At 66.0% G+C, this 56,370-nt stretch carries 49 protein-coding genes and 1 pseudogene (2 of these 50 cut by a window edge); 7 read left to right on the top strand and 43 right to left on the bottom strand.

Translation table 11 applies throughout. The features are described from left to right. On the top strand, positions 1–1,159 hold the 3' portion of the coding sequence (locus AC57B5_RS07190; protein ID WP_496399132.1) for an ATP-binding protein. 275 nt of this gene lie to the left of the window's left edge; 1,159 of the gene's 1,434 nt are visible here — the last part of the coding sequence; its start codon lies off the left edge, out of view; its stop codon occupies positions 1,157–1,159. Here AC57B5_RS07190 and AC57B5_RS07185 read toward each other — a convergent pair whose 3' ends face one another. From AC57B5_RS07185 to AC57B5_RS07160, 6 genes are all read right to left on the bottom strand, one after another. Next, positions 1,160–1,978, bottom strand: coding sequence for a SprT-like domain-containing protein (locus AC57B5_RS07185; RefSeq protein WP_496399131.1), 819 nt, complete (start codon positions 1,976–1,978; stop codon positions 1,160–1,162). It abuts the gene before it with no gap. 41 nt (positions 1,979–2,019) lie between these two features. Next, positions 2,020–2,604 carry a flavin reductase family protein gene (locus AC57B5_RS07180; RefSeq protein ID WP_496399130.1) on the bottom strand — a complete coding sequence of 195 codons (585 nt, stop codon included), beginning with the start codon at positions 2,602–2,604 and terminating at the stop codon, positions 2,020–2,022. A gap of 37 nt (positions 2,605–2,641) precedes the next feature. Next, positions 2,642–3,274 (bottom strand): Rossmann-fold NAD(P)-binding domain-containing protein, encoded by a 633-nt coding sequence (locus tag AC57B5_RS07175; RefSeq protein ID WP_496399129.1) that lies wholly within the window; start codon positions 3,272–3,274, stop codon positions 2,642–2,644. A gap of 78 nt (positions 3,275–3,352) precedes the next feature. Next, positions 3,353–4,453, bottom strand: a complete 1,101-nt coding sequence (locus tag AC57B5_RS07170; RefSeq protein ID WP_043823061.1) for an alkene reductase — start codon at positions 4,451–4,453, stop codon at positions 3,353–3,355. 115 nt (positions 4,454–4,568) lie between these two features. After that, a complete protein-coding gene (locus AC57B5_RS07165) occupies positions 4,569–5,150 on the bottom strand; it encodes a TetR/AcrR family transcriptional regulator (protein WP_012205713.1) in 582 nt (193 codons plus the stop codon). Positions 5,151–5,205: 55 nt separating this feature from the next. Further along, a complete protein-coding gene (locus tag AC57B5_RS07160; protein WP_099733561.1) occupies positions 5,206–6,156 on the bottom strand; it encodes a LysR family transcriptional regulator in 951 nt (316 codons plus the stop codon). A gap of 123 nt (positions 6,157–6,279) precedes the next feature. Between AC57B5_RS07160 and AC57B5_RS07155 the strand changes: the two genes are divergently transcribed. The 5 genes from AC57B5_RS07155 to AC57B5_RS07135 all read left to right on the top strand — a co-directional run bounded on the left by AC57B5_RS07155 (position 6,280) and on the right by AC57B5_RS07135 (position 11,776). After that, positions 6,280–7,296 carry a Bug family tripartite tricarboxylate transporter substrate binding protein gene (locus AC57B5_RS07155; RefSeq protein ID WP_454723326.1) on the top strand — a complete coding sequence of 339 codons (1,017 nt, stop codon included), beginning with the start codon at positions 6,280–6,282 and terminating at the stop codon, positions 7,294–7,296. Positions 7,297–7,300: 4 nt separating this feature from the next. After that, positions 7,301–9,217, top strand: coding sequence for an AMP-binding protein (locus AC57B5_RS07150; RefSeq protein WP_496399128.1), 1,917 nt, complete (start codon positions 7,301–7,303; stop codon positions 9,215–9,217). Positions 9,218–9,411: 194 nt separating this feature from the next. After that, a complete protein-coding gene (locus AC57B5_RS07145) occupies positions 9,412–10,140 on the top strand; it encodes a DUF4198 domain-containing protein (RefSeq protein WP_447915651.1) in 729 nt (242 codons plus the stop codon). Between the two features lie 194 nt (positions 10,141–10,334). Further along, positions 10,335–11,075: a molybdate ABC transporter substrate-binding protein gene (gene modA / locus AC57B5_RS07140; RefSeq protein WP_496399127.1), complete on the top strand. Its 741-nt coding sequence runs from the start codon at positions 10,335–10,337 to the stop codon at positions 11,073–11,075. A 35-nt stretch (positions 11,076–11,110) separates the two neighbouring features. Further along, the gene (locus AC57B5_RS07135) at positions 11,111–11,776 is read left to right on the top strand and encodes a molybdate ABC transporter permease subunit (RefSeq protein ID WP_496399126.1); all 666 of its coding nucleotides are present in this window, start codon (positions 11,111–11,113) and stop codon (positions 11,774–11,776) included. Between the two features lie 40 nt (positions 11,777–11,816). Here AC57B5_RS07135 and AC57B5_RS07130 read toward each other — a convergent pair whose 3' ends face one another. From AC57B5_RS07130 to AC57B5_RS07075, 12 genes and pseudogenes are all read right to left on the bottom strand, one after another. Beyond that, a complete protein-coding gene (locus AC57B5_RS07130; RefSeq protein ID WP_183021433.1) occupies positions 11,817–12,530 on the bottom strand; it encodes a PA4824 family protein in 714 nt (237 codons plus the stop codon). A gap of 115 nt (positions 12,531–12,645) precedes the next feature. Continuing rightward, entirely contained in the window at positions 12,646–13,515 is an 870-nt protein-coding gene (locus tag AC57B5_RS07125) for a hypothetical protein (protein WP_496399125.1), read from the bottom strand. A gap of 13 nt (positions 13,516–13,528) precedes the next feature. Further along, entirely contained in the window at positions 13,529–13,948 is a 420-nt protein-coding gene (locus AC57B5_RS07120; protein ID WP_232245182.1) for a hypothetical protein, read from the bottom strand. Between the two features lie 60 nt (positions 13,949–14,008). Beyond that, positions 14,009–14,587 carry a hypothetical protein gene (locus tag AC57B5_RS07115; protein ID WP_496399124.1) on the bottom strand — a complete coding sequence of 193 codons (579 nt, stop codon included), beginning with the start codon at positions 14,585–14,587 and terminating at the stop codon, positions 14,009–14,011. Positions 14,588–14,780: 193 nt separating this feature from the next. Next, positions 14,781–15,386, bottom strand: coding sequence for a hypothetical protein (locus AC57B5_RS07110; protein WP_496399123.1), 606 nt, complete (start codon positions 15,384–15,386; stop codon positions 14,781–14,783). A 77-nt stretch (positions 15,387–15,463) separates the two neighbouring features. Beyond that, positions 15,464–15,877, bottom strand: a complete 414-nt coding sequence (locus AC57B5_RS07105; RefSeq protein ID WP_479932492.1) for a hypothetical protein — start codon at positions 15,875–15,877, stop codon at positions 15,464–15,466. 292 nt (positions 15,878–16,169) lie between these two features. Next, positions 16,170–17,489 (bottom strand): annotated as a pseudogene (locus AC57B5_RS07100) (RHS repeat-associated core domain-containing protein); the annotation flags it as partial. Then, positions 17,464–17,829, bottom strand: a complete 366-nt coding sequence (locus AC57B5_RS07095; protein WP_496399122.1) for an RHS domain-containing protein — start codon at positions 17,827–17,829, stop codon at positions 17,464–17,466. The pseudogene AC57B5_RS07100 and the gene AC57B5_RS07095, both read right to left, overlap by 26 nt. A gap of 289 nt (positions 17,830–18,118) precedes the next feature. Beyond that, positions 18,119–18,547, bottom strand: a complete 429-nt coding sequence (locus AC57B5_RS07090) for an SMI1/KNR4 family protein (RefSeq protein WP_153053768.1) — start codon at positions 18,545–18,547, stop codon at positions 18,119–18,121. A gap of 2 nt (positions 18,548–18,549) precedes the next feature. Continuing rightward, on the bottom strand, positions 18,550–23,307 hold the full coding sequence (locus tag AC57B5_RS07085; protein ID WP_496399121.1) for a DUF6531 domain-containing protein: 4,758 nt from the start codon (positions 23,305–23,307) through the stop codon (positions 18,550–18,552). Positions 23,308–23,315: 8 nt separating this feature from the next. Further along, on the bottom strand, positions 23,316–24,446 hold the full coding sequence (locus AC57B5_RS07080; protein ID WP_496399120.1) for a 3-oxoacyl-ACP synthase: 1,131 nt from the start codon (positions 24,444–24,446) through the stop codon (positions 23,316–23,318). Then, complete coding sequence (locus AC57B5_RS07075; protein ID WP_496399119.1) at positions 24,443–25,726, bottom strand: hypothetical protein; 1,284 nt, start codon at positions 25,724–25,726, stop codon at positions 24,443–24,445. The genes AC57B5_RS07080 and AC57B5_RS07075 overlap by 4 nt, the downstream gene beginning before the upstream one ends. A gap of 74 nt (positions 25,727–25,800) precedes the next feature. Here AC57B5_RS07075 and AC57B5_RS07070 point away from each other — a divergent pair, with 74 nt between their 5' ends. Beyond that, entirely contained in the window at positions 25,801–26,787 is a 987-nt protein-coding gene (locus AC57B5_RS07070) for a DUF2169 family type VI secretion system accessory protein (protein WP_496399118.1), read from the top strand. 8 nt (positions 26,788–26,795) lie between these two features. Here AC57B5_RS07070 and AC57B5_RS07065 read toward each other — a convergent pair whose 3' ends face one another. From AC57B5_RS07065 to tssJ, 25 genes are all read right to left on the bottom strand, one after another. Next, complete coding sequence (locus AC57B5_RS07065; RefSeq protein ID WP_034393912.1) at positions 26,796–27,245, bottom strand: hypothetical protein; 450 nt, start codon at positions 27,243–27,245, stop codon at positions 26,796–26,798. A gap of 10 nt (positions 27,246–27,255) precedes the next feature. Further along, the gene (locus AC57B5_RS07060; protein ID WP_496399117.1) at positions 27,256–29,550 is read right to left on the bottom strand and encodes a type VI secretion system Vgr family protein; all 2,295 of its coding nucleotides are present in this window, start codon (positions 29,548–29,550) and stop codon (positions 27,256–27,258) included. Positions 29,551–29,671: 121 nt separating this feature from the next. Continuing rightward, the gene (locus AC57B5_RS07055) at positions 29,672–30,787 is read right to left on the bottom strand and encodes a hypothetical protein (protein ID WP_496399116.1); all 1,116 of its coding nucleotides are present in this window, start codon (positions 30,785–30,787) and stop codon (positions 29,672–29,674) included. A gap of 65 nt (positions 30,788–30,852) precedes the next feature. Next, on the bottom strand, positions 30,853–33,123 hold the full coding sequence (locus tag AC57B5_RS07050; protein WP_496399115.1) for a S41 family peptidase: 2,271 nt from the start codon (positions 33,121–33,123) through the stop codon (positions 30,853–30,855). Then, on the bottom strand, positions 33,120–35,861 hold the full coding sequence (gene tssH, locus AC57B5_RS07045; protein WP_496399114.1) for a type VI secretion system ATPase TssH: 2,742 nt from the start codon (positions 35,859–35,861) through the stop codon (positions 33,120–33,122). Before tssH ends, AC57B5_RS07050 begins: the two co-directional genes overlap by 4 nt. 50 nt (positions 35,862–35,911) lie before the next feature. Then, entirely contained in the window at positions 35,912–36,448 is a 537-nt protein-coding gene (locus tag AC57B5_RS07040; RefSeq protein ID WP_496399113.1) for a hypothetical protein, read from the bottom strand. A gap of 52 nt (positions 36,449–36,500) precedes the next feature. Then, positions 36,501–37,121: a hypothetical protein gene (locus AC57B5_RS07035; RefSeq protein WP_496399112.1), complete on the bottom strand. Its 621-nt coding sequence runs from the start codon at positions 37,119–37,121 to the stop codon at positions 36,501–36,503. Between the two features lie 5 nt (positions 37,122–37,126). After that, positions 37,127–37,960, bottom strand: coding sequence for a hypothetical protein (locus AC57B5_RS07030; protein WP_496399111.1), 834 nt, complete (start codon positions 37,958–37,960; stop codon positions 37,127–37,129). A gap of 24 nt (positions 37,961–37,984) precedes the next feature. Beyond that, on the bottom strand, positions 37,985–39,175 hold the full coding sequence (gene tssG, locus AC57B5_RS07025; protein ID WP_496399110.1) for a type VI secretion system baseplate subunit TssG: 1,191 nt from the start codon (positions 39,173–39,175) through the stop codon (positions 37,985–37,987). Continuing rightward, entirely contained in the window at positions 39,172–41,046 is a 1,875-nt protein-coding gene (gene tssF / locus AC57B5_RS07020; protein WP_496399109.1) for a type VI secretion system baseplate subunit TssF, read from the bottom strand. Before tssF ends, tssG begins: the two co-directional genes overlap by 4 nt. 23 nt (positions 41,047–41,069) lie before the next feature. Then, a complete protein-coding gene (gene tssE / locus AC57B5_RS07015; protein WP_012205683.1) occupies positions 41,070–41,624 on the bottom strand; it encodes a type VI secretion system baseplate subunit TssE in 555 nt (184 codons plus the stop codon). 9 nt (positions 41,625–41,633) lie between these two features. Further along, positions 41,634–42,164 (bottom strand): hypothetical protein, encoded by a 531-nt coding sequence (locus AC57B5_RS07010; RefSeq protein WP_141831938.1) that lies wholly within the window; start codon positions 42,162–42,164, stop codon positions 41,634–41,636. A gap of 17 nt (positions 42,165–42,181) precedes the next feature. Continuing rightward, entirely contained in the window at positions 42,182–43,114 is a 933-nt protein-coding gene (locus tag AC57B5_RS07005; RefSeq protein WP_043823013.1) for a hypothetical protein, read from the bottom strand. Between the two features lie 47 nt (positions 43,115–43,161). After that, positions 43,162–43,968: a type VI secretion system accessory protein TagJ gene (locus tag AC57B5_RS07000; protein WP_496399108.1), complete on the bottom strand. Its 807-nt coding sequence runs from the start codon at positions 43,966–43,968 to the stop codon at positions 43,162–43,164. Between the two features lie 48 nt (positions 43,969–44,016). Next, positions 44,017–44,568: a hypothetical protein gene (locus tag AC57B5_RS06995; protein ID WP_496399107.1), complete on the bottom strand. Its 552-nt coding sequence runs from the start codon at positions 44,566–44,568 to the stop codon at positions 44,017–44,019. Positions 44,569–44,588: 20 nt separating this feature from the next. Next, positions 44,589–44,960: a hypothetical protein gene (locus tag AC57B5_RS06990; protein WP_013802359.1), complete on the bottom strand. Its 372-nt coding sequence runs from the start codon at positions 44,958–44,960 to the stop codon at positions 44,589–44,591. Between the two features lie 117 nt (positions 44,961–45,077). Beyond that, positions 45,078–46,571, bottom strand: coding sequence for a type VI secretion system contractile sheath large subunit (gene tssC / locus AC57B5_RS06985; protein WP_012205676.1), 1,494 nt, complete (start codon positions 46,569–46,571; stop codon positions 45,078–45,080). Between the two features lie 28 nt (positions 46,572–46,599). After that, on the bottom strand, positions 46,600–47,142 hold the full coding sequence (gene tssB / locus AC57B5_RS06980; protein WP_012205675.1) for a type VI secretion system contractile sheath small subunit: 543 nt from the start codon (positions 47,140–47,142) through the stop codon (positions 46,600–46,602). 123 nt (positions 47,143–47,265) lie between these two features. After that, complete coding sequence (locus AC57B5_RS06975; RefSeq protein ID WP_496399106.1) at positions 47,266–47,688, bottom strand: hypothetical protein; 423 nt, start codon at positions 47,686–47,688, stop codon at positions 47,266–47,268. Beyond that, entirely contained in the window at positions 47,685–48,710 is a 1,026-nt protein-coding gene (tssA, locus tag AC57B5_RS06970; RefSeq protein ID WP_207475968.1) for a type VI secretion system protein TssA, read from the bottom strand. The genes AC57B5_RS06975 and tssA overlap by 4 nt, the downstream gene beginning before the upstream one ends. A gap of 57 nt (positions 48,711–48,767) precedes the next feature. Next, positions 48,768–49,472, bottom strand: coding sequence for a type VI secretion system-associated protein TagF (tagF, locus tag AC57B5_RS06965; protein ID WP_141831945.1), 705 nt, complete (start codon positions 49,470–49,472; stop codon positions 48,768–48,770). Further along, positions 49,454–53,110 carry a type VI secretion system membrane subunit TssM gene (gene tssM / locus AC57B5_RS06960; protein ID WP_065346970.1) on the bottom strand — a complete coding sequence of 1,219 codons (3,657 nt, stop codon included), beginning with the start codon at positions 53,108–53,110 and terminating at the stop codon, positions 49,454–49,456. Before tssM ends, tagF begins: the two co-directional genes overlap by 19 nt. A 4-nt stretch (positions 53,111–53,114) precedes the next feature. Beyond that, complete coding sequence (locus tag AC57B5_RS06955; protein WP_012205670.1) at positions 53,115–54,446, bottom strand: DotU family type VI secretion system protein; 1,332 nt, start codon at positions 54,444–54,446, stop codon at positions 53,115–53,117. 21 nt (positions 54,447–54,467) lie between these two features. Continuing rightward, entirely contained in the window at positions 54,468–55,802 is a 1,335-nt protein-coding gene (tssK, locus tag AC57B5_RS06950; RefSeq protein WP_012205669.1) for a type VI secretion system baseplate subunit TssK, read from the bottom strand. Positions 55,803–55,819: 17 nt separating this feature from the next. Then, positions 55,820–56,370: the 3' portion of a type VI secretion system lipoprotein TssJ gene (gene tssJ, locus AC57B5_RS06945; RefSeq protein ID WP_012205668.1), read on the bottom strand. 49 nt of this gene lie beyond the right edge of the window; 551 of the gene's 600 nt are visible here — the last part of the coding sequence; its start codon lies beyond the right edge, outside the window — the gene reads right to left on this strand; the stop codon is at positions 55,820–55,822.

Below are 56,370 nucleotides of genomic sequence, written 5' to 3'. Positions count from 1 at the left end.
GATCGATGCGGCCCGTGCGCGGCGCCTGATGGAGGACCTGGCGTCCGATCCCGCCGATGCGGCCGACGCCATGGCCGGCGATCTGCTGGCCGATGTGCTGGCGCGGCGCGTGGGCGCGGCCGTGCCGTTCCACCTGCTGGCGCTGGAGCTGCACGGCGGCGCGGAAACCCTGCTCACCGCCCATGAGCCCGAAGCCCATGTACGCATGCTGCTGGGCCTGGGCAACGGCCAGTGGCTGCAGGTACAGGCCGTGGAGGGCGAGGCCGGCTACCCCGTCAGGCCCTACTGGGCGCTGGCCGACTACGTGCTGCGCATCTATCTGCTGCGCATCGTCGTGGTGGTGGTGGTGGCTCTGCTGGCCGTGCGCCTGGCCATGCGCCCGCTGGCACGCATGGCCAGCGCCGCCGACGCGCTGGGCAAGGACCTCAAAAGCCCGCCCCTGCCGCTGGACGGCCCGCGCGAGGTGCGCCAGGCGGCCCAGGCCTTCAATGCCATGCAGCAGCGCATCGCCGATGGCGTGGCCGAGCGCACGCGTTTCTTTGCAGCCGTCTCGCACGACCTGCGCACGCCCATCACGCGGCTGCGCCTGCGCTCGGAAATGCTGGAGCCCGAAGCCCTGCGCGACAAATTCCGCCGCGATCTGCAGGAGATGGAAGCCATGGTCACCGCCACGCTGGACATGCTCACCGGCGCCGACGCGCGCGGCGAGCACCAGGCGCTGGACATCAACGCCCTGGTGCAGGGCGTGGCCCAGGACCTGGGCGAGGCGCATGGAGTGCACATCCCCATCACGGGCCGCGCCCTGCGCCCGCTCGATTGCTATCCCCACAGCCTGCGCCGCTGCCTGCAGAACCTGCTGGAGAACGCGCTGCGCTATGGCCGCGACGCCGAACTGCGCATCAGCGACAGCGACGATTTGCTGCGCATCGACGTGCTGGACCAGGGGCCGGGCATTGCCCAGGAGCAACTGGCCCAGGTGCTGGAGCCGTTCTACCGCATGGAGGCCTCGCGCAACGCGGGCTCTGGCGGGTTTGGCCTGGGCCTGTCCATTGCCGATGCCGTGGCCAAGGCGCACGGCGGGCGCATTGTGCTGGGCAACCGGGAGGGGGGCGGGCTGGAGGCGGTGCTGGAGCTGCCGCGCAAGACTCCTGCCCGCTGATCAATCCTGGGCTGTGAAGCCTTTGCCGCAATCGCCGCAGATCAGGTTCAGCCCCGGCTTGCCCCAGACATTGACGGGCGCCGCGCAACCGCCGCAGCGGTACTTGACGCGCAGGGACTTGTTGACGGGCTGCACCGTGGTCTCGCCGGTGGTGGAGCCCGGCACAGCCACCGAGGTGCCCACGGGCCGCACGGCTTCGGCCAGGGCGGGCACGGAGGACATGGGCGGCTGCGTGCCCTGCATGCCCTGGATCTGCGTGGCCATGCTCCACTGGCCCGTGACCACATGCTCGATGGCCGGGAAGCGGTCGTACCAGCTCAGTTGGAAGCGCGTGGTCAGCAACTGCTCGCAGGCCGCGAGGAAGGGGCCGCCCGCCATGGCGTAGTCGGCCATCATGTCGCCCGTGCGCCGGCCGCCCGGCCGGCCCGTGGACGAGGGCATGAGGCCCAGCGATTCCAGCTTGTCCGCCCATTCCTCGTTGTGATACCGCGCGCGGCCCGGCTTGCCGAAGTGGTGCTGCCACAGGTGCGTCATCTCATGCACCAGGGTCTGCAGCGTCTCGATGATGGGCACGGCCGCGAAGTAGGCGGGGTTGAGCGCAATCTCGTCCGTGGTGCTGCCATCCAGCGACGCAAAGCGCGCCGCAGAGAAATAGCCGCAGGTGCGTTTCTCGCGCTGCAGCGTGATCAGGCAATGGGGCAGGGCATCGTCGAACAGGCGCTGGTTGAAGTGCTCGTATGCCTGCTGCAACTCGGAATAGGTTTCGCGCGTGGGTGCGGTGCGTACGGGGGCAAGGGAAGAGGCAGTGGCCGAGAGCATGGTTGGATTGTGCAATACAGCCATGGCGCCATTGGCGAGTTTCAGGGCGATCCGTCCTGCACGTTCAACGCCTGCCCAATCGCATAGAACTGCCCACCCGCCACATAGTGCAGGCTGCGCAGCGCGGGGTCGGCGTCCTCGAAGTGCCAGTGGCCGTCGCTGAACACGCGGGTATCGGACCAGGCGCCCACGATCTCGCCGATGAACAGGTCGTAGGCCTGCTGGTTGTGGGGCTCGGGGATGAGTCGGCAGGCCAGCCAGCCGGCGCAGCCGTCCACGAAGGGCAGGTCGAACCCGTCCATGCCGAACAGCTGAACGCCGCTGGTGGCGAGCTTGCCGGCATCGGTGGAAAGGCTGAGCGTGCCGACCTGGTGCGTGAGTCGCAACTGGGCGGCCGTGGGCACCTGGATCACGAACATGCCGCTGTGCTCGACCAGGGCGCGCGTGGCCGTGGCCTTGTCCAGCACCACGGTGAGCTTCGGGGGCGCAAAGTCCAGCGCGCAGCACCAGGCTGCGGCCATGACGTTGTCCACGCCGCCATGGCGGGCCGAGACCAGGACGGTGGGGCCGTGGTTGATCAGCCGGTAGGACTTGGCGAGATCGACCGGGGCGATATGCGGGTTCATGCGAGCTTTCTGAGAGGTTCTTGACTGTGCATGGTGTTCACTCGGCCAGCGCCTCGGAACCCACGATATGGACGCCGGGCCTGGCGTTGACAGCAGCCTCTATCAAGGCCTGGGCAATGCGGTGCGCGGGGTTGAGCCGCCAGCGCCGGGGAAGCAGCGGGCCCAGGGCGCCAAGAACGCCGACCATGGCGCGCTCACCCGCGCGGTGCTCGGTGCGCGGGCCGCTGATCAGGCCGGGGCGCACGAAGGTGAGGGACGCAAAGCCTTGCGCCTGCAGGTCGCGCTCGAGCTCACCCTTGACGCGGTTGTAGAAGATGCGCGAGCCGGCGTCGGCGCCCATGGCCGAGTTCAGCACATAGGTGGGCGTGCCGTGGCGATGGGCCAGGCGGGCGGCCAGCAGCGGATAGTCATGGTCCACACGCTGAAAAGCCGGCTGGCTGCCGGCTGTCTTGATGGTGGTGCCCAGGGTGCACACCAGGGCGTCGGCGCGCCACCAGTCGGCATCTTCGGGCAGGCGTTCGAAATCGACGATGGGGGCGAGCAGCCTGGGGTGCTCCGGCAGCGCCCGGCGTACCGGGGCCACGATGCGGGTGATGCGGCTGTCGGCCAGGGCCTGTTGCAGCACCTGGCTGCCCACCAGCCCCGTGGCGCCCACGATCAGCAGTTGCATGGCTTGGTCTTTCGCTTGGTCATTCGATGGGGACGCAGGTCAGCCAGTGTGCCGCAGATCGTGGGGCGGATGGCCGGCTCAGGCGGCCACTGGCCAGTCCGTGTAGCCCTGGGCGCCGCCGCCGTAGTAGGCCTCGTGCGGGGCCACGGCCAGCTCCTTGCCGTGGCGCAGGCGGGCCACCAGGTCGGGGTTGGCGATGAAGGGGCGGCCGATGGCCACGGTGTCGATCAGGCCCTTGGCGCGGCGGTCCATGGCCAGTTCCAGGTCATAGCCGTTGTTGCCCATGTAGGCGCCGTCAAAGAGCTTGCGCAGCGCGTCCAGGTCCACGCCCGGCGGCAGTTCGCGCGAGCCGCCGGTGGCGCCTTCCACGACGTGCAGGTAGGCCAGGCCGAAGCGGTTGAGCTGGGGGATGAGGTAGCCGTAGAGGGCCATCACGTCGCTGTCCAGCGGCGTGTTGCCGGCGTTGGGTGTGACGGGCGACAGGCGGATGCCCACGCGGTCGGCGCCCCAGACCTTGGCCACGGTGTCGGTGACTTCCAGCGTCAGGCGGGCGCGGTTTTCGATGCTGCCGCCATAGGCGTCGCTGCGGTGGTTGGTGGAGTCGCGCAGGAACTGGTCGAGCAGGTAGCCGTTGGCCGAGTGCACTTCCACGCCGTCAAAACCTGCACGCTTGGCGCATTCGGCCGCATGGCGGTATTGCTCGACGATGCCGGGGATTTCGCTGGTTTCCAGGGCGCGGGGCATGGATACCTCGGCCACGCCGTTGGGCGTGAAGGTGACGCCTTCGGCCTTGATGGCAGAGGGGGCGACAGGGGCCACGCCACCGGGCTGCAGGTCCACGTGCGAGTAGCGGCCCACGTGCCACAGCTGGGCCACGATCTTGCCGCCGGCCGCGTGCACGGCGTCGGTGACCTTCTTCCAGCCGGCGACCTGTTCCTCGGTCCAGATGCCGGGCGTGAGGTTGTAGCCCCGGCCCTGGGCGGAGATGTTGACGGCTTCGCTGATCAACAGGCCCGCGCTGGCGCGCTGGGCGTAGTAGGCGGCGTGCAGTTCGGTGGGCACGCCGTCGTCACCGGCGCGGCTGCGGGTCAGCGGGGCCATGACGAAGCGGTTGGCGAGCGACAGGCCGCCCAGTTGGGTGGGGGAGAACAGATCGGTGTGAAGGCTGTGGTCGGTCATGGTGTGCAGTGGTGGTGGTTGAACAAAGAGGAAGAGGGATGGGTAAGAGGTGAAGGGTTTGAAGTTGACCAGTCGTCTACAAACAAGGCAAATAAAAAGAGGCGGCCAGGCCTGCTCAGCCCAGCAGCCGCTTCGTGGACACAAGGGCTGCGGCAAATGGCTCCTCATGCCTGCCCAGCTTGGACAGCAGGGAGGCGCCCAGCCACAGCTGGTACAGCGATTCGGCCAGCGCAGGCGCGTCCAGGTCGGATGTGATGGAGCCATCGGCCTGGCCGGCGCGCACGCAGTCGGTCAGCCGGGTGATGATGGCGTCGGTGCCGGTGCGCAGCACCGAGCGCATGTCGTCGGACAGGTCGCAGACCTCGGGGCCCAGCTTGACCACGAGGCACTGGCCTCCTGCATGGGCCGAGCACTGGTTCTGCGTCCAATGGCGGAAGTAGGTCATCAGCCGGGAGATGGCCGGATCGGGCGTCTCCATGAGCGCATCGATCTTGGCCAGGTACTCGTCGAAGTACTCCTGCAGCAGGGCCTGGCCGAACTCTTCCTTGGATTTGAAGTAGTAGTAGAAGGAGCCCTTGGGCACGCCCGCAGCCGCGACGACCTCGGCCAGGCCGACGGCCGTATAGCCTTTCTGGGTCATCAACGCCTTGGCCACATCAAGGATGTGCTGGCGTGTTTCCTGTGCGGGTTTCTTCATGGGATCGAAGTCTAACGCAAAAACCGACCAGTCGTCTACAAACTTTGTTCCCGCGTCATTCCGGCGGTCGCAAGGCCTGTGCCGTGTCGGGCAAGTCACCCGGCCGGATGATGCGCGCAAGGCCCATCCTGTCGCTCAGAAAGTCGATCAAGGCCCGGGCGGCGCCGGACTGGAAGCGGTTGGGCATGTACAGCATGAACATGCGGCCCTGGTTGATGCTGAATTCGTAGTCCTGCATGGCCAGCACGACGCGGCCATCTTCCACCTGGCGGCGCACCATGTAGTCGGGCACCAGCCCCACGCCCAGGCCGGAGGTGATGCAGTCGCACAGGAAAGGGTAGCTGCGCGACATCAGCGTGGGCGTGATGTCCAGCTCCTCCAGCGGCTGACCGTTCCGCGCAATCTGCAGGCGCACCTTGCCGCTTTCTCCGCCCGATGTGATGAGCGGCGTGCGCGACAGCTCGGACGGGGTCTCCGGCAGGCGGTGGCTGCGCAGCCAGTCGCTGGAGGCGCACAGGCTGTAGCGCACCGGCCCCATGTCGCGCGCCACCAGCATGGGTGGCGGGTCGGACATGACGCGGATGGCGATGTCCACGCTGTCCTTGAGCAGGTTGTCTATGAAGTTTTCCAGGCGGATGTCCAGCACCACCTGCGGATGGGCGCGCTTGAACTCGATCAGCCACGGCGCCATGACCAGGTGGCCGTAGCCGGTGGGCACGCTCAGCCCGATCTTTCCCGAGATGTCGTCCGTGCTGCTTTGGGCCAGCTCGCGCACCAGCTCGGTCTCGTTGAGGATGTTGCGGGCATGGCGGTAGATGCGCTGGCCGACCTCGGTGGCCTCCACGCCCTGGGGCGTTCTGCGCAGCAGCGATGCGCCCAGGGACTTCTCCAGCCGCGCCAGGTGGTAGCTCACGTTGGCCCGCGACATGTTCAAGAACTTTGCCGCCTGGCTCAGGTTTCCGTGCTCGATGATCTGGACAAGGATGTTGAATGCCAGGAGATCCATGCGCTGCAGTCCGAGGGGGTGTCAATATTGTTTGACATGATGTCAACCGCCGCCGCCATTGTCAAAGAGGGTGCGCTGGGCAGAATGGGCCAGCCAGAACACATAAACATTCAAGGAGACAAGATGGCAGGCATCACAAAAAGACAGGCGTTGGCCAAGGGCATGGCGCTGGGCGCCATCGGCGTGGCTGCGTTCGCATCGCTGTGCGGGGCGGCGCAGGCCAATACCGATACCGGCGCCTGGCCCGACAGGCCGATTCGCCTGGTCGTTCCCTTCCCGCCGGGTGGGCCCACCGATGGCGCAGCGCGCGTCTACGCCGAGGCGCTGGCGCGCCAGCTGGGCCAGCCCGTGGTGATAGAGAACAAGCCCGGCGCATCGGGCGCGGTGGCGGCAGGCCAGTTCCGCACGGCAGCGCCTGACGGCTATACGCTGATGATGATGGTCACGCCCACCATCATGGCGCCGCATTTCTTCAAGAACGTCAAGTTTCACCCGGCCACGGATTTCGCCTCGGTCACCAAGATCTATGACTTGCCCAATGTGATTGCGGTCAATGCGCAGTCGCTGCCCAAGGTGACGGACCTCAAATCGCTGTTCCAGTACGCCAAGGCGCAGCCCGCCACGCTGGACTACACCAGCTCCGGCGCGGGCAGCTCGGGCCACCTGAGCATGGAACTGATGAAATCCGCCAAGCTGCACACCATGCAGCACGTGGCCTACAAGGGCAGTGCGCCTGCCATGAACGACACGCTGGGCGGCGTGGTGCCGGTGATCTATGCGGACATGGTGTCTGCGCTGCCCCATATCCGCAGCGGGCGGCTGAGGGCGCTGGCGGTGGGCACGCCGCAGCGCGTGAAGGCGCTGGACGGCGTGCAGACCATGGCCGAGCAGGGCTTTGGCGGCTATGAGGCATCGTCCTGGGGCGGCCTGGTGGCACCCAAGGACACACCGCGCGCCATCATCGACAAGCTCAGCGCCACCTCGCGCCAGCTGCTGGCCACCGACGAGGTGCGCGACCGTTTCGAGAAAATCGGCGTGACGGCCGCCTACCTCAACCCCCAGGACACCGAGGGCCTGATCCGCAGCGACTACACGCGCTGGGGCGAGGTGGTGCGCACCAACGGCCTGGGTGCGGAGTGAATCCATGGCCATGAGTCCTATCCCTGTGCAATCCATGTTCCGGCCCCTGCGGGCTGTGCGTTCCCTGGCCGATGTGGAGGCCATCGAAAGCCAGCCCATGGCCGGGCTGATCACGGCGCAAACGGTCTACGACCTCTTTTGCAACTCCGCGCGTGAGCACGGCCAGGGCAGGGCGCTGAGCTTTCTACCCCAGGCCGGCAGCGTGGATGACGCCCGGCACCTGAGCTATGCCGAACTGCTGGGCAAGATCCACCAGACGGCCAACGCCCTGCATGCGCTGGGCATGGGTGCCAGCGACACGGTGGCCATCCTGCTGCCAGGCTGCATGGAGTACCACTTTGCGCTGTGGGGCGGCGAGGCGGCGGGCATCGTGCAGCCCATCAATCCGCTGCTGAGTGCCGAGAAGATCTCTGCCCTGATGCGGACCACGGGCGCGCGCTTTCTGATCGCCTGGGCGGACGAGGACGATGCCGGCATCCGGGACAAGGTGGCGTCGCTGGATGCGGACCTGGTGCATGTGCTCTGGGTCTCGCATGAAGGCCGCGTTCCCCAGGGGGATGGACAGCGTTGGCCCGCCAGCGATCTGCATGCCGCCCTGGCCGCCCAGCCCTCCGACCGGCTGGTGAGCGGGCGCCAGCCCCAGGCCGGCGACGTGGCGGCCTACTTCCATACCGGGGGCACCACGGGTGCGCCCAAGATCGCCGTGCAGACGCATGGCGCCCAGGTCTACACCGCCTGGGCCAGCGTGCAGATGCAGGGCCTGAACACGGCCGACCGCACCATCAACGGCTACCCGCTGTTCCATGTGGCGGGCGTGCTGCCGGGCTCGCTGGCCTGCTTCTCGGCCGGAGCCCACGTCATCATTCCGACCACCGGTCTGTTTCGCAACAAGGCCGTGATTGCTGGCTTCTGGCGGATGGCGGCACAGTGGAAGCCCACGCTGATGTCGGCCGTGCCCACGGTGCTGGCCGCGCTGGTGGAGGTGCCGCTGCAGGGGGCCGATGTGTCCTCCATCCGCTACTTCCGCACGGGCGCCGCGCCGCTGTCGCCCGAGGTGGCGGCGCGCTTCAAGGCGCACAGCGGCTTCCATGTGCACGAGAGCCTGGGCATGACCGAGATGACGGGCATCTCCACCATCACGCCGCCCGGCCTGCACGCGGCGGCCGGCCATGTGGGCCTGCGCCTGCCGTTTGCGCGCCTTGCCGTGCGCCGCATGGGGCCGGACGGCAGGCCATCGGACCAGGAAGCGGCGGCCGGCGAAACCGGCATGGTGGTGTTCCAGTCGCCCAACCTGTTTTCCGGCTACCTGGGCGGCATCGAGCCGTCCAGCTACCTCACCGATGACGGCTGGCTGATCACGGGCGACCTGGGCTCGGTCGGCGACGATGGCCTGCTGCGGCTGCGCGGGCGTTCCAAGGACGTGATCATCCGCAGCGGCCATAACATCGATCCGCAGGTGATAGAGCAGGCGCTGGAGCGCCATCCCGCCGTCAAGGCCTGCGCCGCCGTGGGCGCGCCCGATGCCTATGCGGGCGAGGTGCCTGTGGCCTTTGTCGCGCTCCAGCCCGGCGCCCAGGCCGATGAGACCGAACTGCTGGCCTTTGCCGCAGCCGGCGTGGACGAAGCGCCTGCGCGCCCGCGCTATGTGCGCATCATTGATGCGCTGCCAACCACCAACGTGGGCAAGGTCTACAAGCCACGCCTGCGCAGCATGGCTGCGGAAATCTACGCCCGCACCCTGGTGGCCCAGGCGCATGAGCGCATGGGCCTGCCGCTGCCGCCCGCCGACAGCACCACGCATGCGGAGGGCGAGGGCTTTGTGCTGCGCCCGGCCAGGGCGGCTGACCGGAGCCCTTGGGAGCAGGCCGCTGAGGCGCTGGCCTTCACGGGCGAGCCGGTGCGCATCGAGGATGCCGCCTGAACGCTGGGCCGGACCCCATTGCAGCCACCTGGTGAACTGCGCCGGGGCGGTGCGCAATGCGCATAGAATGCAAACCATTCGCATTCAATAATCAATGCGGCGCCATGCGGCCGCACCCCACTCCCCAAGCACGTTCATGCCGTCGGCCCGTTGTGGCGCCGATGGCTGTTTTTTTGTCCTTTGAGGAAGCTGCAATGAAGAAACACTGGATTCTTGTCTCCGCACTCCTGGCCGCCAGCGGCGCCAGCCAGGCCCACCAGATCTGGCTGGAACAGCCGGCCGGCGAAACCGCCGTGATCCGCTTTGGCGAGTTTGGCGACAACCTGCGCGAGACATCGCCGGGCCTGCTCGACAAATTCGGCAAGCCCGTGGCCACCCTGGTCTCTGCCCAGGGCGAGAAGGCGGCCGATGGCCGCAAGACCGGCACTGGCTTTGCGCTGCCCTTCAAGGCCGGCCAGGGCGACAGCATCGTGGCCGAGGATGCCGGCTACCCGCTGTACACCAACAAGAAGGGCGAGCAGGAACTGCGCAACTGGTACCACCCGGCCGCGCGCCTGATCACCGGCTTTGCCGCCCAGGCCCCGCGCCTCACGCTGGATGTCGTGCCCTCGGGCAAGGCCGGCGAGTTCAAGGTCATCTACAAGGGCCAGCCCCTGCCCAAGGCCAAGGTGGTTCTGACCGTGCAATCGGGCTGGAGCAAGGAAGCCCATGCCGACGAGCAAGGCCTGGTGCAGTTCGACATGCCCTGGAAGGGCACTTACGTGGCCGAAGCCACGCACGACGAGCGCAGCGGCGGCGAGCGCACCGGCCCGAACGGCGCAGAAAAATACGACGGCGTGCACTATGTGACCTCGGTCACCTACGTCAAGCCCGAAGGCGTGGCGCCCATCGCTGCCGGCCCTGCGGCCAAGCCCAACAAGTAAGCGCTGCGGCCAGACACCTTGGCCCGAGACGCAGGCAGCCATGCCTGCCGGCCTCCATGCCTCATGCACGGAGGTTTTTTTATGGGCGCTGCAGTAGGAACACATGGGTGGGTGCGGGATTCGTCGTATACGATTGAATATTTCGTAAAGAGAGGGGCGTGGGCTTCAACGCCGCGTTCTAGAGGAGGAAATCCATGTTCAAACGCATACTGTCCCGCGGCTTGGCGCCGCTCCTGGCGCTGTTGTTGGCTGGCTCGGCCAGCCTGGCCCATGCCGATGAAGGCCTGCTGCTGGCCGCTGGCGCCGGCTACCGCAAGCCCGTGCTGGAACTGCTGCAGGCCTTCAGTCAGGCCACGGGCATTCGCGCCGAGGCCAGCTTTGGCAACATGAAGCAGATCGAGACGCAGGCCCGCCAGAACCCGGAGATCGCCGTGCTGATTGGCGACCGCGCCTTTGTCGAGCCCATGCAACTGGCCGAGCGCTACATCACGCTGGGCCAGGGCCAGCTGGTGCTGGTGGCCTCGCGCGGCCAGCGCCTGGAAAGCGTGCAGGACCTGGCCAGGCCCGAATTCAAGCGCATTGCCATCGCCGACCGCAGCAAGGCCGTGTACGGCAACGCGGCGCGCATCTGCCTGGAGCGCCTGGGCCTGGTGCAGACGCTGGGCGATCGCCTTGTCGAAGTGGCCACGGTGCCCCAGGTCAGCGCCTATGTGACCACCAGCGAGGTGGACGCAGGCTTTGTCAACAAGACCGAGGCCCTGGCCCTCAAAGACCGCGTGGGCGCCAGCGTGCCGGTGGCGGCCAGCTGCCATCCGCCCATCGAACTGAGCCTGGCCGTGCTCAAGGGCCGCGCCTCATCGCCGCAACTGCAGGCGCTGCTGGACTTCATCGCCACGCCGCAGGCCCGCCAGGTGCTGGAGCGGCACGGCCTTTGATGGGCCACCCAATCCCTGCTGGCAACTGACAGTCCATGACCTACTCCGTTTGCGCCCAGGCGCCGCTGGCCCTGACCGCGCATGTCATTGCCTGGAGCCTGATGCTGCAATTGCTGGTGGGCGCAGGCCTGGGCTGGCTGCTGGCGCGGCGCCGGTTTGCGGGGCGCCAGCTGGTCGACGCGCTGGTCAGCCTGCCGCTGGTGTTTCCGCCCATCGTGCTCGGCTACGGCCTGCTGGTGCTGCTGGGCCGGCAGGGGCTGCTCACCCAGCTGCTGCCCGATGTGCTGCGGCCCGACATCGTTTTTTCGCAAACGGGCCTGGTCATTGCGGCTTTCATTGCCGGGTTGCCGCTCATGGTCAAGCCCACGCAGGCCGCCTTTGCCGGCACCTCGCCACGCCTGCTGGAGACGGCGGCCATGCTGGGGCACCGCCCCTGGTCGGTGTTCTGGCGCATCGAGCTGCCGCTGGCCCGGCGCGGCATTGCGGCCGGCCTGATCCTGTCGGGGGGCCGTGCGCTGGGCGAGGTCGGCCTGTCGCTCATGCTGGGCGGCAACATCATCGGCCGGACGGAAACCCTGTCACTGGCCATCTACAACAACGTGCTGGATGGCAATCTGGCCTGCGCCAATCAACTCTCTCTGATGCTGGGCGTGCTGGCCATGGCGGCCTTCATGGTGCTCAGGCGGTTTGGCGCGCTGTGAGCAGCGGGCAGGGCCGGGCAGGGCGCAAGCTGGAAAGAACTCAGGGCAGGAACGGCGAAGACAGCAGCCGCAAGCCGATGGAAAACCACCGCTCCTGCGTGCTGCTGCCTGCGCGATTGCCGTAGGTGGCATCGATCTGCACATGTCCAGGCACCAACCAGTAGCGCAGGCCCATCTGGTAGAAGGGCTTGCCCTGGTTCTGGCCGAATGTCTCGGCAATCAGCCAGGTGCTCTGGCTCAATTGGGCCTCGGTGGCCAGTCCCCAGGTCATGAGGTTGCGATGCGTCTGCGCCGTGCGCAGCCAGCCCACGTTGGTGTGGAAGAACAGCCGGTCATCGCGCAGCGAGAACGTGACGGGCACATAGGCGTACAGATCTCCCCGGCCCTGGCCCTCGTCATTCGGATGCCGGGCATTGCCCACGGCCAGGCCCCAGCCCCAGCCATTGGGCTGCAGTTCCTTGAACAGGGTCTTGCCCTGGATCACCACGTCCGTGGTCCGGCTGCTGCCGTCCTCGCGCGTGCGTGCCGCGCCCAGCGTCAGCTCCAGATTGCCCGTGAAATTGCAGGCCGGCTGCGCCCAGAATTCCGTGCTGTCCTTCCTAGACTTGACCCAACTTTCCAGCTGGCAGGACTTGGCATCGACGATGCGGGCATCGTCCGTGATCATGGGGCGAGCCGAGTGGGCCGGGCTGGTGCCGAGACAGGCTGCCAGGCCCAGGGCTGCTGCCGTCCAAAGGGAGTGGGAATTGCGCATGGCCCGCCATCCTAAAGCCGAAAAATGACGCCACTAGAACATTGCTGTGCCAGGAGCGCCACAACAACGGCTGTGCACGGATTTACCCCATATGACCCCATATGACCCTATGCCCTTATATGGCTGGCACATCGAGGCACAGACGCAGACCCGCCATCTGCCCGGGCATGTTGGCCAGCGGCAGCTGAAGCTCCGTCAGCAGCATGGCCTGCTGCACGGGATGCTGAAACGGATAGAACGCCGCCGCACCGCCACGGATGCGCCACTCGTGCGGACTGGCCTGCAGCCGGGTGAATGTGGCCACCGCCAACGCCGCCATTCCCGAGGAATTGGCGGCCGCGCGGTTGAGCCGACCATCGCCAAACTGCGTCAGGCACACATCCCCGGACAGATCGCGCTGGGGAGCCGCGTCCCCGCACACATACAGCCGCTCCGTGCCTGCCTTCGCAACGTACTCCCACTCATGCTCCCAAGGCATGCGATAGCCCGTGGCGGCCAAAAAGCGCTGCGCTTCCTCTTGCGTGACATAGGCGGGAAACGGCCCGTCCTCGCTGTAGAAATCAGGCCGCTCCAGCCCATCGCACAGCTCCACATGCTCTTCAATCACCCACTCGAACGTGGGAAAGCGGCCCATCAGAAATGCGGGCACATGCACGGGACCCTCCTGCGCTGCATGGACCACCGGCGCAATCAAGGACCAGTCCTCCGCAGGAATCGAATCGCGCAACGTCGCCAGCCGCTGCGCCGTTGCCCCGTAGGTGAAATCGCCGCCCAGGACCAGGGTCAGCGTTGACTCATGCTGCGCGTCGTAAAAGCAGGGAACCTCCCATGCCGCGCCCTCAGCAGGCTCTGTAGAGACGAATGGTTTGGCGAACTCGAAGCCGCGCGGCAGCCCCTCCAGAATGGCTTGGCAAATCTCTTCGCGGCGGGAGGGCAGGGTGGATTGCCAGGATTGGGGGCTGGCGAGTTCAGGGATGGTGCGCATGGTCGGGACAAAATCACATGACTTCAAACAGATGAAATTTGATGCTGTGCGGATTTTTGCCGAAATCTCCAGGCAGTTCGCCACGCATGGTCAGATCGCACCTCTTGTCTTGCCTGAAAACATCCATCTCGTAGCCCCAGCCTCCGTAATTCAATCGATAGACCCTGATTGAGGAATTTTCATCGTCGGCACAAATTTCATCTTCTTCCAGAATAATCTGGCTACCTATTGGAGGAGGTGCAAGCGAGGTGAAATCGTCTTTGCCGAGATAATTTTCCAATGCTTCAAAAGCCTCATCCATTTGCAGTGGGCTGATACCGAAGTGGGCTTCAAGGGTTTTCAGATCTTGGTGAAAGAATGCGGTCGCCAGCAAGCGGATGTATTTCTCTGCGGTCTCCAGATTTAGTGGATGAAAATTTTGGGTTGTATTCATATGAATGGGCAGCTGCCATGTCTGGATCTTAAATAAAGATTGTAGAACCATTGGTGGAAATTATTTCAATATATGGCCCGTGGCTACTAATATTTGTTTTATTTTTCTAAGCTTCCTGTTACTCCTTCTCGCCAGTACTGCAGATATTTCAGCGAAGTCATTTTCAACAGCCTTGGTGGAGATTTTTCTGTTTTTCATATCATCGATTATTGCGGCATTGGTTTCAAATGTAAGGGCTAGAGGGTTTTCCTTGTGGTATGAAAATCTACAAACGCATAGATCATTAATGATGAGTGCGCCATCGGAATTTTTGTTGTCAAGGAACAATCTCATGTTGGCTGGCTTATTAATCATCTTAAGGATGGTGGATAACCTGAATCCATGGAAATCAAGGCCGCTGCCCCATATTTTCCCTTTGATCGTGTATATCTTGAAGTTGATTCCCTGGTTTCTATTGACTACGGAATAATATTTCTCGAATAATTCATGGTCATTCGGATCTCCCCCTCTGGAAAATCCCGTGGATGCCAGGTCTTCTATGCTTTCTGGCACCGTTGCCAATGTTTCAACATTCAGACATATTTCTCCAAATAAATATTTGTTTAAAATAATGCTTATATTTGGGTAATCGATTGTCATAATTGGGCTATGTATCCAACTGTATGGACTTCAATAATACATTTTCCTTTTGCAAAGGGTATCTTGTGGCGGCAAAGAAGGTTAGGCAATCGGCTCTGATTCTTAAGATGTTCAGTCCCACAGTGAGATGCCACGACCAGTAGACCAAGAGTAGGCCGTGGTGCGGCCAAGACCCCTTGGCCTTGTTCGTCGGTCAACTCGAGTGGCGCGCCAATCTGGTCGCATTGGTACCAGTAGGGGCTGTGTCCCTCGCCCGCTCCCTGAATGGTGGCCAGTGGCACAAAGCTTCCTGGCTCATAGATGTATAGCGCCTGTCTTGCGCCCGCCGGCTGTGCACCATGAGGTCGCGATCCCAAAGGTAGTGGGTGCTGCCGAAGGCATCGCTTTTGGCGACACGTCGGCCCAGGGGATCGTATGCATAGCGCGTGGCCTGGGTGACGCCATGGCGCGTGGTGTTCGATTCGATGAGCTGGTGGTCTGCGTTCCAGGTCAGGTCCAGTACTTCCTGGGTACCGGCTTTCTGGTTGCCCCGGGTGCGGCGGATGACGTTGCTGTGGACGTCGTATTCAAAGTGCAGGTCCTGGTAGAAGCGCAGGCGGTTGTCGCCGACGACGCCCAGGGTGGTGTCCACGGGCTGGCCGTCTTTGCCGGGCAGGGAGTCCAGCAGGTTGCCAGCGGGGTCGAAGGCAAAGAGTTCGCGGGCCAGCGGGCTGCCTTCTGACGGCGGGCTGGCGAAGATGCGGCCCGTGGGGTCGTAGCGGAAGTCCTGGCGGCCGCGCAGGGAGTCGCCATGGACCACAAGCTGGCCTGCCGCTGCTGGTCCGGGTTTGTAAGGATTAATTTGATTTTTGGGGCAGGTCTAACGAATTTACACATTTACCTAATTCTAAGAAAATATCCCTCATCAAAAAAATCACGATTAAAACTATTCCTTGCATTTTCAATATTTATTGAAAGCTCTGTCAAATTTAAATTAATAGTAGATTGATTATTAAAGACGAATTTTGCGATGTTTGGAATAATGCAATCATTGGTCAATCTTTTTTCAATAAAATCGAATAATATTTTTATATTATCTGCGCGCTCACTATTTTTCTGAAAAAACCCGTTGCAACTTTGATGCGTCTTGTCTGAAATCATTGCTGCATTAAAACTGCGGCCGTTAATGGTTGCAAGAATACTGCCGGCAAATATTGTTTCAGGTATCTGAAATAATCCAACTTCAGCAAATCCTTTGTAATTTTTAGATATTTGATTTTTTTCTTCGAAATACAATAAAAATGATGACATAATATTATTTAGGATAAAAAATGTGTGAATCGCCTACGGTTCCTTCATGATTGTTAGGATGAACATGTGGTAGACGACCTTCTGTACTGCCTGTTTCTTTGTTAGGGTGGGCAGGATGCTTCATAGGCGTACCACAAGCACACCTTTTCGCAAGACTGATTGCCTCACTACGGCTATCTGCATGTACATTTTGTCCTCGCTGCGCTCTTTGGATAGCCTGTTTATCTGTTATAGAACGACCGGTTTTCACGCTGTCTGTAGATTTATCTATCTCTGCCGTACGATAACCCATTAGACCCAATGGATCTATCCAAACAATCGGATCAACTGCGTACTGATATAAGTTATTTCCTCCATTTATCCCGATAGGATCCTGACTAACAAACCGCCCAACCACCGGATCGTAATACCTAAACCGGTTGTAGTGCAGCCCCGTCTCCTCATCAAACTGCTGCCCCTGAAACCGGAAGGGTTGCTCAACGGGCTGTGGTGGAGGTGGTGCAACAGGCTTTGAACCCCAAGCCCGCGCGCTGATCGGCCGATCATCGGTGCCGGTCCTCAACACGCTGCGCATGACTGCCTCGCCCCAGACCTTGTAATCAGCAGCCCAGGCCACCTGGCCTTGTTCGTCGGTCAACTCGAGCGGCGCGCCGATCTGGTCGCACTGGTACCAGTAGGTGCTGTGCTCCTCGCCCGCTCCCTGGATGGTGGCCAGCGGCACAAAGATCCCCGGCTCGTAGATGTACAGCGCCTGCCTTGCACCGCGTTGGCTGTGCACCATGAGGTCGCCATCCCACAGGTAGTGGGTGCTGCCGAAGGCATCGCTCTTGGAGACGCGCCGGCCCAGGGGGTCGTAGGCGTAGCGGGTGGCCTGGGTGACTCCGTGGCGCGTGGTGTTCGATTCGATGAGCTGGTGGTCTGCGTTCCAGGTCAGGTCCAGTACTTCCTGTGTACCGGCTTTCTGGTTGCCCCGGGTGCGCTTTGTGACGTTGCCGTGCACGTCGTATTCAAAGTGCAGGTCTTGGTAGAAGCGCAGGCGGTTGTCGCCCACCACGTCAAGAGTGGTGTCCACGGGCTGGCCGTCTTTGCCGGGGATGGAGTCCAGCAGGTTGCCGGCGGGGTCGAAGGCAAACAGTTCGCGGGCCAGAGGGCTGCCTTGTGCGGGCAGGCTGGCGAGGATGCGGCCCGTGGGGTCGTAGCGGAAGTCTTGGCGGCCGCGCAGGGAGTCGGCACGGACGATGAGCTGGCCTGCTGCGTCGTAGGCGTAGCCACGCTCCAGCGTTGCGTTGGGGCTGCCGCTGCCGGGCCGGATCACGTGGCCGCTGCCTTGCAGCGCTGCGCGGTGGCGCAGCAGGCGCCCGGCCGGGTCCCAGTCGTAGCGGCTGGACAGGGCACCCTGGGTGCGGCGCACTTCGCGGTGCAGGGCGTCGCGTTCCATGTCGGCAATGACCTGGTGTGCGGCCGGGGGCTGGCCTGGCACCTGGAGGGGCTCGATGTTGATCTGGTGCAGGTGGCCCGAGCCATAGAACAGCCAGTGCAGGGTGCGGCCGTCAGGCATGCGGGTGTGGATGCGGTTGCCCAGTTCGTCATAGCCGTGCGAGAGGCTGCGTTGCAGCTTGAGGCGGGCCGGGCCTGTGGCATTGCCCAAAGTCCACCAGCCCAAGGCTTTGTACCTCACCCTGGGCGGCCAGGGCCAGCGGGCGCTGGTCGTGGGTGAACACCGCCGCATCGTCCGTGCCGGTGCGCAGATACTGCAACTGCTGGGTCTGGCCCCAGACCTTGTAGTAGCTGGCGGCCCAGACGATGCGGCCGGCTTCGTCGGTGAGCTCCTGGGGGGCGCCGATCTGGTCGCAGTGGTAGTAGTAGGTGGCGAAGCTGGCTTGGTCCGCTTCTGCCTGTGCGTTGCGGTTTTCTTCGCTCTTCCATTCCGACTCCAGCTTGGCCAGGGGCACGAAGCTGTCGGGCTCGTAGAGGTATTCGCTCAGGCGTGAGCCACGGATTTCCCTGGTGAGAATGTCGCCGTTATGTCGCGGGGCGGTGCGCTTGAATGCATATCGCGATCAATGCGCGGCGCCCACTGCAAAATACAGTGGATTGTTGTCCAGTTGTCGCGCCACTCTATGGAAGTATTGAAGTTCCATGTGTATGGCGGATCTATTAAACAAGTCTAACCCTCCGGAAAAGCACAGCTGCCTACGAATAGATGCACCGCTGTGAATATGAAAAAGTTTTACATAATGACTAATCTTCGGTGACGCTTCGATTTAATGCATTGAGCAATGCATCGAGAAAATCATCACCTATTTTTTTTGCACTTGCCCAGTCTAAATCACCAAGAGGCACAGCCCAGACGGAAGAATCACTGGGAAGATGTTTGAATATATAGCCTACTCCGCCGCCATTAGTGGCAAAACACAGGGCCTTATCCCCAAGATATTTTTTAACCAAAAAATCATTATTTAGAATCTCCAGCTCATCTATTGGCCAAAATGATAAATATAGACTACCAAATTGCCCTTCTCCTCCGTTGGCCCAGCGCATCCACTCAACGTAATTTGCAGGTAGGTTTAATATTTTGGATATATCATTAATATTTCTTTCTTCTAGGGGTGGGTCACGGTCATATTGATTTAATACTCTATTTTTTATAGATTCAATAATATTATTCATAATCAAAATGCTCCAATTTCATCAAAATACTGATAACTCTTCTTTAGTGCTCTCTTTCGGCATTTTTCCGAGACTCCAGCAGCTTTAAGATCCTTTGAAGAATATTCAAATTCCTCTCGAATTGTGCTTGACCATTTCCCGTTGCCTGCTGCAACACGAGCATCGCGTCTGGCATTTTGTCGTGTGGTGATTGTGGCATGATTTGGACTTCTATTTAAGAGAATGGAAGGCGCATCACCTGAATTATATTTGGCGTATCCTTGACTTTTGGCCCATTCGTCTTGAACTACATGATGCGAGTCTTTGGGCCTACGTGGTGATGGTTGATCGCGGTGTCTTGTAATATCGCATGGATCTCTGCGGCATCCGCACCTCTTCTTGGGAGCTAGTCCTAATGCATCGCTCCAATTACTAGTATTCGGTGCATACAAGAATAAATTATCACCCCCCTCCAACCCAATCGGATCCTGATGCACAAACCTCCCAACCACAGGATCGTAATATCTGAACCGGTTGTAGTGCAGCCCCGTCTCGCCGTCAAAGTACTGTCCCTGGAACCGTAGCGGTTGCTCCACCAGTGCAAGGCTTTGTACCTCACCCTGGGCGGCCAGGGCCAGCGGGCGCTGGTCGTGGGGGAACACCGCCGCATCGTCCGTGCCGGTGCGCAGGTACTGCAGCTGCTGGGTCTGGCCCCAGACCTTGTAGCTGGCGGCCCAGACGATGCGGCCGGTTTCGTCGGTGAGCTCCTGGGGGGCGCCGATCTGGTCGCAGTGGTAGTAGTAGGTGGCGAAGCTGGCTTGGTCCGCTTCTGCCTGTGCGTTGCGGTTTTCTTCGCTCTTCCATTCCGACTCCAGCTTGGCCAGGGGCACGAAGCTGTCGGGCTCGTAGAGGTATTCGCTCAGGCGTGAGCCACGGATTTCCCCGGCGAGCAGGTCGCCGTCGTAGAGGAAGGTGGTGCGCCCGAAGGCATCGTGCTTGTCGATGCGCCGGCCCAGCGCGTCGTAGCGGTATCGCGTGGTCTGGACGGTGGCGGCAGGCTCTGGCTGCGCATTCGATCCGGCGATCTTCGGTTCGGGCCTGTCGTGGTAGCGCGTGACCGTGGATTCGAGCATCTGGTGCTCGGCGCTGTAGCGAAAGCGCTGCACGGTGTGCCAGCCGATGCGGCGCTCCACGATGTTGCCGTGCAGGTCGTACTGGAAGCGCAGGTCCTGGTAGACGGCGAGCCGGTTGGTGGGCACCTGTTCGCGTTCGTTGCTGGTGCCGCCGCTGCTGAGGTCTCCACCACGGTTGGGGTTGAGCAGGTTGCCTGCGGGGTCGAACGCGAAGGTTTCCAGGTTCCGGCCCGAGGTAGGCGATCCGCCGGCAGCATTTTTCTGGGCGGCGAGGATGCGGCCCAGGGCGTCGTAACGGTACTGGCTGTCGCCGCGCAGGCCGTCGCGCGTGGCGACGAGGTTGCCTGTGGGGTCGTACTGGTACAGGCGGGCGATGCGCTGGCCGGAGGGCAGGGGAGTGTCCCGGTCCCAGAGGGCCTGGGGTGAAGGCCTGCCGGGCTGACCCTGGAGTGCTCCTTGCTGGCTGACCTTGTGGGAGGTGAGGCGGCCCATGGGGTCCCAGCCATAGCGGCTGGTCAGCGTGCCTTGGGTGCGTTCGATTTCCTGGTGCAGGGCGTCGCGTTCGATGTCGCTGAGCACTTGGCCGTCGGCGATGATCTGGTGCAGGTGGCCCGAGCCGTAGTAGAGCCATTGGACGTGGCGGCCCCCGGGCAGCCAGCAGTCCGTGCGGTTGCTCAGCGCGTCGTAGGCGTGCCGATAGCTGTAGGTCGCCAGCGCTTGCTCGTCTGCACTGGGCGCCATGTGCACCTGGGTCTCTTCCACCAGCCGCGATAGAGCGTCGTAGGCGAAGCGCACGTGCGCATCGGGGTTGCTGGCATGCAGCATGCGGCCCAGCAGGTCGTAGCCATAGGTGGTGGTTCCTCCGTCTCCATTACCTGCCGCGTCGCTGCCCACGTGGATCTTGGCGACAAGGCGGCCCAGCACATCCCTGCGAAACAGGGTGCGCTTGGGCAGGGCTGCGTCGGGCCGTGGATCGTAGGGCGTATCCGGGGGCAGGTGGGCATCGCGCTCGTGCAGTTCGGTCAGTTCGCTGGCGGCGTTGTAGCGGTAGCGCTGTATGCGGCCGTCAAAACCGGTTTCCTCGATCAGGTTGTCTGCGGCGTCGTAGGTGAAGCTGGTGACGGCACCGTTTTCGTTCTGCAGGGCGATGAGCCTGCCCACGGCGTCATAGCGGTAGCGCAGCGTGCCGCCCAGCGCATCGCGGCGCTCCACGGGCTGGTCCAGGCCGTTGTAGGTGTAGCAGGTGATGGCGCCTTGCGGGTCGGTGTAGGAAAGCAGGTTGCTCTGGGGGTCGTAGGCATAGTGATGTTCGGAACCATCAGCGCCCCACATCCGGCGCAGGCGTCCAAGCGCGTCGTGAAGGTAGCGGGTGGTCTGACCCAGGGCGTCGGTGGAGGCCACGAGGTTGCCCAGTATGTCCCACGCATATCGCGTGACCTGGCCCGAGCAGTCGGTGTAGGCCACGAGCTGTCCGGCTTCGTCCCACTGCAGATGGCGGGTTTTGCCCAGCGCGTCTTCTATGGCGACGGGCAGGCCGCGCGTGTCGTATTTCCAGCGCGTGGCGTGGCCGAGCGGGTCCAGGCGCTCGACCAGGTTGCCCTGGGCGTCGTAGGCCTGCCGCCAGACATGGCCCAGCGCGTCGGTGACTTCTTCGGGCAGGTTGAGCTGGTTGTATTTGAGGCGGGTGGTAGCACCTGATGCGTCCGTGACGGCCAGCAGGTTGCCCTGGCCGTCGAATTGCCAGCGGGTGGTGCGGCCCATGGCGTCCCGCGCCTGTTGCGGGTTGCCGGCGGCGTCCATGCGCGTCTCGGATCGGACGGGCTGGCCATCCGGCCCGGGTTCGACGATGGCGATGACCTCATGCCGGGCGTTGTATTCGTAACTGCTGCGCCTGCCCAGGGCGTCGGTGACATGGGTGGTGCGGCGGCCCAGGTCGTAGTCGAAGCGGGTGTCCAGCGTGCCGGGCTCGTCGGTCCAGGTCCGCACGACGCGGCCGCCCGCGTCAAGCCGGCTCCATTCCTGGTGGTAGGTGAAGCCGGTGCGGCTGCTGTAGGCCACCATCAGGTGCTGGCGATAGCGATAGTGCGCCGCGCCGCCCATGGCATCCGTGGCGGACTGGAGGTTGGCGTGGGCGTCATCCGGGACGTTGCCATCCGTCCCATAGGCATAGCGTGCCAGCAGGCCGCCGACCTGTTCCACACCGTCGATCACACGGGATTCCAGGTGGATTTCCTGCAGGAGCGGGCCGGAGGGTCCCTGGTCTTCACTCCAGGTGAAGCGCAGCTTGCGGCCAGCGCTGTCGGTCAGTCCCAGCGGGCGGGGCGCGCGGCCATCGATGCCTGTGGCAGTGTAGGCCGGGTAGTGAAGGCTGATGGTGTTGCCATTGCGGTCCACCAGGTGCACCAGTGGCAGACGCCATTGGCCGGTGGCCGGGGGGGCGAACAGGTGCCGGGTGCCATCGGCGCTTTCAACGCTCCAGCCGCCTTGCTGGTGGTGGGTGACGGTGATTTTTTCGCGCGGGTCGAAGTGGCTGGTACCGGCGGTAATCACGGGCAGCTGTATGCGGCGCCCGCGGGCGTCGTAGTAGTGCACCGCATCGTGGACCAGCACCAGTTCGGTGGACAGGGGCGTGCTCCATCCCCATCCAAGCCAGCCAGGACGGCGGTCGCTGGAGCGGTAGTACCGCTGCCAGGTCAGGGCCATGGGGCCGGGCAATTCGAAATCCGTGTCGCGCAGGATCTTGGTGCCTGTGGCAAAGATCACGGGATGGCATGTGCCCAGCTCGCAGGTCGGTGGCGTGGCAATGCTTCCCTTGGAGGCGTTATCGATGATGTTGCCCTGCGTGTTGGGATTGACGCTGTTGTCCGTGCGCTGTGCCACGGGGTTGCGGCGCGATTTGGCGCGCTGGGCGATCTTGCCCAGGACAAAGCCAATGGTGATGGCGGCCACGCCATCGGCGATCACTTCGGCGACCTGGTCGATTTTTTCGTCGGTCAGGGGCGGTGTCAGCAGCTCCTGGATTTCCTGGGCGAGTTCGGCGACTTGCTCGGCCGCCTGGGCCATGGCGGCCCCTCCGACGACGAGGTTGACGCCGGGAATGAGCTTGCCCACGAGCTTGAGGGCGGGTCCGATCAGCGCGCTGGGATCGGTCAGGCTTTCTCCAAGGGCCGACAGCTGGCTGGAGAAGGCGCCCGGCAGCTTTTCGATCACCTTCTGCGCCAATTGGTCATAGGGACCGGGCAGCGCCTTCATGGCTAGGCGCATGGCCCAGCCAGGATTGATGACCATGGCGTTGCTTTTGGTCGTGTCGAAGGACCGCACGCTGCCCCGGCTCTCGAACTTGGTATCGCTGCTGTAGCTGGTGGGTTCGGCCGCGCCGCCGACAACGCCGGAACGCACGCCCGCGATGCCGCCCAGCTTGTCTGGCGTTGCGGGAACGGACTCGAAGCGGCTGCCGGCCACGGCCACGGGGTGCCCATCAATCTTTAGCGTGGCCGTGCCGTTTTTCAGGCCCGGGCCATGGGCCATATTGAGGATGGGAACCGGTGGTCCCTGAGGCTTGGGAAAGACGGGGTTGATCGGGCCAGGAATCATGGCCGGATTGCGGCCTTCGTGGATCGCGCGGCGGTCGTTGACGTAGGTGGCCATGGATGGACTCAGGACTCTTGGGAAATGGAGGATTGGCGCCGCCCGGCTGCGGAAGATCTTCCTGCCGTGCGGGCATGGCGATTCCAGGTGGCGCTCCAGGCGGCCACGCGGGTGTTCAGCCCGGTGACCGTGAGCAGGCCTGCGTGGCCTGCCAGGGGCGACGGCATGACGGGGTGCGTCAGCCACTGGCGCATCTCATGGAACAGGCTGAGCATGAGAGGCGCCCAGGCCGCGCCCATTTGACCAAGCAGTGCTGCCGGGTCCTGGGCTTGCGGCAGGCCGCCCTGTGACGCCAGCGCCGCGGAGAGGCTGGCCAGCTCTGCGCCCCGCCATGCCGAGCCATCCATGTCGGACCAATAGGAGTGCAGGGCGTTGACCGGCATGTGCGCTGCCTTCAGCGCACCGTGGCTGGCCTCGATCAGTGCGCGGCCATCGGGCAGGGTGTCGCTGTCCAGGCGTGAGCGTGGCTCGTCTGCAAAGAATGGTGGATAGACCGTGACGAAATCTGCAGTGGCCGGATTGCGGGACAGCCGTACAAAGGCTGCGCCTTCCGAGGCAATGAAGCCTTCGCAGACGCCGTTGACCTTGGCCCAGCGACGCTGGTAGAGCACGTCCGCGATCTCCGTGTCCACGAAGCTGTCCACTCCGCCGATGATCACTTCGGGCACCGAGGGGTTGTCGTGCATGAAACGATAGGCCTGCGACAGCGCATCGGCGCCTGCCACTGCGCCGCCCGGGTAGACCTTGATGGGCAGGAACTCTGCGGCGAGGTCCAGTGCACGGGGAAGCTCCAGTGCGAATCGGCCGGCGTCTATCCAGCCCGGCAGTTCAGGCAAGGAGTCGGGCAGTGCCACGAAGAGGGGGATGGGCCGCTGCAGCGGCCAGCCTGCGGCAGGCGCCGGCTGGCCGCGCAACGCTTCGTGCAGGGCAGGGGCTGCGAGCCGGATCAGGCGTTCCGTTCCTTTGCAGGCTGCATCAATGGCTTGCACCCGGGATACGGTGGCACGGTGCTCGGCCTGGCCGGTGATGGCCTGCCGGGTAAAGCTCGACTGGCGTGCAGTGAAGCCGCAGCCGGTCTGCCAGGCCCGGGTGCCGATGGGGGTGCATGCACCAGTGGCTGCGATGACGAGAGGGTTCATGGTTGTGGCCTGCCGATGTTGAATGCCGCACGTTCGATCACGGAGGCTGTGCTGCAGGCCAGGGCCTGAACGACGGCCAGATCGTCGGCCTCGATCCACAGCGCTGCGCCCACGCGTGAGAGGTGTTCCAGATAGAGCAGTCGTCGCAAGGGCGCTCCCACCATGGCCGAAGACTCTTGCAGAACCACCTGTGTGCGAGGGCGGCCCAGACGCAGTGCAGGGCCTGAAACAGGAAGCGCGGCCAGGGCAGCATCCACGCAGGCGGCACGGCCGGATGCCTCATTGCCCATGTCGAAGGCGATATCGGCAGGCTCTCCTGTAAGCAGGGCCGTGGCGTCAGCCAAGGTGCGGCAGGCCTCTTCATCCTCCCAGGCCGTATGGGCAGCAAGCTGGCGAAGCAGAGGAATGTCTCCTACAAGCGAGGCTGCATAAACCTGCTGGCCCCAGGACATTTGGGGATGCCGGCCTTCCCGCAAGGCGCTTGCCAGCGCATGTCCATCCCTGGCGGCCAGCAGGGCCAAGGCCACGGTGGAATGCGGCATCCGGGCCAAAAGAGTGCGTGCCACAGGCGTTTCCTGCCGGCTGCCCATAAGCGCCAGCGCCAGCAAGGCGGCCTGCGCATCGCTGTCTTGTTGCGTGGCTGCGATGGCCTTGGCTTCATCGCCACGCCCGGTGCATCGCCAATCACACAGGGCCGCCACGCCGCCCGGCAGACCGGATGTCCATGCAGAGATGGCTTGTGCGAATTCGTCGCTGACAGCCGGCCGGGAAATGGCGAGGCGCTGGAGCAACTGTGCCAATGGCGCGCTCTGCCTGTGCTGTTCCTGGGAGAGCAGCCAGGTGAAGTATTCGGCGACGGTGTTGTCAAAGCAAAACCGCATGGCGTTGAAGACCGCGTTCGGCTGGGCATGGAGATGGGCTCCCAGCGTTCGCTCCAGCCCATCGTGAACGTGCTTGCGTTGCAGGTGCAGGGCTTGCAGGCAGGCCAGCGCGAAGATGCGGGAGGGCTCATCCAGGATTTCAGCGCCAGCTGTTTCGATGGCCTGCTGGCAGGCATGGTCCAGCTCGGGTGCGTGCATCAGGTGCTGCTTCAGGCCACTCAGCGCCTGCACGATGCTGTCGTCGAACACGGCAAATGCGTCGGGGCGCGACGCGGGGCGCTGCAGCAACTGGGAGCGGCGCCAGTACTGCGTTACCAGCGTGCGTGCCAAGCGGGGCGCCTGCCCGTCCATGACGGGGATGTCGATGGCCCGGGGAATGGGGAGTTCAATAACGGTCATGATGAAAAGAGGCTGGTCGCTACGTCGCAGCGGCATTGCATCAGGGACAATGCCGCCCAGGAGGAACCCAAGCGATGCTGGACAATCTGACGCCGTTTGCTGCGGAAATACTGCCGGGACACAGCGCCGACGGCGGCCTGTGCTCCACCGTGGTGATCAAGGCCACGCTGGATTTCGCGGGCCGCGCAGTGGCACAGGGCAAGGCGGTGCCGGTGTTTCGGGGTGATGAGTCCTTTGATGGGAGCGGGCACGTGGTGCGCCACGAGGCCGATATCGCCCCGCTGAAATCCCGCGTGGATGTTCTGTTCAATGGCCATGCCCATGCACCTGGCGGCAAGGCTGTGGCACGTTTCGACGCGGGTCTGGCCATTGGCGGCGAAAACCGCGTCATCCGCGTCTTTGGCAAGCGCGTTTGGCGCCGCAAGATGGGGCTGGTGCCGGTGGTGCAGGAGCTGGAGCCTGCGCTCAAGGTCCCCCTGACCTACAACCTCGCCTTTGGCGGTGCGGATGCAGAAAATCCCGAAATATTTCACGGCCCCAATCCGGTGGGGGCGGGCTTCAGTGCAGGCCTTCCCCAGGACGGAGCGCCGATGCATCAGCTCGAATGGGCCGATGACCCGCTCCGATCGCCAGCCGACCGGATTTCGCCAGCCGGCTTTGGCTGCATAGGACGCAGCTGGTTGCCGCGTCGTGCCTTGTGGGGCAGCTATGCGGCTCAGGAGCTGGAACAGTCGCCGGGCCTTCTCTCGCGCATGCCGGCCTCGTTTGATCCGGCTGCATGGAACTGCGCCCATCCGCGCATGCAATTCAGGCGGGACCAGGTACGGGCGGGAACGAGGGTTGCCTGGGTCCACCTGAGCGCCGAGGGCGAGGGGGAGACCATCATTCCTGCTATCCGTCCGCAGCTCAGTTGGGTGATGCGTGGTGAGCGCGGCGCTGCAAGTCCCGAATTCGATACGCTGATCATTGAACCCGAGCATGGGCATCTGGTGCTCATATGGCGGCACACGCTTGCAGGGCATGTCCTGCGTGGTCTCGAAAGCGTTCAGGTCCATCTCTGATCCAGCCTTCAGTTGATGCGGACTTCGGCCGCATCCAGATCCAGCAGGTCCCGCGCGTCCTGCTCAATCGTCAGTGCGACCAGACGGACAAGGCCCTGGGCTGTCAGCTTCAGCGTGGCTTGCCCGCAACTGAGCGTGATGCAGTCCTGCGACTGCAGGCGGATGGCACGCTGCCCCCACGGCGCTGCAGGAGAAGGCGAGAGAACGGCTGTAATGGTGGCCCGCCCGGTGGGCAGGACTGCGAGCAGGACCTCGTCTCCGGGAACCAGTTCCGGAAGCAGAACGCCAGCGGGAGCCTGAAGCGAAACCACGGGGTCTTGCGCAAGGGCCACCAGATACAGGTCTTGTTCCTGAGCTTCGATGACTCGTCCAGCCAGGAGCTGTACGTTCGACACGGCGTGCTGCAGGCTGCCGTCATCGGACGGTTCGACAGGAATGCGTGCTTGTGGGATTGCCATGGGATTTCCTTCAAGCGGGGTTGATATGGCTGTCCGGAGACGACACGGTCACCTTGGAGCTGCCGCTGATGGAGATCGTCTGTCCGTTGACCTGCACGGTGCCGTCGCTGGTCATGCGCAACACGGCCTTGCCGCACTTGATCTCGATGGCGTCGCCCACGGTGATGGCCATTTCCTTGCCCACCGTGATCGTCTGCACCTCGCCAACGGTGGTGGCGGAGTTCTTGCCGACCGTCGCCGTATGGTTGTCGGCCGTGTCGTCGGTGCGGTTCTTGCCCACGCTGGTGGACTGGTTCTGACCTACTGAAACACTGCGGTTCATGAGCACCGTCGTGCTCTGGCTCAGCCCCACATTCACCACCATGGCCGCGCCCACATTGACGTTGTAGGCGGCGCCGATGTTCACCATCTTGGCCAGGCCCACGTTCTGCATGTAGGCCAGTCCGATGGTCTCTGTCTTGAAGCTGCCCACCTTGATCGACCAGTTGTTGCCGATCTTGTCCTTCTCGTTGCGGCCTATGGTCTTGCTGCGGTTCTTGCCGATGGAGATGTTCTCGTCGATGCCGACATCCTCGTTGCGGTTGTCGCCTATGCTGATCTTCTCGTTGTGGTCCACCCGCTCCGTGCGGTTGTTGTGCACGGTGATGGTCTCGTCGCGGTCCACGGTCTCGGTGCGGTCGCGGTGGATGACGTTGGTCTCGTCACGGTCCACGGTCTTGCGCCGGTCGTTGCCCACCCATTTGTCCTCATCGTTCTCGACTTCGGTGAGCTGGTCCTTTTGCGCATGCAGCCACAGCTGTTCGGCGCCCGCCTTGTCCTCGAAGCGGATGGCGTTGGCGTCGCCCTGGCCGTTCTTCATGCCCGCGCCCGGTGCGCCGCCCTTGCTGGATCTGGTCTTGATGCCCGATTGCGTGGCGTTGGCCGGCAGCGCCCAGGGCGGCATGTTGGAGGCGTTGTAGACGCAGCCCATGACGATGGGGTAGTCCGGGTCGCCGTTGAGGAAGTCCACGATGACTTCCATGCCGATGCGCGGGATGTGCACCGCGCCAAAGCCCGGCCCGGCCCAGCTGGTGGCCACGCGCATCCAGCAGCTGGAGTTCTCGTTCATACCGCCGATGCGGTCCCAGTGGAACTGCACCTTGACGCGGCCGTACTGGTCGCACCAGATCTCTTCGCCTGCGGGGCCGACGACGACGGCAGTCTGGGGGCCCGTGGTGCGCGGTTTGGCGGTGATGCGTTCGGGCTTGAAGGGCAGGCTGGTGGGCTGGGCCTGGAGCACGAATTTCTGGATCGAGCCCTCGCCGCTGCCGCCGTCGCTGACGCGCGGGTTCTCCTCAAAGGCATAGTCCACGGCCGTGACCAGGTAGGCCTGGTTCTGGTCGCCGCGCGGGTAGTTGTCCAGCGTGAAGGTGTAGCCCGGCGCCATGGCGCGGTGGTTGGAGCTGCCCTGCACCGTGCTCTGGCGCGTGAGGCTTTGCTGCAGGCGCACGCGGATGTAGTCCTCGCCGTCGCCGGTCTCGGTGTAGCCGCCCGGCCATTCGTAGATCTCGTAGGCGTCGTGCGCATGGCCGGGCGGGTTGCGCCGCATGTTGGACAGCTCGGCCCGGGGCTTCTTGAAGTCGTAGTCGTCGTTGTAGTGCCGGCCGGGCTTGACGCGCTGGTGCAGTTCCCAGGCGTGTATGCATTCCTCGCGCGCCACGGCGGCCTTGCCGGGCGGGTGGAAGGGGATGACGGCGCCGCCCTGCAGCGGGTCGTGCGAGGCGACGATGTCGTCGCCCAATGTCAGCACATGCTGGCCCGCGCTGTGCTGGTGGTAGTAGCAGATGCCCTCGTGCTCCATGAGGCGCGAGACGAACTGGAAGTCCGTCTCGTTGTACTGCACGCAGTACTCCCAGGTGCGGTAGGAGCGCGTCAGGCGCTGCTGCATGGGGTGGCCGTAGATGCCCAGGACCTCGTTGATGATGTCCGGCACGGTCTTGTTCTGGAAGATGCGGAAGTCGCTGCGGCGCGTGGCCAGCCACAGCCAGGGCGACAGGCGCGCGCGGTACAGGAAGTTGCGGTGCTCGTCCTGGCCGCGCATGCCGAAGGCCGTGACCAGGCCATCGATGTAGCGTTTGCCGCCGTCCTGGGTCTCCACCACCACGGTGGCGCCCTTGCCCAGCAGGGCCTTGGGATCGATGCCGTCGCTTTCGCTGAGCAGGTCGATCTCCAGGGCGAACAGATGGCTGATTTCCTCGCGACCCTGCAGCCGGCGCAGCTGCAGCTGGTCTGCCAGGGGGGTGTTGATGGTGACTCTGCGTGTCATGGTGTCGGATCTCGCGGTGCTTGGGGTGGAAGAGGGGTCGGGGCTTCAGGCCTGGATGGCGGGGCCTGCGTGCGCCGGTCGATGAAGGGCTTGCATGGGGTGGCTGGAAGGTCCTCTGCTGCTAGCGGGCTGCGTACACCAGCCCTGGACGGGCGCCATCGGCGTCATCCTGGGCGTCATCCATGACAGGGTGGCTGTCGAAGGGCTGGCCCAGCGCAATGAACTGGTAGTTGCCGCGCCGGTCGGTGAAAACCGCCAAGCCGCCCGGCGTCAGGGCTACGTTGAACCAGTCGTTGTCGGTTCCGGGCTGGTCCGGGTCCAGCGAGCCTGGCCGGCTCCGGGCCAGCACGCTGCCGGCCAGGCTCGCCTGGTTCAACACCCGGGTCTGCCGGCCATCCGCGCCATACAGCCGTAGCTCCCCGGTGGCTTCGACCTTGCGCAGGCCCTCGCCCAGTGGGACGGAACGCTTCAGGCTGGCCAGCACGAACCGGCCGCCCGGCGCCAGGTGCAGGTCGGGCGGGATGTCGTTGCCACCGCTGCGGAACTCGGCCAGGTGCACGATGCGCGCCTCGGCGCCCAGTGCCAGCGCGGCGCTCATGCCGCGCTGCCCGGGCAAGGCATAGATCAACAGCACATTGCCTGCCGACCATGCCTGGGCGCTGGTCCAGGCCATCGCATCCGCTGCCGTCCAGGCCTGGGCCTGCGCGGCCATGGCGGCGGCCGTGTCCTTGTCCTGGGGCTGCACGGCCAGGGCTCCATCAGCGGCGCGGGCCAGGCGGGGCAATGCATCGAAGCTGCCCAGATTGCGCGCTTGCTGCAGCGTCCAGCCCGGCAGGGCGAAGGTCAGCAGCTGGTAGGGCTTGCGGCCGTCCGCATCGGGGTCCAGCCGGCTGCTGGCAATGATGTTTACCACCCCGTCACTGCTGTCCTGCGCATCCTGCGTGACGACAGGGCGGGCAAGGCAGCCGCCAGGTCGAACTCCTGGCCGTGGCAGCGCCGCAATGGCCGCAGGCTTGCCGCTGCGCTCTGACAGTTGAAAACTGCCTGTCTTGGCCTGGTTCTTCAGATCGAGTCGATCCACCCGGCCATTGCAGTACACGGCATACAGGTAGCGGTACTGGCTGCGGTCGGTGGGATCTGCGGGATCGAGTGCCTTGGCCGCAACTGGCGTAGCGAGGGCAACCCGCATCTGGTCGGTGCTGGACGAGCAGCCCGCTGCCAGCGCGCTGGCAGCCATGACTGCACAAGTCACGAAACGGGCGGGGTTCAGGTGCGGTGGCATGGCGGCAAGGGCTTGTGGGTCTAGCGCGACGCCTGCGCGGTGCGGCTGCGATCCAGGTGGAGCACGGCGGCGTCCAGCAGCGGGTCGCCGCCGGCCTGGATGGAGGCGGTGAAGGCCGCGTCCACGGGCACGCGCAGGCGCGGGGTCAAGCCTTGGGCTTGTGCGGCGGGGTTGTTGCCGCCAGCGGGGCCGGTTTCTGCGAGCAGGGGGACTTGCACGATGAAGCCGGCTGGCAGGTGCACGCGCGTGGCGGGGCCTGTGGCGCCGGCCGTGGCGCTGGTGGCGACGATGTCGGCACGCTGGCTGTGCTGCAGCCAGGCAGCGAACAGTTCGCAGGGGCCGGCGCAGCCGGGGCCGGTGAGCACGGCGACGGGGGCCGTGAAGGGCGTGCCCGAGGCGGCCAGGGGCAGCTGGGCCGGCAGGCCCAGGCCGCCACGGCTGCGCCAGACGCGGGCGGCGGGGTCGAACAGGCGCTGGGCGGCGTCCTGCATGCGCAGCGGCTTGTCGCGCGTGTAGAGCGAGGCCAGCATGTGGGGCACCAGTTGGTAGGCGTCGTCGCCCCGGTGGGCGCGCAGGTCGATGACCAGGCCCGTGACCCTGGCCTGGGTGGCGGCGGCCAAGGCGCCCTCCCAGCGGTTGAGCTGGCCGGTGGCGCCGTCGGCAAAGCTGTCGAGGGCAATGTAGGCCAGGTTGCCGCCCTGGGCGCTGCGCAGCAGGAAGGAGGCGAGGGCGGGCTCGGCCGCAGGCAGGGCCGTGGTTGCGGCTGCGGCGGCGTCCAGGCGCAGGGTCTGCTCCTGGCTGGCCGAGGGGGCGCCGGCTGCGGTGCGCAGGCTCAGCGTGGCGGGCGTGCCCATGTCCAGCGCCAGCAGGTCGGCGCGGCGGGCGTCGGCACCGGCGCGCAGCGAGGCGGGGGCAATGCGGTCCAGGTAGCGTGCCGGGCTTTCCCCTTCGATGGCGAGGATGTCGCTGCCGGGCTGCAGGCCCGCCTTGGCGGCGGCTGAGCCTGGCGCCACGCTGGTGATGGCGATGCGGCCGTCCTCGCGCAGCCAGGTGCGCGGCATGGGCAGGTTGACGCTGCCGCGTGCCAGCAGCTGCGGGGACAGGCCCCGGTCTGTGCGGGCGGGCCAGGCCTGGCCGCCGGGCAGCAGAACGCGGTATTGGCCGTCGCCCAGGCGCTGGCCCATTTCTGCCAGGGCCTGGGCCTGTGCGGCGCTGTCGCCGCGCTCGGCGGCGGTCTGCAGGCGCTGGCCGTAGTCGGCACGCAGCTTGCCGGCATCAAAGCCGCTGGCAGCGGCCAGCGGGTGGCGCTCGGCAATGAGGCCGATGAGGGCCTGGGCCGCATCGCCTGCGCCCAGGCGGGACAGGTCGATGTCCTGCGCGGGCTGGACGGCGTGGAAGGCCAGGGCGATTTCCCGGGCGCGGTCGAAGCGCAGGCCCTGCGGCTCCAGCGTGACCACGGTGTAGCCGCGCGGCAGGGTGACCATGGGGTCGTCGGCGGTGAACAGGCGCCCGTCGGCGCCAAAGCCGGAAGGGAAGCGCTGCGTGGCATCGCTGGCCCAGACCAGCAGCTTGCCGCCCGTGGGCTCCAGGATGTCGCCGCTTTGGCGCGGCCATTCGGTGCGCACCGAGCTGGCGCGCAGCATGGCGTGCTGCTCTATGGCGTCCAGGCTGCGCCGGCCCGCGCGCTGGGGCACGTCGGCGTGGACGGACAAGGCGAAGATGCGCACGCCCCGGCCACCGGGGCGCGCGCGGCCGGTGGACAGGTCATAGGTCGTGCCTTCGGGGTCGCCGGGCAGTTCGATGGCCACGCCGGTGCTGTCGCCGCGCGGCAGGGCCAGCCATTGCGACTTGGCCGGCGCCACATGGGCGGCCTGGCGCTGCACGAGGTACGGCCCCTGGTCCATGAGCGCGACCACGGCCTGGCCGCGCCGGGCGCTGTCCGTCCAGGCGTCGCCCAGCACGGCCATGACGCGGCGTGGGCCGCCCTGGTCGTCCTGCACGGGGGCGGCGCCGGAGGGCGGCGACTGTGCCGCCTCGGGCTGGGCCTGGTTGCGGTCCCACCAGGCACGGGCCTCGCTGGTGGCACCGGTGGCCGCGTTGGTGGCCGTGCTGGCCGCGCTGCGGCCGGCCTCCAGCGCCTGCTGGCCGGCCGTGGCGGCGCCCGAAGCCCGCTGCACGGTGTCGGCAGCCTGGCCGATGGCGCCCAGGTCCAGCGCCTGCGCGGCCGGGGCGGCCAGCAGCGCGGCGGCAATCACTGCCGTGGTGGCGCGTGGAAGATGGCGCCCGCTCATGCGGGCTCCGCAGCGCGGGTGCGCACGTCCAGCGTGAAGTCGTCGCCGCTGGCGCCGGCGTGCAGGCTTTGCAGTTCCTGGCCTTCCACGGTGGCCTGCAGGAAGTGGGTGGCCATGCGCGGCAGCAGGTTCTGGGTGAGGATGCCATCCACCATGCGCGCACCGGACTCGACCTCGCTGCAGCGGCGGCGCACCAGGTCCACGGCGGCTTCGTCGAAGCTGAACTGCGCGCCGTGGCGCTCTTCGATGCGCCGCTGTATGCGCAGCATCTGCAGCCGGATGATCTGCTCCAGCATGGCGTCGGAGATGGGGTAGTAGGGCACCACCGTCAGGCGGCCCAGCAGCGCGGCGGGGAAGGTCTGCAGCAGCGGCTGGCGCACGGCCTGGGCCAGGCCTTCCGGCGTGGGCGCCAGGTCCGGGTCGCGGCACATGTTGGCAATCAGGTCCGAGCCCACGTTGGAGGTCAGGATGATGACGGTGTTCTTGAAGTCGATGTAGCGGCCCTCGCCGTCCTCCATCCAGCCCTTGTCGAAGACCTGGAAGAACATCTCGTGCACGTCGGAGTGGGCCTTTTCGATTTCGTCGAGCAGGACCACGCTGTAGGGGCGGCGGCGCACGGCCTCGGTGAGCACGCCGCCTTCGCCGTAGCCCACGTAGCCCGGTGGCGCGCCCTTGAGGGTGGAGACGGTGTGCGCCTCCTGGAACTCGCTCATGTTGATGGTGATGAGGTTCTGCTCGCCGCCATACAGGGCTTCGGCCAGGGACAGCGCCGTCTCGGTCTTGCCCACGCCCGAGGGACCGGCCAGCAGGAACACGCCGATGGGCTTGCCCGGGTCGTCCAGCCGCGCGCGCGAGGTCTGGATGCGGCGCGTGATGGCCTCCAGGCCGTGGCGCTGGCCGATGACGCGCTTCTCCAGCGTGTCGGCCAGCGAGAGCACGGACTGCACCTCGTCGCGCACCATGCGGCCCACGGGAATGCCGGTCCACTCGGCCACCACGGCGGCGACCACGCCGGCATCGACCACGGGCTGCAGCAGCGGGGAATCGCCCTGCAGCTCGGCGAGCTGGCGGCGCAGCGCTTCCAGCGCGGCCACGCTGGGGGGCTCGGCAGGTTCGGTTGCGGTGGCTTCGGCGGCCGTTTCCGGTGCCGCAGCGGACGGGTCTGCGGCTGCGCCGGTGGAGAAGACGGGTGGCTTCAGGCCCATGAGGGCAGCCTCGGTTTCCAGGATGCGGCGCGCCAGCGCGCTTTCCTGGCCAAAGCGTTCGGCCAGCGTGGCCTGGCGGTCGCGCAGGCTGGCCAGGTCGGTTTCCAGCGCCTGCAGGCGCTCGGCCGTGGGCAGGCCGAGGGCGGCCTCGCGCAGCAGCACTTCCTGCTCCACGCCCAGGGCCTCGATGCGGCGCTGCACGGCTTCCAGCTGGGCGGGCGTGGCATGCAGGGCCATGGCCACGCGCGAGCAGGCCGTGTCCAGCAGGCTGACGGCCTTGTCGGGCAGCTGGCGCGAGGGAATGTAGCGGTGCGACAGGCTGACGGCCGCGGCCACCGCGTCGGCCGCAATGCGCACCTGGTGGTGGTTTTCCAGCTTGGCGGCCACGCCGCGCAGCATGTCCACGGCGCGGGGCTCGTCGGGCTCGTGCACCTGAACGAGCTGGAAGCGGCGGGTCAGGGCCGGGTCTTTTTCGATGTATTTCTTGTACTCGGCCCAGGTGGTGGCGCCGATGGTGCGCAGCGTGCCGCGCGCCAGGGCGGGCTTGAGCAGGTTGGCGGCATCGCCCGTGCCGGCCTGGCCGCCCGCGCCCACCAGGGTGTGGACTTCGTCGATGAAGAGCACGATGGGCGTGGTGCTGGACTGCACGGCGTCCAGCAGGCCGCGCAGGCGGTTCTCGAACTCGCCCTTCATGCTGGCGCCGGCCTGCAGCAGGCCCACGTCCAGCACGCGCAGCTCCACGCCCTGCAGCGGCGGCGGCACGTCGCCCTGGGCGATGCGCAGGGCCAGGCCTTCGACCACGGCGGTCTTGCCCACGCCGGCCTCACCCACGAGGATCGGGTTGTTCTGGCGGCGGCGCAGCAGGATGTCCACCATCTGGCGCACTTCGTCGTCGCGGCCCGTGACCGGGTCCAGCTCGCCGGCCTTGGCGCGGGCCGTCAGGTCCACGGTGTATTGCTGCAGCGCGCCGCCCTGGCCGGGCGCGGCGCCCGTGGCCTGGCTGGCTTCGCCCGGCGTGCCTTCCAGCCCGCTGCCATCGGCCGCGCGCATGCGTGCCTCGGGCGAGTCGGGCAGCAGGCGGGCGAAGGCATCGCTGAGCGCGGGCTCGGAGATCTTGTCGAATTCGCGCGAGATGGAGCGCAGCTCATTGGCCAGCGAGCGCGTGCGCACCATGCCCGACAGCAGATAGGCGCTGCGAATCTGGCTGTCGTTGAACATCAGCGTGGCATAGACCCAGCCGCGCTCGATGGCGGTCTCTATGTGCTCGGAGAAGTCGCTGATCGAGGTGGCGCCCCGCGGCAGCTGGTCCAGGCGGCGCAGCACATCGGCGGCCAGGCGGTCGGAGGCGATGTCGAAGTGGCGCAGGATGCGGATCAGGTCGCAATCGTTTTCCTGCAGCAGCTGGTGCAGCCAGTGCACCAGCTCCACATAGGGATTGCCGCGCAGCTTGCAGAACACGGTGGCGCCTTCCAGCGACTTGAACAGCAGCGGGTTGAGCTTGCCGAAGAGGGATTGGCGGCTGATTTCTGTCATGGGTCTTGGGTGCGAAAAAAGAGTGAATGAATGGGGGCCGGGAATGCCGGCTAGCGGCGGGGGCGGACTTCGACCTTGCGGCCCTTGGCCTGGCACTGCGCCAGCAGCCGGTCGACCCAGGCGCGTTCGACGAGGAAGCTGCTGCCGGTGATTTCCTGCGCCGTTTCACGGACGCCAGTGGCCAGGCGGATGGATTTGTTGCGCGCCATGCCTTCGCCGTACTCCTCGGCCTCCTGCGGCGTGGCATGTGCCGGGGCCACCAGCGAGCCCAGGCTGAGAATCTCGCCGCCGTCTTGCCAGATCATCCAGACGAAGGGGCTTGGATCTTCGGGCGGCGCGGAGTGCTGCTGGACAAAGCAAAAGTGCTGACGCCTTCCCGCCAAGGAGGTGTCTGCGTACTGCAGCTTGAGTCGAAGGTAGGCGCGCAGTACGGCAGGCGAAGGGATGCTGGCCTTGACGGGACGTGAGAAGTCGTCAGGAGGGAGACCCTGGGAGGTTGCTGGCGCAGGGCTGCCGTTGTCTGCCGCAGCATTGGCCTGAGCCAGGACTGTTGCGGGCAGGGCCAGCGCGGCCACCAGACAGGCCATCCGGCACATCCGGCTGGGCGGCAACCAGGATTGGTGGAGATGCGGCATTCGGCTATCGGGCAGGAGCCACTTTGATGGTGCGGCCCTCGGCCTTGCACTGCGCCAGCAGCAGGTCCACCCAGGCACGCTCGACGAGGATGCTGCTGCCGGTCGTTTCCTGCGCCGTTTCACGAACGTCGGTCGCGAGGTGGATGGCCTTGGCTTCGGCCAAGGCATCTCCGTCCCATTGCGCTTCATCCGGCGATGGTTTGGCGGTGAAGCGGCGCTGCCCCAGATTGGCGATCTGGCCGCCTTCCAGCCAGACCATCCAGACCGATGAGCGCGCAGGGGTTACGGTGCGGTTGTGCTGCTGCACGAAGCAAAAGTGCTGCCTGCTCTGGGCTTTCTGGGTGTTGTTGGCTTCGTCCTTGGCTTGCAGATAGTTGCGAAGGGCCGCAACCGATGCCACGTAGTGCGAGGCCGGGCGCGAGAAGTCGGCGGCCGCGGCGTGTTTTGGTGCGGCATCGGCTGTGTCTGCCGGTGCTGCAGCGCCAGCGTGCCAACTTGCGACTGCGAGGAGGGTCAGGCATGCGGCTCGTGCGAGACCGACCGAGATGCTGGCCGGCTTCGCAAGGGCAGGCATTGCGCAATGGCCGTGGTGGCTGGGCTGGATGGCTTGTTGAAGTTCAGGCATGGGCTTCAGTCCTTCTTGCGCAAGCGGGTATGGGTGTAGAACGTGTTGCCGGACAGGGTCTTGTGTTCGCGGAATTCGGGGCCTGGCTGGGGGGCTTCAGTGGTTTTCCAACCGAAGAGCCCTGTGGATGTGGGGTCCGGGGGCACTGGCGCCTGGGCGATGTCGATGGCGGCCTGCACAAAATCCAGATAGGCCTTGCGCTGCGGGTGAAGGCCGTTGTTGGCGTTCTGGAGATACTTTTGAAGGTTTCCTGCCATTTCGGATGGCAGCGTGGGATACAGGTTGAATCCGTGGAACTGGACCGATCCACGGTCGTTTGCCATGACGATGTCTTTTTCGCTGGTGGCGCCACGTGCCATGAAATCCCCGGGATTCGGGCTCTTGAGGCGGTTTTCGATCACGCGCCGCATCCATTGCATGGAAGTCCGAATGTCTTCAATTCGCCAGCTTGAGCCACCGAGTGCGGGCGAGGTGTTCTCCGCCAGGAACAGCCTTGCCAGCATCCCCTCCGTCGTGCTCTCCGCAGGCAGCGAAATGCTTTTCTCCACCTGCACGGTGATGGCTGCGGGCATGACGCTGAGCCCGGCTCCCTGCACAGCCACGATGCTGAGCTTGGTGAGCCCGGGCTGCTGCGCCACGAAGTCGAATTGCCAGCTGTCGGCGCGGGCGTTGTGGGCGGGGGGCTGGGCCGCAAGAATGCTGGGCGCATCGATCCTGGCGCCCAGCTTGTAGGTCTTTGCGACAGCCTCGATCTTGACGCGCAGGCGGTTGCCTTCGACCAGCGTCAGCGTGGAAGGGACCGGGGCGTTGTGCGGGAACTTGATCTGTACGGTGGGCATGTGTGCGAGCAGGGAAGTGGTGATTCAGTGGTTCGGTGATTCAGTGGTTCGAGGGCTGGGGCCGGGGCGCCGGCCCCGCACGGGCTGGCGGCGCTGGCGCAGCCAGGCTTCGGGGTCCAGGCGGAAGTCGCGCGCGTCCTGGGCGGGCTCGGCGTGGGTGAGCCAGGTGGTCCAGCCCAGCTGGGTGCTGCTGCCCAGCCGGGCGGCAGGCACTTCCTGGCGGCGCAGCACCAGCACGTAGTCCCAGGCGAATTCGATGCCCAGGTAGTTGCGCACCCAGTCCACCAGGGTCTGGAACAGTGCGGCCTGGGGCAGCAACTGCTGGTATTGCTCCAGACCCAGCGGGCCGAGCACCAGGCGGAACTTGCTTTGCGCATCGGGCACGCGCGAGCCCACGACGGCGTCCACGCCCAGGCGCGAGTTGCAGGGGCGGCCCTGCAGCCGGGTCTGCTGCTCGGGCTCCAGCTCCAGGTGGTGCAGGCAGTTTTCTTCCAGCTTCACGGGAATCTGGAAGTAGTGCGACAGGGCCTGGCACAGTCCTTCGGGGTTGCGCGTCCAGCGGGTCAGATGGCCGGCCATGAAGCGCTTGGCGTGGTCTGGCACGTCGTCGCGCGCGCGCTGGCTGGGCAGGCCGGCGCCTATGAAACTGTCTATGTAGCGGCCAAAGGGGTCTTCGCCCGGGCGGTCCAGCGATGCGGTGGGCTGTGCGTCCGACCAGGCGCGGAACAGCAGCAGCAGCATGCGGTGGTGAAAGATGTCGGAAAAGCGTGCCAGCGTGGCGTCGTCATGCTGGCGCAGGCGCTCGCGCACGTATTCGGTGATATGCGTGGGCAGCGGGCCGTTGGGGCCGTAGAGGCCGAAGTTCCAGACCGTCATGCGCTCGGGCTCGCCGGCGCGCGAGGGCAGGATTTCTGCAATGGTGGCGGGGGCGAAGGCCAGCGACGGGTCCTGGCCCAGGCGCAGCGGCTCGTCCTTGGGGCGCGTGGCTTGGCCCAGGCGCGGCAGCGCGGGATGGCGTGCCTGCAGGTAGCGCAGGCTGTGCATCAGGTCGAACTGGTAGGGCTTGGCGCTCAGGCGCTGCCAGAACAGGCGCGCCCGGGCGTCGTCGGGCCCGGCGGCCTGCACGGGCGCACGCGCGGGCGCCGGCACTGGAGCCGGAGCCGCAGACTGGGGGTGTTCCGGTTCGGGCAGCGGGGCGTGGGCGGCATTGCTCATATGCCGGGCCTTTGTCCGGGGCGCGGAGTCCAGCGCGCGACGGGGCCGCGCTGGCGCGAGTGCAGCTGCAGCTCGGTGAAGCTGTTGACGCCCACATGGCGGGCGAAGAATCGCTCCAGCACATTGGACAGGGGCCAGGGGCTGACGCCGGCCATGGCCGGCTCGTCCACGCTCAGGTGTACGCCCACGCCACGGCCGTAGACCAGCTGGCGGTGCTGGGGCAGGCGGCGCGTGATGGGTTCGATGCGCATGCCCTGGATGGCGGCGATCTGCCCGGCCAGCTGGTGGTTGCCCAGGTCCAGGTACAGGCGCAGCAGCTCCTGCAGCGTGGCCGCGCCTTCCTCGTCGGACAGATCGGTCATGGCCAGGTAGTTCAGGCTCAGGTGGGAGATCAATCGCCAGGTCAGGCCTCCGTCGGCCACGGCGGGGATGGGCGCGCTGGGGCCGGCGATGGCGCGGGCCCATTCCACGGGCGCCGATTCCTGCAGCGCAAAGTCGCCGCCCGGCTGGTTGACGCGCATGAGCAGGGGCAGGTCGCGGTTGGTGCACAGGGTGTGCATGGACAGCTGCTTGAGGTCGTCGGAGAACGGGGCCTCGCGCTGGTCTACCAGGGAGATGAAGACTTCCGAGCCCAGGTACTGCGTGCGCGGGCCGCTGCGCAGGCTGCGCTCGGAAAACAGCCGGGGCTCGCGCCGCGTGGTGAAGTAGGCCTGCTCGGTGGAGTGCAGGCCGTGCGTGGATGCGTACAACGGCGCGAATTCGCGGTCCTGGGTCTTGCCTTCGTGGTGGCCGGTGACGGCCTGCACGCCGTAGACCTCGAAGTCCAGCGGCCGCGTGCGGTCGGGAATGACGTGGTACTCGTGCACGTTGGAGGCCACATGCAGGCGGTCCGCCGTGTACTCGAACAGGTTGATGGCCGGAATGCAGTGCATCAGCAGCTTGGCCGCGTCGATCTGCGGCTCCAGCGTGGGCGCGGCGCGGCGCAGCAGCACGGTGATGCCCACGCCGTCATGGGCAATGCGGCGCATGCTGCGCGACAGGCCGTTGATCGAGAAGAACCGCTGCCGTGCGGGAAACGCAAAGTACTCGTGCAGCAGACGGTGGCCCTGGAAGGCGCGGTGCGAATAGGGGATCAGCGCCTGCTCGCTGTCATGGCCTTCGGCGCGCAGTGCATCGGGCTGCAGCACGTCCCAGACCTGGCGCGGGTCCTGCGGGTGGTGGACAACGATGGCCAGCGTCTGCGTGTGGATGAGTTCCTGCAGGTGGGAGGCGACGACATCGCCCGCATGGATGTAGACCCACAGCTGGTCCATCGCCAGCTGCATGCACTGCGAGGCGTCCAGCGTGGCCAGCTGCAGGCGCAGGTGGCCGCCGGCCTCGCCCAGCTGGGGCACGAGGGCATGGGGCAGGTCCAGCGCCGGGCCGCCCAGGCGCGCCTGGCGTATTTCCAGCGGCCACAGCGTCAGCGGCCCGCCGGTGCGGAATTCGCAGATGGTCTGCTCTTCCTGTGACTTGTGGGTGCGCAGCACGCTGTCAGAGGGCAGGGTGAAGCCGTCCACGAGGTTGCCTTCCTTGGCGCTGGGCTTGAGCTGGACTACCACCATGGATGGCGTGGGCGCCAGGTAGTGGGGGCAGACCATCTCCATCATGCGCTGGGACAGGCGCGGAAACTCCGCATCCATCTTCAGCTGGATGCGCGCGCTCAGAAAGCTGAAGCCTTCCAGCAGGCGCTCCACATAGGGGTCGGCCACATCGGTGTCGTGCAGGGAAAGGCGGCCCGCCACCTTGGGGAAGGCTGCGGCGAACTCGGCGCCCAGCTCGCGCAGATAGGCCAGTTCGCGGTTGTAGTACTCGACGAGGCGGGGATTCATGGTGTGTGTGGCGGCGTCCGGGCTCAGGCCCTGAGGTTTTGCAGCGAGACCTGGCCGGTCTCCAGGTCCAGGCTGGTCTTGAGCAGCAGCTCCAGCGGATAGGGCATGGACCAGAACTGGCAGCGGATCTCGAACTGCAGCGTGTTGTGGTGGTTGAGCTGCTCGGTGGAGGCCAGCAGCGTCACGGCCAGCGTCTTGGGCAGGATGCGCGGCTCGAAGGCCAGGATGCTTTCGCGGATGCTGCGCTCCACATGGCTCCAGTCCAGCTCGGACAGCAGCTGGCCGGCCAGCGGCGGCATGCCGTAGTTGATGACCGAGCGCTGCACATGCTCCAGCCCCTCCATCTCCACGTGGTCCCAGGCATCGCGCGCATTCAGCAGCCAGCCCAGGTCGCGCAGCAGGGCCTCGCGCAGGCGGGATTCGTTCACGAAGACCGCATCGGGCCGCTCGGTGCGCAGATGGGGCTCATGGTCGGTCAGCCGGTCCAGCAGGGCGGGCTGCAGCCGGTCCTTGGCTGCGGTCGCCTGGTTCTGGCGCGTGCGCAGCGTGGGCATGGGGTTGAGGGGACTGGGGCGCATGCAGGGTCCTCAGGAGCTGAAGTGGCTGGAAAGGGAGGGCAGGCTGGAGGACTCCTTCCCCCGCAGCGCCTGCTCATTCACCCATTCCCGGCTTTTGCCGCGCACGCACCATGCGGGGTTGCTGACCCAGTCGGTGAAGTACATGCTGGGATGGCCTTGAAGGATGTTGCAGCGCTCGTATCCCATCCGGGGCATGGCGTAGTGCTGCAGTGGCGCAACCACCAGAAAGGACACGGCAATGGAAAGCACATTGATGGCGAGGACGCCCATCAGTGCGTACTCCACCTTCTTGAGCACGGTCTTGCTGCAGGGAATGGCATTGGCGATGACCGCTGCAACCATCACCAGCGGGAAGGCGAGCGCTGTGATGGCCAGTGGCGACAGCGGCGTGATCCTGACGGCGGGCGCGCGATCGAGCAGGCCCCGGATGTCGGGCGCAATCTCCGCCAGCACCAGGTACGCATTGGCCGCGAGCAGGGCCATGCCAAGGGGGATGGCCCAGATGGCGTTCCTGCGGTTCTGGCGGACGCGGTCTTGCATGGAGTATTCGGTCCCTGTCACTTCTGGCGGTTGATGCTGCACAAGAGGCCGGTACTGCCGGGGCCGGGCGCGCAGGCGATGTCGCCGTCGGGCTGCTGGCCGTTGTCCTGGTTCAGCTTCTTCCATTCGGGCGACTGGGTGTTGACGCGGTACAGGCCTTGGGGCGTGTCATCGGTCAGGGATTTCAGGGCGGAAATCACCTTTTGCTTGATCTGCCATTTCTGGTCGGCTGCATTCAGCGCCATGCCTGTGACCAGCACGGCCACGGCCATGGCGGCCAGCGGGAGCACGGCCACGGCGGTGGCGCCAGCCACGGCAGCGCCTATGCCAAGGCCCACCATGGTGGCCAGGCCGGCCTTGACGGCCTCCACGCCAATGCCCCCGACCAGGTCGTGCATGGTCTTTTCGTCGTTGAACATGAAGTCCAGCGACTCGATGAGGCTGGAGACCACCACGCCCAGGATGAAGCCGCCCCTGGCCACGTTCTGCAGCCCGCGCATGCCCAGGCCCATCTGCACCATGCGCGGGTTGGAGGCCAGGTAGCGCGTGCCGCGCAGCAGGTGGCCGCGCAGGCCCGCATGGCCCCTGATGATGATGTAGGTGCCGCTGGACGTGGTCTTGACGTAGGAGCCCACGCCGGCCATGCCCAGGGCCTGCAGGGTTCTGGCGATCATGTAGGCATCCATGGAGCCCAGGGCCGCAGGCGCGACCCAGGGCTCGCCCACGTTGGGACTCATCACCTTGGTCCAGTACTCGCCCAGCGGCGTCTGCGCCAGGATGGCGTGCAGCCGGGAGGCGAGCCGCGGGTCGATGCGTGCCTTGTCCGCGAGGATGCCCAGGTACTCCAGGGGCGTGAGCACCAGGACATCCAGCTGGCGCCGTTCCATCTCATCGGCGATGGACTTGGCGTAGTTGACTTGGAAGAGGGTGAAGGCAATCGATGCGGACATTGTGGGCAGGTGTCTGGTCTTGCGGGTGATGAAAAAGAGGCGGGGGATCAGGCGGCGGTGCTCAGCGTGAGCTGGCGCACCTGCAGCATGGGAAAGTCCTCGGAGTCGGTGACCCAGATGCGCTGGCCGTGGCCGGCCACGTGGCCCGAGGATTCGTCAGGATCGGAGGCATCTGTGTCCAGCGGGCTCCACTGCGTGCGGCGCGACATGCGGACGGCGTCGTCATCGCCGGGCGCCAGCGGATAGCGCGCAGGCATGAAGCCCTGCAGCGCGCCACCCTCGCGCAGCGTGACCTCGCAGGGCAGCCAGATCAGGTCGCGCAGGTCCTGCACGGGCTCGAAGCCGATCTGTGCAATGGCGTCGAAGGGCAGCCAGTAGTAGCTGCCGTGCGCCAGCAGCTCGCAAACGGGGCCCAGGCGGGTATCGCTGTCGGCCAGCCATTCGAAGCGGTGCTCGCCCATGTGGCCGGCCGTGGCGGGCGCCTCGTCCAGGGCGCGGGCACGCAGGTCCTGGGCGGCCGCTCCTTCATGGGCCAGGGCGTCGATCAGGCAGGCCAGCCATTGCGCGGGCTCGCCCATGAGAAAGGGCTTTTTCTTGCCGGCGAAGACCTCGGCGCGCAGCACTTCGCAGCGGATGGCCTCGCGGTAGGCGCGCGCCATGGGCTCGCACGACGGGTCGAGCTGGGCGCACAGCTGCAGCTGCTCCAGCGCCTTTTGCCATTCGCCCAGCACGCACAGCAGTTGGAAGTAGTAGACGCGCAGGGGAGCAGAGGCCGGGGCCTGGCGGATCTGGTCCTTCAGGGCCTTGAGTTGCTCGTCCAGGGAAAGCTGTGAGGTGAAGCTGGGCAGGGGCATGGTGAAAACGCAGGAAAAAGAGAGGGGCGGGGTGCGGATGCGCCCCGGTCAGTCGTCGTAGGAGCGGCAGCCCCAGCGCACGGCGTCGGGCGCCTCGCCGGCCACATGGCCGATGACGATGCGCGGTGGCGTCTCGTCCAGGCCCTTTCTGAGCGGCATGGCGCGTGCGTACTGGGCGGGCAGCTCGCCGAAACCTTCCAGGTTCCAGCTGCTGCGCGCCTGTGGCCGGGCCTTGGTGCGCTGGACCAGCGCCTGCAGGCTGCCCGTGGCGCGCGCCGCGACAATGCTGCCGCTGCCGCCGCGCACGGTGATGGAGGACACCTGCGTGCCATCGATCTCCAGCGGCGTGGCAAACAGATAAAGCAGGTCCAGGCTTTCGCCGGGCGCGCGGTCCACCACGGTCACGCCCTGCGCGCGCAGGCGCTGGGCGAGCGCTTCGTCGCGGCCATCGGGAAACTCGATGCGGCAATGCAGGGCTTCGGCGAACAGGGTGGTGATGTCCGCTGCCGTTGCTGTTGTCGTGACGGGGGCGGCCTGCACCGTGGCGCAGGCCGTGCCGGCCAGCAGCAGGGTGAAGCAGGCTTTGGAAAAGGCGTTCATGGCGTGGCTCAATGGGCGCATCAGGGATGGCGGTAGATCTTGAAAGCGGGCTTGTGGGTGCGGTAGCCGGGGCCTGCCCAGAAACCGTTCTGCTTGAAGTCCGAGATCCAGACGCTTCCGTCGAACATCTGCATGTGGCCGGCGGGCGATGAGGTGAAGCCCTGCATCACGGCCACATCGCCTTTCTTGTAGCCACCTTCAGGCATGGCGTCGTAGCGTGTGAAGCCGGCGGCCACCAGGCTGGTGCCGTAGTCCTTGGCATCGCGCGTGCGCTGCAGTGCGATGCCGCCAGCGCCGATCGCATCGCGCACATAGCGCGCGCAGTAGCCGGCGGAGCTGGCGCGGGCATTGGTCTGCAGGGTGGCGACGGCGTTGTCTACATTCCAGGGCATGAAAAGCCTCTCTGAGTTGGGTCCTGGAGGGGAAAGCTTCTCCAGGCCTGTTTCTTGTTATGGGGCCTGGCCCTGGTGCGAGCGTGTCGGCACCAGGAGCCAGGTAGGCGGGCAGTCTTACTTCGCGCCCTGCTTCACGGAAGGCAGCTTGGACACCAGGCGCAGCGACACGGTCAGGCCTTCCAGCTGGTAGTGGGGGCGCAGGAAGAACTTGGAGGTGTAGTAGCCGGGGTTGCCCTCGACTTCCTGCACCTGCACCTCGGCGGCGGCCAGGGGCTTGCGGGCCTTGGTCTCCTGCGAGGAGTTGGCCGGGTCGCCGTCCACGTAGTTCATGATCCAGTCGTTGAGCCAGCGCTCCATGTCGGTGCGCTCGCGGAAGGAGCCGATCTTGTCGCGCACGATGCACTTGAGGTAGTGCGCGAAGCGGCAGCAGGCGAACATGTAGGGCAGGCGCGCCGACAGGTTGGCATTGGCCGTGGCGTCGGAGTCGTAGTACTCGGCGGGCTTGGCCAGCGACTGGGCGCCGATGAAGGCGGCCACGTCCGAGTTCTTGCGGTGCACCAGGGGCATGAAGCCGTTCTTGGCGAGCTCGGCCTCGCGGCGGTCGCTGATGGCGATTTCCGTGGGGCACTTCATGTCCACGCCGCCATCGTCGGTGGGGAAGGTGTGGGCCGGCAGGTTGTCCACCGCGCCGCCCGATTCCACGCCGCGGATGGAGGTGCACCAGCCGTAGTACTTGAACGAGCGGTTGATGTTGACCGCCATGGCGTAGGCCGAGTTGGCCCAGCAGTACTTGCCGTGGTCGCCGCTGTCGGTTTCTTCCTCGAAATCGAATTCATCGACCGGGTTGGTGCGCGCGCCGTAGGGCAGGCGTGCCAGGAAGCGGGGCATGGCCAGGCCGATGTACTTGGCGTCGTCGGACTCGCGCAGGCTGCGCCAGGCGGCGTACTCGGTGTTGGTGAAGATCTTGGTCAGGTCGCGCGGGTTGGCCAGCTCCTGCCAGGATTCCATCTGCATGATGGCGGGCGCCGCGCCCGAGATGAAGGGGCAGTGGGCCGCGGCGGCCACCTTGGCCATTTCACCGAGCAGTTCCACGTCCGGCGGGCTGTGGTCGAAGTGGTAGTCGCCCACCAGGCAGCCGAAGGGCTCGCCGCCGAACTGGCCGTACTCCTCTTCGTACACCTTCTTGAAGACGGGGCTCTGGTCCCAGCCCACGCCCTTGAAGCGGCGCATGTTGCGGTGCAGCTCCTTCTTGGAGATGTTCATGACGCGGATCTTGAGCATCTCGTCCACCTCGGTGTTGGTCACCAGGTGGTGCAGACCGCGCCAGGCGCCTTCGAGCTTCTGGTAGTCGTCGTGGTGGATGATGCGGTTGATCTGCTCGGACAGCTTGCGGTCGATCTCGGCAATGATGGCCTGCACCGTCTGGTAGGCATCGTTGGACAGCGTGATCGCCGAGCCCAGGGCCTGCTGGGCCAGCGTCTGCACGGCCGCTTCCACGGCTTCGCGGGCCTGGTCGGTCTTGGGCTTGAATTCCTTTTGCAGCAGGCTGCCGAATTCGCTGCCGGCCAGCGCCTGGGTCGATTGTTCGAGTTGGGTTGCGGTATTCATGACGTGCTTGCCTTCCTGATGTGCTGCCTCAAGCCTCGGATGCAGGGCCCGAGGCCTGCGGGGCAGTGATGTTGGGCGCGGCGGCCAGCGACTTGAGCAGCGCAGGGTCCTTGAGCACCTTGCCGATCAGCTCTTCGGCGCCCTGCTTGCCGTCCATGTAGGAAAGCAGGTTGTGCAGCTGGGTGCGGGCCTCCAGCAGCGAGTTGAGCGCGCCCACGCGCCGCGCGATGGCGGCGGGGGAGAAGTCCTCCATGCTCTCGAAGCTCAGGTCGATGTTGAGCTTGCCCTCGCCCGTCAGCGTGTTGTCCACCTGGAAGGCGACGCGGGGCTTGATGGACTTCATGCGCGCATCGAAGTTGTCGATGTCGATTTCCAGGAACTTGCGGTCGGCGATTTCGGGCAGCGGGTCGACGGGCTTGCCCGACAGATCGGCCAGCACGCCCATCACGAAGGGGATCTGCACCTTCTTTTCCGAGCCGTAGATCTCGACGTCGTACTCGATCTGCACGCGCGGCGCACGGTTGCGCGCGATGAATTTCTGACCACTCTTGCCGGTTTTGGTGAGCGACATGCGGGTGTTCCTTTCAAGAAAAAAATAGGTCGCAGAAGTAAAAAGCCTGGAGTCCCGCCTTGCGGCGGACCGAAGGGCTGAGGGCGCAAGAGGCCGTGTGGAAACAGGTGGACGGGGTGGGTGTCATGGGGCAGCCGGCTCCTTGAAAGCGAAGTCCGGGTCCAGCAGATCCGTGCATTCCTCGCAGTAGAGGTAGGCGATGGAGCGCTTGTTTTCCGTCGTCCCCCAGCCGGTGCCGCTGTCGATGGTCAGATTGACCTGGCGGCCGCCCTTGAAGCGCACGACGGCACTGGCGCTGCAGCTACCGGTTTCATAGGCACGCGCGTAATTGAACTGGCTGCTGGGCCTGGCGTGGCGCAGGAAGTAGCGCGCGCGCTTTTCGTCAATGCGCAGTGAATCGCAATGGATGCTGGGGTCTTCGCTTTTGGCGGTGCCGTCGCGGATCGTGATGCGCTCGATGGCGTTTGCAGGCCGTGCACCGGCATCTGCGAAGGCTGGCGTCGAGAGACCCACGCCCAGGGCCATGAAACAGCATTTGGCCTTCATGTCTGCTGCTCCTGCAGGTGGGCGCCCGTGATCACTTCCACCTGGGCCAGGCTGTCGGGCGACAGTTCGCGCAGGATGTCCATGAAGCCCATGCGCATGAAGCGGGCGGCGCGGCGGATGAGCAGGGGGGCGGGGTTGGAGGGCTCGGTGCGCTCCACGAAGGCGGCGATTTCCAGCAACTGGGCAATCGCCTGTTCGCGGTTGCGCGCCGGGGCGGGTGCCGAGCCTGGCGCGGGGTGGGCCACCGTGCCGCCCTCTGTACCGGTTTGTGCGGCCGGATCGGTTTCGGCGGCCGTGTCGGCATCGCCTGTGGACTGGGGCTGCCATTGCTTGAGGGCCAGCAGCAGCTGGCGCAGGCCGTCGAGCTCGGGCTGCTGGTGGCTGGGCAGGTGCTGTTCGCAGCAGGCGCGGATCCGGTCGAGTTCCTGCAGCGCAGGGGTGACGGCCAGCAGGGTTTCGTGGCCCTCGGCATGCGCGCGGGCCGAGGCCATGCGCAATTCGTCGGCGGTCAGGTGCGGCAGGTCCTCGGGCACGTTGCCCTTGGCCATCAGTTCGGCGTCGCGCACGCTGATCTGGCCCAGGGCGCCGCGCAGGAAGTCGGCGTTGCGCAGGTCACGCACAAAGCCTGTCACGTCCGACAGGGTGCCCAGGGCGTTCATGCGCATGAAGTAGTCGTCGCCATCCTCGGGCAGGGGGTGGACATGCTCCCAGTGGCGCTCCAGCAGGGCGCCGCACAGCTGCAGGCCCTGCAGCGTGCCGGGCAGGCCGTGCAGGATGGTCCAGGCACGGCACAGCAGCACGGCCACGCGCAGGTCCTTGGTGCGCTGCATCAGGGCCGAGGCCTGGCGCTCCACGTCGCGCCAGTCCGGTGGCTCGGCGGGGATGACGGTGTCACCGAACTGCTGTTCTACCTTGCCCTGGGCAGCGCTTTCCATGGCCTGGAAATCGTTGTCATAGGTAAGGTCCGGGCCGCAGGGCGGCTCGGCGGCGGTCTCGGTCAGCAGGTCCTGGATATTGGCCATGGGCGGGTCGGTGTTGCTTGGGTATGGTGTGGAGTGGACGGTGCGATCTGGACGAACTCAGGCGCCCTTGAACAGCCGGGTGAACAGGCGGCGGTGCAGCACTTCGTGCTGGACCACTTCGTCAGGGGCGTGGCGCGGTGTGGCCGAGATCCACCAGACGGAGGTGGTGGAGCCCGGGCGCATGCAGGCGCGCCAGTCCATGCGGGGCAGGCGCGCGGCGTTGCCTTGCGAGGCGCCCATGTCGAGGTCGGCCAGCAGGCTGTGGATGGAGGCGCTTTCGGAGGCGCGGCCGTCCTGCTGGAACGGCCATTGAAGGGTGGCCAGCCGCTCATCGAGCTGCTGGGCCGATAGGGGCAGGCGCCGGGCGTCGATGAGCGCATCACGGGCGCCGCTCAGAAAGCGTTCGATGTCCTGGTCCGACGCCGGCATGCCGGAGCTGCCGTCCACCGTGGCCATGATGGCCAGCGGAAAGAGCCGGCCGATGCGGTCGGAGCTGGGCCCGATCACGCCCACCATGGGCTGGCCCAGGATGGAGGCGGGGCACAGGAAGAACCACAGCGGCGAGTGCACGAAGCGCGTGGACCAGTTGTCGGCCGCATCGCTGCGCAGCTGGTCCATGCCGTTGCGCAGCCATTCGTCCCAGCGCATGGTCAGTGCGTGGGGCATGCGCCGGCCGACGAAATCGCCCTGGCTTGGCAGCTTGCCCCACCAGGCGGCGCAGGGTCGCTGGAGGGTCATGGCGTTCACAGCCGGTCCGGACATTCGAATTCCTCCATGGCCTTGAGCCGGAATGGGTTGAGGACGCTGCTGGTGGTGACTTCCATGCGCAGCTTGCGTCCGTCGATGGTGAAGATGGCTGTGAAACGCTCGGGCGAGTTGCCCGGCAGGATCTGGGCACGGTCGAACAGGCGGTGCAGCGCCCAGGGGCCTTCGGTCACGATGCCGGTGTTCTGTGCGCCGGCGGCCGTGATCTGCAGCCGGGCCTGGCCGGTGCCGCGCGTGCCCGGCCAGGAGACGGCCTTGGGGATTTGCGGGCCGTGCTGGTAGCGCACGATTTCGCCGTCCACGTCCAGCACCATCTGGGAGATGGAGGCGTCCATGTCCAGCGGCTTGATCTCCAGCCGGATGCCGGGCGTGTTGCCGCCTGCGCGGAAGAACACGTCGCGGATGGAGGCCGCGCGCTGGAAGGCGGCCAGCGAGGCAGAGCCTCCTACCGGCGTGCCGTCCACACCCTGCTTGAAGGTCCAGGGCACGGTGGAGATGTCCACCATGGTCTGCAGCTGGGTGCGGAAGAACTCGTCCATGGTGCCGCCAGTGGCGAACAGGCGGGCGAAGTCGTCCGTGGTCACGTCGCGCGTGGCGCTCCGCGTGAAGGGGTAGCGGCCCAGGATGGCCCGGCGGCAGAAGTCGCCGATGGTGGCGTTGAGGTTGCCGCCCAGCGTGCTGCGCACGCTGCTTCCCACAAAGGACGATGTGGACGTGGCCAGGGCCTCGTACATGCTGTTGAGCGGAGGCGGCACGCGCTTGGCTTCCGAGCGCACCTTCTCCAGCGTGCCGCTGAGCGAGGGAGGCACGCCGCCGCCCTGGATCACCTGCTGGCGCGCCGAGGCGATGACGGCCGCCGCCTCGTTGAGCACCTGCAGGCTGGCGGTGATGGGCGCCGGGCCCGAGCCGTTGCTGGTGGCAAGGCGCCGGTATTCGCGGAAGCGGAAGTCCACGATGTCGGCCTCCAGCGTGCCCGTGGCCAGCATGCCGCCCACGTTCAGCGGCTTGCCGGTCAGGCGGCTGAGCTGGTGCTGTTCCTCGCGGATGCGCTGCAGTTTCTCGCCCAGCCAGCTGCTGGTGCTGCCCGAGCTGCCGCCTTCCTGCTGGTCCGGGCGGCGGGCCAGCGTGGTCTCGCGGGCCACGGCGCGGATGAACTGCTCCAGGCTGGAGTTGGCGGACGAGTACAGGCGGGCCTGCTCGCCGGCCTGCTCCAGCGAGGCCGTGCGTATGGGGCGGATGTCGGCCAGGAAGGTTTCCCACAGGCGCGCGTACTCCATCAGGTACAGGCGCTTGACCTCGTTGGCCAGCTGGCCCGTCAGCACTTCCTGGGCCACGCTGCGCCGGCCTTCGGCCTGGCCCAGCACCCAGGTTTCCTCCTTGGCCAGCAAGGTGGTGACCTTGGGCAGCTCATGCAGGAAGAGGCCGTGGTAGCCGTCATAGGTGAACAGGCCGCTGATGCCCTGGGTGAGCGGCTTGCCGCTGGCACGCGCAAAGACCTGGGGCGCCTCGGGACCGCTGGCACGCACCACGCTGAAGTCGGGCGGCAGCTTGTCGCCGGTGTTCAGCAGCTGCTTGAGGCGGCTGTAGGCGCGCTGGGCGGGCGACATCTGGGCCAGGCGCTGGCGCACCTCGGCGACCAGGTTGGCGTCGATGGGCTGGGCGGAGACCACCACGCGGCCGTCGATGAGGCGGTCCAGGTGTTCGGACAGCTGGTCCACCAGGCCGGCCTGCACCAGATGCTGGGGCAGGGTGTTTTCCCAATCGCTGCGCAGCCAGGCCTTGACGAAGGTGGCGTCGAAGTGGTCGGGCTCGTAGAGCATGAGATAGGCCTTGAGCGTTTCGTAGCTGGCCTCGGGGCTGCCGGTGCTGACCTGGCGCAGCGAGCGCGCGACATGGCTGCTCAGGCGCGGCAGCCAGGCGTCTTCCAGCAGGCGCAGGTAGGTGGCGTGGGCGGCCGTCTGTACCTTGGGCACCTGCAGCAGGCCCCAGCGCCAGCCCAGCGGGGCCGATTCCTCGAAGCGGCTGCTCTGCGCCACGCGCGCCGCGTGGTTGAGCATGGGCACCAGGGCGACCACGTTGTCGGGGTCGGTGGCCTTGGATTCCTCCACGGCCTGGCGCAGCGTGCTGGCGTTGTCGGCCACTTCGTTCAGGTAGCGCTGGTTGTTCTCGTAGCTCAGCGTCCAGGCCAGGGCCGCGCCGCCCAGGGCCAGCAGCAGCGCGCACAGGCCGGCGGCCTGCATCAGGCGCAGCTGGCGCTCTTTCTTGGCGTTGCGCCCGGTCAGGCCGGACTCGTTGAACATCACGTCCTTGAACAGCGACTCCAGGAAGTAGCTGCGGCCCTGCTGCGGCACGGCATCGGCCGGCAGGCGGCCACGCAGCGCAAAGCGGCGCGACAGGGCCGACATCACGCGGTCGAAGGGCATGCCCTCCTGCGTGCCGCTGGTGAAGTAGACGCCGCGCAGCAGCGGCTTTTCCTTGAAGCGCGAGGCGGAGAACGCCGCATCCAGCGTGTCGCGCACCACGTCCTTGAGGCCGGCAAACTGCTGGGGCAGTGCGTAGAGCAGGCTGCGGCGCGCAAGGTCGGGCTCGGTCATCAGCCGCTGGGGTAGCAGGCGGTTGATCTGGGCGACCAGTGCGTCGAACTCCTCCATGTACAGGGCGCTGGCGGCCTGCGGGTCGCTGGCGGGCGAGCGCTGGGTTTTTTCGTCATAGGGATAGGTGAAGCCCCAGACCTGGGCGCGCTCCTCGCGGCTCATGGCGCCGAAGAACTCGTTGAAGCCCGCCAGCAGGTCGCTCTTGGTGACCAGCACGTAGACGGGGAAGCGGATGGTCAGCTCCTCGCACAGCTCGCTCAGGCGCAGGCCGATCAGCTGGGCCAGCTGGGCGCGCTCGGCGTCGCTGGCACTGAGCAGTTCCTGCACGCTGAGCGTGACGATCACGCCGTTGACGGGCTGGCGTCCGCGAAAGCGCTTGAGCAGCTGCATGAAGCCCTTCCAGGCTGCCTTGTCCTGCTCCGCATCGCTTTCCTGGGTGGTGTAGCGGCCGGCCGTGTCCAGCAGCACGGCCTGGTCGGTGAACCACCAGTCGCAGTTGCGCGTGCCGCCTATGCCGGGGATGGCGCGCTTGCCGAACTGGGCCGCCAGCGGGAAGTCCAGCCCCGAGTTGATCAGGGCCGTGGTCTTGCCCGAACCCGGCGAGCCGATGATCAGGTACCAGGGCAGCTGGTAGATGTAGCGCTTGTTCCAGCGGCCGAACAGGCCGCCTTCGGTCTGGCCGAAGCGGGTCTTGCTCAGCGTGTCCAGGGCTTCCTTGAAGCGCGACTCCAGCTCGGCCACTTCCTCGGAGCCTGCTGCGGGCGTGCCGTCCGCCTCGCGCGGCGAGGTCAGGCGGGCCAGGCCGGTCATGAGGTGCTCGTTCATGCGCTGTGCGCGCCACCAGCGCAGCAGCAGGCGCAGGAACCAGAGGATGAACAGGCCGGCGATGATCCACCAGCGCACGGTGGGGCTGCCCAGCGGCTGGTAGGGCTGGATGAAGACGAGCGGGCCGACGAACCAGATGAGCAGGCTCAGGGCCACCAGGCCCAGAAGCTCCAGCATGTAGCGGTTGAACAGCCATGAGGCGATGCGACGGATCATGGGATCAGTTCCTGGTCTCGGGTGCGGCAGGCAGGGCCTGCAGTTGCTGGTCACGTTGCTGGGGCGCGACCAGCAGGACGATTTCCACCCGCCGGTTCAGCGCCCGGCCTTCTGCCGTGTTGTTGGGGGCGACGGGGTCGCTGTCGGCACGGCCCTCGGCATGCAGGCGCTGGCGGTCGCGCAGCGAGCCGCCCAGCATCTGGGACACGGCCTGGGCACGTTCCTGCGACAGGTTCCAGTTGGACGGGAAGCGCGCCGTGCGGATGGGCAGGTTGTCGGTGTAGCCATTGACGACGACCTTGCCCGGCACTTCGTCCAGGGCCGCTGCCACGCGGTGGATGACCTGCACGTAGCGGGGCTTCACGACGGTGGCGGCCGGGTCGAACAGGCCGTCGCCGCGCAGGATGACGGTGCTGCGGTCGGCCTCGTCGCGCACGCTGACCAGGCCTTCGCGGATCTCGGGCTCCAGGAACTGGCGCAGCCGCGGCTTGAGCGTGGCGACGGTGGCGGCCGCTGAGGTGCGCGGGAAGCGGATCTCGTTGATGGCGGCGAACAGGTCGTCCGAACTGTTGGACAGCCGGTAGCTGAACCACAGGTAGATGAAGAACGCCAGCAGCAAGGTGATGGCCGCGGCCACCCACAGCGGCACCATGGCCCAGGGCGGCGAGGCCAGGCGCTGCACGCCACGCCAGTGCACGGACAGCAGGCTGCTGCGGTCGCCGCGCGTGGATTCGATGAGCTGCAGCAGGCGCGCCTTCAGCGTTTCCAGCTGGGCGCGGCCGTTGTCGATCACGCGGTAGCGGCCTTCAAAGCCCAGCATCACGCAGTAGTACAGCAGCTCGATCAGGTCGATGTGCTGGTGCGGCGTCTGCACCAGGCGGGCCAGCAGCTGGAAGAACTTCTCGCCGCCCCAGGTTTCGTTGTGCAGGGCGACCAGCAGGCTGTGCTTGGGCCAGACGCCGGCACTGCCCCAGGGCGTCTGGGCGGCGGTCTCGTCCAGCACCGTGCAGATGCAGTAGCGTGCACCGATGATGGTTTCCATGGGCACGCCGCTGGCGCCTGCGCGCTGCTCGAATTCGCGGATGTGCTCGAGCAGCAGTTGTTGCAGCGCGCGCGGGTCCTCGTTGGTGACCATGGCGCGGATCTGGGGGATGAGGTTCAGCAGCCGGTTGGCGGCGGCCACCAGCGGGTTGCCGCCGCTGACCACGTCGGGCAGGTTGGAGCGCAGCGGCTCCTGGCCGGCAGGCGCGGGCGCGGCGCTGGCCGCGCCTTCGGCACGGCCCGTGTCGGCGTCGCCGCCCCAGGGCATTTGGTGGCTGATGTTGGAACTGTTCATGTCGGAAGATGCGTCGCGCCGTCAGCGGCGGATGGCCCAGAACTCCAGTTGCAGGTCAGGGAATTCGCCGGAGACGTGCATGGCAAGGCCGCCGGAGCTTTGCAGCTGGTTCCACAGGTCGTGCGTGGTGTCCACCTCGAAATAGTTGTAGCCCGCGTGGTAGGGAATCTCGCGCGGGGCAATGGGCAGCGGCCGCAGCGTGACGCCGGGCAGGTGCAGGTTCACCAGGTCGCGTATGCGCTCCACGGGGCCCAGCTTGGTCTGGGTGGGGAAGTGGGTGCGCAGGAATTCCGGCGTGGTCTGGGCATGGGCGGCCAGCACGAAGTCGCAGGTGGTGAGCAGTTCGGTGGACGGGATCAGCGCCACGCGCACGCCGTACTGGCGGTCGTGCAGCGGGATCTGGATGGCGTTTTGCTCCAGCACCGAGGACAGGCTGCGCCGCAGCTCCAGCATCAGCGGCGGGAAGCTGCGCCGCAGGTCGTCATGGTCGTAGGCGGGCAGCACCTCGGGGCGGCGGCGCTCGTGGTCGAAGGTGGTCAGCTCGGCGGCCAGGCGCAGCAGTTCCTCGAACAGGCGCTCGGGGTGGATGCTGGCGGTGCGCACCCAGTGCTGGGCAGCGCCCGTCCAGTGGTTGATGAGCTGCAGCAGCAGGAAGTCGCCGACCTCGCCGATGCCGCCGCGCTCGGGCTGGATCATGCGCTGGGCCAGCACTTCGCCGCGCTGGCGCAGCAGGCCGTGGATTTCCTTGCAGAAGGTGTTGAGCACCGAGCTGGGCCCGTTGTTGACCACGGTGGGGATGAAGCCGGGCTCCAGCAGCACGCCGCCGCTGGCCTGGCGCTCCACCACATGGGCCACGGGCAGGCTGACCCAGCCTTCGGTCAGCTCGTGGGCGGGGCGCAGGCTCAGGCGCAGCCGGCCCAGCTGCACCTCGGCGGGCTGGGCACCCACGTCGTTGCTGTCCGCCACTTCGGTCACGTCGCTGAGATAGCGCGCAGGGCTCTGGGAGCCTTCGCCAAAGGTCACTTCGCTGCCCGAGAAGCGGCGCAGCGGCAGCGCCAGGTGGACCACCACGTCCTTGAAGTCCTTGCCGATGTCCAGCGGGGTGGGCGCCTCGTCGTCGCCCGGCAGCTGGAACGGCGTGCCGTCGGGCAGCACGCCGTGGGCCGAACGGATGCCCAGCTTGCCCATGCGCAGCAGATCGGTGTCCAGCTCCAGTTCCGAGAAGCCCCAGAAAAAGGGCTGCCCCGGCAGGCTGCGTGACTGCAGTTGCCGGAACAGGAAGCGCTCCTGCTGCTGGAAGTGCTGGGGCCGAAGGAACATGCCCTCGGCCCAGATGACTTTGCGTTGCCAGACCATGGTGGATAGATGTGCGTTTATTGGGATGCGGGTTGAATGCGGACGGTGACCTCTTCGCGGGTCAGGTGCACCTGGTAGCGCACGGGCTGCAGCTTTTCGGTGGAGCCCATGCCCCACCAGCGCCTGCGCAGCTCCACGGAGTTGGGCGCGACGGCCGAGGCGCGCCAGGTGCTGCGCTCCAGATCGCGGTAGGCGGCGAACAGGCCGAAGGCGCGCACATCGGGGTTGCCCTTGCGCTCAATCACCTGGCGCTGGCCGGGCGCGACCAGGAATTCCTCGCGCCGCACGAAGTCGCTGCCCAGCTGGCCGTCGTCCTTGTCCTGCAGGTCGAAGAAGCCGGCGCGGTCGAAGGCGGCGGAGGCGCGCAGCTCGTAGATGCGCAGCAGCACGGGCTTGGGAATGCCTTCACGGTCCGGGTTGATGTCCATGTCCGCCACCACTTCGAATATGGCGGTGGGAACGGCTGTGGGCGCCACTTCGGGCGCGCGGCTCAGGGGGTTGAGGGAGCCGCAGCCGGCCAGGCCGGTCACCACGGCCGTGCCCAGGCCCAAGGCGCCCAGCGTTTGCA

This window comes from Delftia sp. BGA-UO-ETr-SB1 (assembly GCF_059567865.1).
Note: the sequence above shows the minus strand (reverse complement) of the source record. Positions and strands in the feature narration are given on the sequence as shown.

Bases quoted from the DNA above. Each gene is read 5' to 3' on its own strand.
- AC57B5_RS07185 (WP_496399131.1), bottom strand. From the start codon at position 1,978: ATGCTCTCGGCCACTGCCTCTTCCCTTGCCCCCGTACGCACCGCACCC.
- AC57B5_RS07180 (WP_496399130.1), bottom strand. From the start codon at position 2,604: ATGAACCCGCATATCGCCCCGGTCGATCTCGCCAAGTCCTACCGGCTG.
- AC57B5_RS07175 (WP_496399129.1), bottom strand. From the start codon at position 3,274: ATGCAACTGCTGATCGTGGGCGCCACGGGGCTGGTGGGCAGCCAGGTG.
- AC57B5_RS07170 (WP_043823061.1), bottom strand. From the start codon at position 4,453: ATGACCGACCACAGCCTTCACACCGATCTGTTCTCCCCCACCCAACTG.
- AC57B5_RS07165 (WP_012205713.1), bottom strand. From the start codon at position 5,150: ATGAAGAAACCCGCACAGGAAACACGCCAGCACATCCTTGATGTGGCC.
- AC57B5_RS07160 (WP_099733561.1), bottom strand. From the start codon at position 6,156: ATGGATCTCCTGGCATTCAACATCCTTGTCCAGATCATCGAGCACGGA.
- AC57B5_RS07155 (WP_454723326.1), top strand. From the start codon at position 6,280: ATGGCAGGCATCACAAAAAGACAGGCGTTGGCCAAGGGCATGGCGCTG.
- AC57B5_RS07150 (WP_496399128.1), top strand. From the start codon at position 7,301: ATGGCCATGAGTCCTATCCCTGTGCAATCCATGTTCCGGCCCCTGCGG.
- AC57B5_RS07145 (WP_447915651.1), top strand. From the start codon at position 9,412: ATGAAGAAACACTGGATTCTTGTCTCCGCACTCCTGGCCGCCAGCGGC.
- modA (WP_496399127.1), top strand. From the start codon at position 10,335: ATGTTCAAACGCATACTGTCCCGCGGCTTGGCGCCGCTCCTGGCGCTG.
- AC57B5_RS07135 (WP_496399126.1), top strand. From the start codon at position 11,111: ATGACCTACTCCGTTTGCGCCCAGGCGCCGCTGGCCCTGACCGCGCAT.
- AC57B5_RS07130 (WP_183021433.1), bottom strand. From the start codon at position 12,530: ATGCGCAATTCCCACTCCCTTTGGACGGCAGCAGCCCTGGGCCTGGCA.
- AC57B5_RS07125 (WP_496399125.1), bottom strand. From the start codon at position 13,515: ATGCGCACCATCCCTGAACTCGCCAGCCCCCAATCCTGGCAATCCACC.
- AC57B5_RS07120 (WP_232245182.1), bottom strand. From the start codon at position 13,948: ATGAATACAACCCAAAATTTTCATCCACTAAATCTGGAGACCGCAGAG.
- AC57B5_RS07115 (WP_496399124.1), bottom strand. From the start codon at position 14,587: ATGACAATCGATTACCCAAATATAAGCATTATTTTAAACAAATATTTA.
- AC57B5_RS07105 (WP_479932492.1), bottom strand. From the start codon at position 15,877: ATGTCATCATTTTTATTGTATTTCGAAGAAAAAAATCAAATATCTAAA.
- AC57B5_RS07090 (WP_153053768.1), bottom strand. From the start codon at position 18,547: ATGAATAATATTATTGAATCTATAAAAAATAGAGTATTAAATCAATAT.
- AC57B5_RS07085 (WP_496399121.1), bottom strand. From the start codon at position 23,307: ATGGCCACCTACGTCAACGACCGCCGCGCGATCCACGAAGGCCGCAAT.
- AC57B5_RS07080 (WP_496399120.1), bottom strand. From the start codon at position 24,446: ATGAACCCTCTCGTCATCGCAGCCACTGGTGCATGCACCCCCATCGGC.
- AC57B5_RS07075 (WP_496399119.1), bottom strand. From the start codon at position 25,726: ATGACCGTTATTGAACTCCCCATTCCCCGGGCCATCGACATCCCCGTC.
- AC57B5_RS07070 (WP_496399118.1), top strand. From the start codon at position 25,801: ATGCTGGACAATCTGACGCCGTTTGCTGCGGAAATACTGCCGGGACAC.
- AC57B5_RS07065 (WP_034393912.1), bottom strand. From the start codon at position 27,245: ATGGCAATCCCACAAGCACGCATTCCTGTCGAACCGTCCGATGACGGC.
- AC57B5_RS07060 (WP_496399117.1), bottom strand. From the start codon at position 29,550: ATGACACGCAGAGTCACCATCAACACCCCCCTGGCAGACCAGCTGCAG.
- AC57B5_RS07055 (WP_496399116.1), bottom strand. From the start codon at position 30,787: ATGGCTGCCAGCGCGCTGGCAGCGGGCTGCTCGTCCAGCACCGACCAG.
- AC57B5_RS07050 (WP_496399115.1), bottom strand. From the start codon at position 33,123: ATGAGCGGGCGCCATCTTCCACGCGCCACCACGGCAGTGATTGCCGCC.
- tssH (WP_496399114.1), bottom strand. From the start codon at position 35,861: ATGACAGAAATCAGCCGCCAATCCCTCTTCGGCAAGCTCAACCCGCTG.
- AC57B5_RS07040 (WP_496399113.1), bottom strand. From the start codon at position 36,448: ATGGCCTGTCTGGTGGCCGCGCTGGCCCTGCCCGCAACAGTCCTGGCT.
- AC57B5_RS07035 (WP_496399112.1), bottom strand. From the start codon at position 37,121: ATGCCTGAACTTCAACAAGCCATCCAGCCCAGCCACCACGGCCATTGC.
- AC57B5_RS07030 (WP_496399111.1), bottom strand. From the start codon at position 37,960: ATGCCCACCGTACAGATCAAGTTCCCGCACAACGCCCCGGTCCCTTCC.
- tssG (WP_496399110.1), bottom strand. From the start codon at position 39,175: ATGAGCAATGCCGCCCACGCCCCGCTGCCCGAACCGGAACACCCCCAG.
- tssF (WP_496399109.1), bottom strand. From the start codon at position 41,046: ATGAATCCCCGCCTCGTCGAGTACTACAACCGCGAACTGGCCTATCTG.
- tssE (WP_012205683.1), bottom strand. From the start codon at position 41,624: ATGCGCCCCAGTCCCCTCAACCCCATGCCCACGCTGCGCACGCGCCAG.
- AC57B5_RS07010 (WP_141831938.1), bottom strand. From the start codon at position 42,164: ATGCAAGACCGCGTCCGCCAGAACCGCAGGAACGCCATCTGGGCCATC.
- AC57B5_RS07005 (WP_043823013.1), bottom strand. From the start codon at position 43,114: ATGTCCGCATCGATTGCCTTCACCCTCTTCCAAGTCAACTACGCCAAG.
- AC57B5_RS07000 (WP_496399108.1), bottom strand. From the start codon at position 43,968: ATGCCCCTGCCCAGCTTCACCTCACAGCTTTCCCTGGACGAGCAACTC.
- AC57B5_RS06995 (WP_496399107.1), bottom strand. From the start codon at position 44,568: ATGAACGCCTTTTCCAAAGCCTGCTTCACCCTGCTGCTGGCCGGCACG.
- AC57B5_RS06990 (WP_013802359.1), bottom strand. From the start codon at position 44,960: ATGCCCTGGAATGTAGACAACGCCGTCGCCACCCTGCAGACCAATGCC.
- tssC (WP_012205676.1), bottom strand. From the start codon at position 46,571: ATGAATACCGCAACCCAACTCGAACAATCGACCCAGGCGCTGGCCGGC.
- tssB (WP_012205675.1), bottom strand. From the start codon at position 47,142: ATGTCGCTCACCAAAACCGGCAAGAGTGGTCAGAAATTCATCGCGCGC.
- AC57B5_RS06975 (WP_496399106.1), bottom strand. From the start codon at position 47,688: ATGAAGGCCAAATGCTGTTTCATGGCCCTGGGCGTGGGTCTCTCGACG.
- tssA (WP_207475968.1), bottom strand. From the start codon at position 48,710: ATGGCCAATATCCAGGACCTGCTGACCGAGACCGCCGCCGAGCCGCCC.
- tagF (WP_141831945.1), bottom strand. From the start codon at position 49,472: ATGTCCGGACCGGCTGTGAACGCCATGACCCTCCAGCGACCCTGCGCC.
- tssM (WP_065346970.1), bottom strand. From the start codon at position 53,110: ATGATCCGTCGCATCGCCTCATGGCTGTTCAACCGCTACATGCTGGAG.
- AC57B5_RS06955 (WP_012205670.1), bottom strand. From the start codon at position 54,446: ATGAACAGTTCCAACATCAGCCACCAAATGCCCTGGGGCGGCGACGCC.
- tssK (WP_012205669.1), bottom strand. From the start codon at position 55,802: ATGGTCTGGCAACGCAAAGTCATCTGGGCCGAGGGCATGTTCCTTCGG.